The 57,671-nt window shown below is 42.9% G+C and carries 51 protein-coding genes and 2 pseudogenes (1 of these 53 running past the window's edge); 49 read left to right on the top strand and 4 right to left on the bottom strand.

The features are described 5' to 3' along the window. The 13 genes from HMPREF0581_RS00390 to HMPREF0581_RS00330 all read left to right on the top strand — a co-directional run. Positions 1–1,320, top strand: partial view of a zinc ribbon domain-containing protein gene (locus HMPREF0581_RS00390; RefSeq protein ID WP_009643772.1) — the 3' portion only. 1,167 nt of this gene lie to the left of the window's left edge; only the last 1,320 of its 2,487 coding nucleotides appear in the window; its start codon lies beyond the left edge, outside the window; its stop codon occupies positions 1,318–1,320. 72 nt (positions 1,321–1,392) lie between these two features. Next, on the top strand, positions 1,393–4,326 hold the full coding sequence (locus HMPREF0581_RS00385) for a UPF0182 family membrane protein (protein WP_009643756.1): 2,934 nt from the start codon (positions 1,393–1,395) through the stop codon (positions 4,324–4,326). 29 nt (positions 4,327–4,355) lie between these two features. After that, a complete protein-coding gene (locus HMPREF0581_RS00380; protein WP_009643769.1) occupies positions 4,356–6,275 on the top strand; it encodes a type I glutamate--ammonia ligase in 1,920 nt (639 codons plus the stop codon). 56 nt (positions 6,276–6,331) lie between these two features. Continuing rightward, the gene (gene serS / locus HMPREF0581_RS00375; RefSeq protein ID WP_009643759.1) at positions 6,332–7,603 is read left to right on the top strand and encodes a serine--tRNA ligase; all 1,272 of its coding nucleotides are present in this window, start codon (positions 6,332–6,334) and stop codon (positions 7,601–7,603) included. A 697-nt stretch (positions 7,604–8,300) separates the two neighbouring features. After that, on the top strand, positions 8,301–10,058 hold the full coding sequence (locus HMPREF0581_RS08150; protein WP_009643747.1) for an aminotransferase class I/II-fold pyridoxal phosphate-dependent enzyme: 1,758 nt from the start codon (positions 8,301–8,303) through the stop codon (positions 10,056–10,058). 87 nt (positions 10,059–10,145) lie between these two features. Continuing rightward, positions 10,146–11,465, top strand: a complete 1,320-nt coding sequence (gene rsxC / locus HMPREF0581_RS00365; RefSeq protein ID WP_009643745.1) for an electron transport complex subunit RsxC — start codon at positions 10,146–10,148, stop codon at positions 11,463–11,465. Next, the gene (locus tag HMPREF0581_RS00360) at positions 11,458–12,426 is read left to right on the top strand and encodes an RnfABCDGE type electron transport complex subunit D (RefSeq protein WP_009643736.1); all 969 of its coding nucleotides are present in this window, start codon (positions 11,458–11,460) and stop codon (positions 12,424–12,426) included. Before rsxC ends, HMPREF0581_RS00360 begins: the two co-directional genes overlap by 8 nt. After that, on the top strand, positions 12,426–13,007 hold the full coding sequence (locus HMPREF0581_RS00355) for an FMN-binding protein (protein ID WP_009643771.1): 582 nt from the start codon (positions 12,426–12,428) through the stop codon (positions 13,005–13,007). The genes HMPREF0581_RS00360 and HMPREF0581_RS00355 overlap by 1 nt, the downstream gene beginning before the upstream one ends. Then, positions 13,008–13,712 (top strand): electron transport complex subunit RsxE, encoded by a 705-nt coding sequence (gene rsxE, locus HMPREF0581_RS00350; RefSeq protein WP_009643760.1) that lies wholly within the window; start codon positions 13,008–13,010, stop codon positions 13,710–13,712. Next, a complete protein-coding gene (locus HMPREF0581_RS00345) occupies positions 13,712–14,293 on the top strand; it encodes an electron transport complex protein RnfA (protein WP_009643731.1) in 582 nt (193 codons plus the stop codon). Before rsxE ends, HMPREF0581_RS00345 begins: the two co-directional genes overlap by 1 nt. A gap of 12 nt (positions 14,294–14,305) precedes the next feature. After that, positions 14,306–15,196: an RnfABCDGE type electron transport complex subunit B gene (locus tag HMPREF0581_RS00340; protein WP_009643774.1), complete on the top strand. Its 891-nt coding sequence runs from the start codon at positions 14,306–14,308 to the stop codon at positions 15,194–15,196. Positions 15,197–15,595: 399 nt separating this feature from the next. Then, positions 15,596–17,368 (top strand): autotransporter outer membrane beta-barrel domain-containing protein, encoded by a 1,773-nt coding sequence (locus tag HMPREF0581_RS00335; protein WP_156791951.1) that lies wholly within the window; start codon positions 15,596–15,598, stop codon positions 17,366–17,368. A 467-nt stretch (positions 17,369–17,835) separates the two neighbouring features. Then, positions 17,836–19,218 carry an alanine/glycine:cation symporter family protein gene (locus HMPREF0581_RS00330; protein ID WP_009643779.1) on the top strand — a complete coding sequence of 461 codons (1,383 nt, stop codon included), beginning with the start codon at positions 17,836–17,838 and terminating at the stop codon, positions 19,216–19,218. A gap of 130 nt (positions 19,219–19,348) precedes the next feature. Here HMPREF0581_RS00330 and HMPREF0581_RS00325 read toward each other — a convergent pair whose 3' ends face one another. Continuing rightward, complete coding sequence (locus HMPREF0581_RS00325) at positions 19,349–20,047, bottom strand: helix-turn-helix domain-containing protein (protein WP_009643768.1); 699 nt, start codon at positions 20,045–20,047, stop codon at positions 19,349–19,351. A gap of 351 nt (positions 20,048–20,398) precedes the next feature. On the opposite strand from HMPREF0581_RS00325, the gene HMPREF0581_RS00320 reads away from it, so the two are divergent. The 3 genes from HMPREF0581_RS00320 to HMPREF0581_RS00310 all read left to right on the top strand — a co-directional run bounded on the left by HMPREF0581_RS00320 (position 20,399) and on the right by HMPREF0581_RS00310 (position 25,472). After that, the gene (locus HMPREF0581_RS00320) at positions 20,399–21,691 is read left to right on the top strand and encodes an MFS transporter (protein ID WP_009643752.1); all 1,293 of its coding nucleotides are present in this window, start codon (positions 20,399–20,401) and stop codon (positions 21,689–21,691) included. A 108-nt stretch (positions 21,692–21,799) separates the two neighbouring features. Beyond that, the gene (locus HMPREF0581_RS00315; protein ID WP_009643765.1) at positions 21,800–23,842 is read left to right on the top strand and encodes a CocE/NonD family hydrolase; all 2,043 of its coding nucleotides are present in this window, start codon (positions 21,800–21,802) and stop codon (positions 23,840–23,842) included. Positions 23,843–24,029: 187 nt separating this feature from the next. Next, positions 24,030–25,472 carry an APC family permease gene (locus tag HMPREF0581_RS00310; RefSeq protein WP_036379287.1) on the top strand — a complete coding sequence of 481 codons (1,443 nt, stop codon included), beginning with the start codon at positions 24,030–24,032 and terminating at the stop codon, positions 25,470–25,472. 118 nt (positions 25,473–25,590) lie between these two features. On the opposite strand, the gene HMPREF0581_RS00305 is transcribed toward HMPREF0581_RS00310, so the two are convergent. Both HMPREF0581_RS00305 and yedF read right to left on the bottom strand, forming a co-directional pair. Continuing rightward, entirely contained in the window at positions 25,591–25,872 is a 282-nt protein-coding gene (locus tag HMPREF0581_RS00305) for a DUF3343 domain-containing protein (protein WP_009643775.1), read from the bottom strand. 16 nt (positions 25,873–25,888) lie between these two features. Next, positions 25,889–26,470 carry a sulfurtransferase-like selenium metabolism protein YedF gene (yedF, locus tag HMPREF0581_RS00300; RefSeq protein ID WP_009643778.1) on the bottom strand — a complete coding sequence of 194 codons (582 nt, stop codon included), beginning with the start codon at positions 26,468–26,470 and terminating at the stop codon, positions 25,889–25,891. Positions 26,471–26,672: 202 nt separating this feature from the next. Here yedF and HMPREF0581_RS00295 point away from each other — a divergent pair, with 202 nt between their 5' ends. The 5 genes from HMPREF0581_RS00295 to whiA are packed head-to-tail and all read left to right on the top strand — an operon-like array spanning position 26,673 to position 31,579. Further along, positions 26,673–28,019 (top strand): AI-2E family transporter, encoded by a 1,347-nt coding sequence (locus HMPREF0581_RS00295; RefSeq protein ID WP_009643729.1) that lies wholly within the window; start codon positions 26,673–26,675, stop codon positions 28,017–28,019. Beyond that, entirely contained in the window at positions 27,988–28,938 is a 951-nt protein-coding gene (murB, locus tag HMPREF0581_RS00290) for a UDP-N-acetylmuramate dehydrogenase (protein ID WP_009643762.1), read from the top strand. Before HMPREF0581_RS00295 ends, murB begins: the two co-directional genes overlap by 32 nt. Continuing rightward, positions 28,910–29,740 carry a PHP domain-containing protein gene (locus tag HMPREF0581_RS00285; protein WP_083844310.1) on the top strand — a complete coding sequence of 277 codons (831 nt, stop codon included), beginning with the start codon at positions 28,910–28,912 and terminating at the stop codon, positions 29,738–29,740. The genes murB and HMPREF0581_RS00285 overlap by 29 nt, the downstream gene beginning before the upstream one ends. A 3-nt stretch (positions 29,741–29,743) precedes the next feature. After that, positions 29,744–30,616 carry an RNase adapter RapZ gene (rapZ, locus tag HMPREF0581_RS00280; RefSeq protein WP_009643740.1) on the top strand — a complete coding sequence of 291 codons (873 nt, stop codon included), beginning with the start codon at positions 29,744–29,746 and terminating at the stop codon, positions 30,614–30,616. Next, entirely contained in the window at positions 30,617–31,579 is a 963-nt protein-coding gene (gene whiA / locus HMPREF0581_RS00275) for a DNA-binding protein WhiA (protein WP_009643748.1), read from the top strand. A gap of 160 nt (positions 31,580–31,739) precedes the next feature. Here the strand turns inward: whiA and HMPREF0581_RS00270 are convergent, their stop codons facing one another. Further along, entirely contained in the window at positions 31,740–32,372 is a 633-nt protein-coding gene (locus HMPREF0581_RS00270; protein ID WP_169731136.1) for a substrate-binding domain-containing protein, read from the bottom strand. Positions 32,373–32,472: 100 nt separating this feature from the next. On the opposite strand from HMPREF0581_RS00270, the gene HMPREF0581_RS00265 reads away from it, so the two are divergent. From HMPREF0581_RS00265 to HMPREF0581_RS00130, 28 genes and pseudogenes are all read left to right on the top strand, one after another. Beyond that, a complete protein-coding gene (locus HMPREF0581_RS00265; RefSeq protein WP_036379278.1) occupies positions 32,473–32,955 on the top strand; it encodes a flavodoxin in 483 nt (160 codons plus the stop codon). A 20-nt stretch (positions 32,956–32,975) separates the two neighbouring features. Beyond that, positions 32,976–33,833: an aldo/keto reductase gene (locus HMPREF0581_RS00260; protein WP_036379276.1), complete on the top strand. Its 858-nt coding sequence runs from the start codon at positions 32,976–32,978 to the stop codon at positions 33,831–33,833. Positions 33,834–34,023: 190 nt separating this feature from the next. Beyond that, on the top strand, positions 34,024–34,611 hold the full coding sequence (locus HMPREF0581_RS00250; protein WP_036379273.1) for a flavin reductase family protein: 588 nt from the start codon (positions 34,024–34,026) through the stop codon (positions 34,609–34,611). Positions 34,612–34,636: 25 nt separating this feature from the next. Then, positions 34,637–35,188, top strand: coding sequence for a carboxymuconolactone decarboxylase family protein (locus HMPREF0581_RS08430; RefSeq protein WP_330371630.1), 552 nt, complete (start codon positions 34,637–34,639; stop codon positions 35,186–35,188). A gap of 39 nt (positions 35,189–35,227) precedes the next feature. Then, entirely contained in the window at positions 35,228–35,377 is a 150-nt protein-coding gene (locus HMPREF0581_RS08995) for a cupin domain-containing protein (protein WP_330371629.1), read from the top strand. Between the two features lie 10 nt (positions 35,378–35,387). Next, positions 35,388–36,545: an iron-containing alcohol dehydrogenase gene (locus tag HMPREF0581_RS00240; protein WP_036379270.1), complete on the top strand. Its 1,158-nt coding sequence runs from the start codon at positions 35,388–35,390 to the stop codon at positions 36,543–36,545. A gap of 25 nt (positions 36,546–36,570) precedes the next feature. Continuing rightward, on the top strand, positions 36,571–38,424 hold the full coding sequence (gene rlmD, locus HMPREF0581_RS08145) for a 23S rRNA (uracil(1939)-C(5))-methyltransferase RlmD (protein WP_051426852.1): 1,854 nt from the start codon (positions 36,571–36,573) through the stop codon (positions 38,422–38,424). Positions 38,425–38,585: 161 nt separating this feature from the next. Further along, the gene (locus HMPREF0581_RS00230; protein ID WP_005541379.1) at positions 38,586–38,867 is read left to right on the top strand and encodes a CD1845 family protein; all 282 of its coding nucleotides are present in this window, start codon (positions 38,586–38,588) and stop codon (positions 38,865–38,867) included. Positions 38,868–38,954: 87 nt separating this feature from the next. Beyond that, positions 38,955–39,725 (top strand): replication initiator protein A, encoded by a 771-nt coding sequence (locus HMPREF0581_RS00225; protein WP_036379268.1) that lies wholly within the window; start codon positions 38,955–38,957, stop codon positions 39,723–39,725. Then, positions 39,722–40,573 carry an ATP-binding protein gene (locus HMPREF0581_RS00220; protein ID WP_036379265.1) on the top strand — a complete coding sequence of 284 codons (852 nt, stop codon included), beginning with the start codon at positions 39,722–39,724 and terminating at the stop codon, positions 40,571–40,573. Before HMPREF0581_RS00225 ends, HMPREF0581_RS00220 begins: the two co-directional genes overlap by 4 nt. Continuing rightward, positions 40,570–41,055 carry a PcfB family protein gene (locus HMPREF0581_RS00215; protein ID WP_036379262.1) on the top strand — a complete coding sequence of 162 codons (486 nt, stop codon included), beginning with the start codon at positions 40,570–40,572 and terminating at the stop codon, positions 41,053–41,055. The genes HMPREF0581_RS00220 and HMPREF0581_RS00215 overlap by 4 nt, the downstream gene beginning before the upstream one ends. After that, positions 41,052–41,609 (top strand): annotated as a pseudogene (locus HMPREF0581_RS00210) (type IV secretory system conjugative DNA transfer family protein); the annotation flags it as partial. The gene HMPREF0581_RS00215 and the pseudogene HMPREF0581_RS00210, both read left to right, overlap by 4 nt. A 53-nt stretch (positions 41,610–41,662) precedes the next feature. Beyond that, the gene (locus HMPREF0581_RS00205; protein ID WP_036379258.1) at positions 41,663–43,354 is read left to right on the top strand and encodes a recombinase family protein; all 1,692 of its coding nucleotides are present in this window, start codon (positions 41,663–41,665) and stop codon (positions 43,352–43,354) included. Positions 43,355–43,421: 67 nt separating this feature from the next. Then, positions 43,422–44,174 (top strand): alpha/beta fold hydrolase, encoded by a 753-nt coding sequence (locus HMPREF0581_RS00200; RefSeq protein WP_023353701.1) that lies wholly within the window; start codon positions 43,422–43,424, stop codon positions 44,172–44,174. A 131-nt stretch (positions 44,175–44,305) separates the two neighbouring features. After that, entirely contained in the window at positions 44,306–44,626 is a 321-nt protein-coding gene (locus tag HMPREF0581_RS00195; protein ID WP_036379254.1) for a DUF3847 domain-containing protein, read from the top strand. A gap of 237 nt (positions 44,627–44,863) precedes the next feature. Further along, positions 44,864–46,324, top strand: a complete 1,461-nt coding sequence (gene mobQ / locus HMPREF0581_RS00190; protein WP_036379251.1) for a MobQ family relaxase — start codon at positions 44,864–44,866, stop codon at positions 46,322–46,324. Positions 46,325–46,385: 61 nt separating this feature from the next. After that, complete coding sequence (locus tag HMPREF0581_RS00185) at positions 46,386–46,805, top strand: nuclear transport factor 2 family protein (RefSeq protein WP_006627246.1); 420 nt, start codon at positions 46,386–46,388, stop codon at positions 46,803–46,805. 12 nt (positions 46,806–46,817) lie between these two features. After that, positions 46,818–47,435 carry an SAP domain-containing protein gene (locus HMPREF0581_RS00180; protein ID WP_207637003.1) on the top strand — a complete coding sequence of 206 codons (618 nt, stop codon included), beginning with the start codon at positions 46,818–46,820 and terminating at the stop codon, positions 47,433–47,435. 107 nt (positions 47,436–47,542) lie between these two features. Beyond that, the gene (locus HMPREF0581_RS00175) at positions 47,543–47,707 is read left to right on the top strand and encodes a transposon-encoded TnpW family protein (protein WP_006627244.1); all 165 of its coding nucleotides are present in this window, start codon (positions 47,543–47,545) and stop codon (positions 47,705–47,707) included. 41 nt (positions 47,708–47,748) lie between these two features. Continuing rightward, positions 47,749–48,243, top strand: a pseudogene (locus tag HMPREF0581_RS00170) (type IV secretory system conjugative DNA transfer family protein); the annotation flags it as partial. A gap of 40 nt (positions 48,244–48,283) precedes the next feature. Beyond that, positions 48,284–50,110, top strand: coding sequence for a recombinase family protein (locus HMPREF0581_RS00165; protein ID WP_036379241.1), 1,827 nt, complete (start codon positions 48,284–48,286; stop codon positions 50,108–50,110). Positions 50,111–50,196: 86 nt separating this feature from the next. Then, the gene (locus HMPREF0581_RS00160; protein ID WP_015691091.1) at positions 50,197–50,403 is read left to right on the top strand and encodes a helix-turn-helix domain-containing protein; all 207 of its coding nucleotides are present in this window, start codon (positions 50,197–50,199) and stop codon (positions 50,401–50,403) included. Between the two features lie 3 nt (positions 50,404–50,406). Beyond that, entirely contained in the window at positions 50,407–51,258 is an 852-nt protein-coding gene (locus tag HMPREF0581_RS00155; RefSeq protein ID WP_084645284.1) for a DNA adenine methylase, read from the top strand. Positions 51,259–51,271: 13 nt separating this feature from the next. Then, positions 51,272–52,957 carry an AlwI family type II restriction endonuclease gene (locus tag HMPREF0581_RS00150; protein ID WP_036379237.1) on the top strand — a complete coding sequence of 562 codons (1,686 nt, stop codon included), beginning with the start codon at positions 51,272–51,274 and terminating at the stop codon, positions 52,955–52,957. A gap of 10 nt (positions 52,958–52,967) precedes the next feature. Further along, positions 52,968–53,900 carry a toll/interleukin-1 receptor domain-containing protein gene (locus HMPREF0581_RS00145; RefSeq protein WP_242835175.1) on the top strand — a complete coding sequence of 311 codons (933 nt, stop codon included), beginning with the start codon at positions 52,968–52,970 and terminating at the stop codon, positions 53,898–53,900. Positions 53,901–53,984: 84 nt separating this feature from the next. Next, complete coding sequence (locus HMPREF0581_RS00140) at positions 53,985–54,248, top strand: DUF3847 domain-containing protein (protein WP_036379234.1); 264 nt, start codon at positions 53,985–53,987, stop codon at positions 54,246–54,248. A gap of 502 nt (positions 54,249–54,750) precedes the next feature. After that, positions 54,751–56,385 (top strand): MobQ family relaxase, encoded by a 1,635-nt coding sequence (gene mobQ, locus HMPREF0581_RS00135; RefSeq protein WP_036379232.1) that lies wholly within the window; start codon positions 54,751–54,753, stop codon positions 56,383–56,385. A 275-nt stretch (positions 56,386–56,660) separates the two neighbouring features. Next, the gene (locus HMPREF0581_RS00130; RefSeq protein ID WP_036379230.1) at positions 56,661–57,413 is read left to right on the top strand and encodes a phage replisome organizer N-terminal domain-containing protein; all 753 of its coding nucleotides are present in this window, start codon (positions 56,661–56,663) and stop codon (positions 57,411–57,413) included. The last annotated feature ends 258 nt before the right edge of the window (positions 57,414–57,671 follow it).

Genomic DNA, 57,671 nt, shown 5'->3' with positions numbered 1-57,671 from the left:
GAGTATGATCTCGCACCTAAGACAGAGCTTAAGGATGTCGAGGTTGATGATTTCACGTTTGGTGACGAGGATATAGATGTTCCTTATGATGAGCCGGTGAACTATTCCGAGCTCTATATGGGGGACGCTTCCGGTGATGAAGTGAAGTCGGCAGAGACTAAGGTTGAAGCACCTGTGGTTTCAGCAGTAGAAGCTGAGACGGATGTCAAGGCGCCGATTACACAGGCTTCTGAAGCGGCAGTTGAGGTTAAGGCCGGGGCAGCAAATGGTGCAGTAGTTGCAACGGCAGATGCTGAGTCTGCAGTAGCTAAGGAAATCGAGAGCGAGATTGCAAATCTTCAGAGGAGATTAGCTGAGCTACTCGGCAAAGATCCATCTGAAACTGTTGAGCTGCCGTCTAGAGACATCGTATCAGTTGAAGAGCTGACAAACGAGCCGGTTGCAGCACCGACTGCTGCGCCTGCAGCCGAGACAAAATCTGCAGCAGCGCTTGGCAAGGACGCTTCGACCGCAAAGGGCGGACTTACAAGTGCAGAAACAGAGCTTGCCGGACTTGGCTTTGACACTATAGATGGTGAACCGGATGAAGAGGCAAATATACTGTTCTCGGCAGATGATGTTGCAGATGCTAATAATTATGCAGTTGCTGATGATACAGATACTCCGACGCAGGAAGAGGTTATGTCGATTGATGACCTTCAGAAAGACCTCTTTGGAGAAGACGTAGATGACAAGAGTATGGAGGCAACTCGTAAGATCGACAAATTCTATACTCTATATCGCAAGAACGAAGAATTCCAGCAGCTGCTCGATGAAGAGTACAAGAAGCTGCAGGACGGAAGCGCAGATTACACTTTGATGGAAGACGTGCTTGCGGACTATCAGGATGAGAACGAGACTGAGGAGACTCCTGCAGTTGAGGGTCATCATGAGACTGTTGAGGCTGCAGTTAAGGCAGAGTCGGCTAAGCTTGAGGCTGCTAAGAATGAGGAAGGATCAGAGCTGAGCATGAGTGCAAACGTGACTGAGCCTGTTACGCCTGCCACCACCTTGGTTAGCTCACCCGTTCAGAAGGCTGTTATCGCAGCAAGTGCAGCAGATCCTACAGTTGTCGATGACGACGATGATGAAGAAGTAGGCAAAGGCGGTGTGCTCACTGTAATAGCGGTAATTGTAGCGATATTACTGGTTCTGCTGCTGGTGGTAATACTGATACTCAACTTTGCACCGGATAGCGGTATCGCCCAACAGATTAGCGGAATCATTGGAAAATTTACAAATTTCGCATCGCTGGGTGATAAATCTGAATTGCTATTGTAAGGGTAATTTAAACGTAAATGCAGCGGCAGGCTTAACAGCTACCGCTGCATTATGTGGTTTTTGGAGAAAATCATGCGTATACTGGATAATTTTGGAAAATTTAAAAGGTCGGAGGACCACTCAGGTAAAAAGAAGCGCGGCAAGAGATTACGTAGCGTTCTGCTGTTTGTGCTTCTGATTCTGATTGTGCTCGGCACCTGCGTAGGCTTCCTGACTGATTGGATGTGGTTCAGCGAGCTGGGCTTCACGAGGGTATTCTGGACACAGATTCTGACAGAGGTTAAGCTCGGTATTCCGATATTCATAATCGCCGGACTACTGGTTAGACTGTACCTCAACAGTCTTCGTAAGGGCTATTTCAGCAAGATAGAGTCACATGAGATTCCCAACATGCACAGACTCAACGTGCTGTCTTGGGTGGTTTCAGTGGTGTTTGGTCTCATTGCTGCAGTTGTTTCCGCCACAAACACATGGCAGTCATTCCTGATGTTCGCAAATTCTACGAAGTTTGGCCTCAAGGATCCGATATTCGGATTGGATATATCTTTTTATGTGTTCAAGCTCGAGTTCCTTACCAAGCTCAACTCGATTGCGATTTTCGTTATCGTCGGAGTCGTAATCGTAACTCTCATCTACTATGCAATCCTGCTGTCCGTCAGGACACCGGATATCTTCGACAGATTCGATAGAGATGATAATTTTGAGGAGTTTGGAAATACAGCTGACGAGGAGCGTGAGAACTACGACAGATCGGATAACAGCATACCGTTTGAGCGCAGAGATCCCTTCGAAGATATGGCTCGCAAGTTTGTCAAGGGCGTCACCAAGGAGAACAGGAAGGGAAGAGCGAAGAGGCGAGAGGTCAACCGCCTCAACATCGATCATCTGTTCAGCCTGGCGTCCGGAAAGGCGATGATTCTGGGTGTTATCTTCTATATCATGCTCGGAATACATTTTGTGCTCAAGCAGTTTACCCTGCTGCATGCACACACAGGCACGGTCTATGGCGCAGGATTTACAGATATCGCTATTACCCAGAAGGCTTATATCTTGATAACAGTTCTCTCCGTTATCGGAGCTGTCACGCTTGTCAGACACGTGCACAAGAAGGAGTATCGGAAGCTGATAAGGATCCCCGCTATCATGATTGGCGTACTGGTTATCGGCACTGCACTCAAGCTCGGTGTACAGAGCCTGATAGTAACTCCTGACGAGATCAACAAGGAAAGCAAGTATATCAAGAACAACATCGAGTATACGAACCACGCGTACGGACTTGACAAGATTAAGGTGGATTCCTTTGCAGCGGATAACAATCTGACTGCAGCGGATATTGCTAACAACAAGCCGACAATGAGCAATATCAGGATTAACGATTATGAGCCTGTAAAGGATTATTACAATCAGACGCAGAGTATACGTCAGTACTACGACTTCAATGACGTCGACGTAGATAGATACGAGATCAACGGCTCAGAGACACAGGCCTACCTTTCGACTAGAGAAATTAACGAGAACAAAATCAGCGACACATGGATCAACAAGCATCTCAAATACACTCACGGGTATGGAGTAGCGCTGTCCAAGGTCAACTCGGTTACGGCGAACGGACAGCCGGATGTAATGATCAAGAACATTCCGCCGGAGTCAAGCATACCGGAGATCAAGATCAGGAGACCGGAGATATACTTCGGTGAGCTCACCAACAATTACATCATAGTTAACGGCGACGAGCAGGAGTTCGATTATCCGGACGGAAATGCTAACAAGTATACCAGGTACAAGGGTAAGGCGGGCATTAAGCTCGGATTTATCAACAGGTTGCTCTTCTCCATAAGAGAGGGCAGCATGCAGATGCTTGTGTCGTCGAACATCAACAAGGATTCGAGGATCATCATCAACCGTAACATACTCGAGAGGGTTAACAAGATTTTGCCTTATCTCGACTACGAGAAGGATCCATATATGACAGTTGTCGATGGCAAATTATATTGGATTATTGACGCTTACACGACCAGCAGCAACTATCCTTACTCTGAACCATATTCCGGTCAGATTGGAACGACGAACTATATCAGGAACTCAATTAAGGTTGTTGTAGACGCTTACAACGGCGATGTGAACTACTACGTGGTGGATAACAACGATCCTATTGCCAAGACGTACGCCAAGATATACCCAACGCTGTTTAAGAGCAGTGATGAGGTTCCTGCGGGAATCAGGAAGCATTTCAAATATCCTTCGACGCTTCTCAATATTCAGTCCAATGCTTATACCAAGTATCACATGAACGAGGTCAAGGTATTCTACCAGAAGGAAGACATGTGGGACGTTGCCCATCAGATATACGGCACGAAGGAGAAGCAGATGAGCTCCAGCTTCTTCATCTTCAACCTGCCGGGCGAGAAGAAAGCGGAATTTATCAATATGATTCCGTTTACACCTAAGTCCAAGCAGAACATGACAGCCATCATGATGGCGCGAAATGACGGAGATGAATACGGCAAGCTCGTCGTGTACAAGCTGCCTAAGAACAAGACAGTGTACGGTCCTATGCAGGTCGAGGCGCAGATAGACCAGAACTCCGAGATCGCCAAGGAATTCTCGCTCTGGAATTCGTCGGGTACAACATATAGGCGCGGCGACATGTTTGTAATTCCTGTAAATAATTCCATCATGTACGTCGAACCGGTATACCTTGAGGCTTCTAACCAGGCAATTCCGGAGGTCAGAAGAGTTATCGTTGCGTATGGCGACAAGATTGCATACGCATCAACACTCGATGAGGCGCTGGAGAACCTGTTCGGTGATGGTGCCGGGAATACAGGCAGCACAAGCAGTCAAGCAGCGTCGAGCGGTAACTCCGGCGCAAGCAAGGACGAGCTGATTGTCAAGGCCAAGGAAGCTTACGATAACGCCATCAAGTCGCAGAAGGAAGGTGACTGGAAGGCTTATGGAGAATATTTAGATCAGCTGTCAGGATATCTGGATCAGCTTACCAAGTAATTTGAACTTTATTAGATAAGGAGAGAGACATGATAAACTTCGATCTGGAGAAGATGCTCTTTACAATTCCGGCTGATGAGCATGGGATTGCGTCGGTACAGGAGGTGCTGAAAGCGCACCCCGAGGTTAAGTTCGTATCATTTGCGGGAGTAGACCTTGGAGGTCATTTCACAGATGAGAAGATTCCAATCAAGACGTTCATAGACGATATGGGGAGAATGCTGGAAAACGGAGTTCAGACGGACGGATCCAGTGTTGCGCTTCCTGAGATTGCCAACCTTGCAAATGCCAGAGTAGACATTCTTCCGGATAAGGAAGTCAACTGGTACGTTGAGTATAATTTCAGCAACATGGATTATGCGACAGGTCTGCCAATCGGAACTTTGAGAATCCCATCATTCCTCAGACACAACAACGACAGAATGGTCGGTTCGCGTATATTCTGCAAGGAAGCGATAGATAAGTTCGCAAGCAGGCTTGTGGGACTGCTTCATAAATACCCGTACGTTGTAGATTATCTGGACGGCATCAGTTCAGTGGATGACATCGACGAGATAACGCTGACCAGTGCGACAGAGCTGGAGTTCTGGGTTAAGACACCGGACGACAAAGCGGACAGAGATCAGCTGTCCACCTCACAGGAGCTCAAGGAACAATATTGGAAGAGGACTATCGGACCGGTAAATACAGCCCTCGAGCAGACCCTTGAGATTCTCGACCGCTACGGCTTTGGCGTAGAGATGGGACACAAAGAGGTCGGCGGGGTCAGAGCCAAGATGGGCAACTCCGGAAATTACGACCACATCATGGAGCAGCTGGAGATAGACTGGAAATTCTCGAGCCCGGTTCAGGCTGGAGATAACGAAGGTCAGATCAAGCACATCGTCAGAGATGTGTTCCGCGCAAACAACCTCGAGGTAACCTTCCTCGCCAAGCCGATGCCGGGCGTGGCAGGCAGCGGAGAGCACACTCACCTAGGCGTATCGGCTAAGCTTAAGTCAGGCGAGATGGTCAACCTGTTCGAGTCAAAGGATAGACGGAACGAGTACATGAGCCCTGTAGGCTTTGGAGCTCTGATGGGAATCCTCAAGAATTACGAGCTGCTCAATCCGTTTGTGGCACAGACTCACGATGCGTTTAGAAGGCTCAAGCCGGGATATGAAGCTCCGGTCTGCATTGTAACTTCGCTCGGTAAGGATTGCGTGACACCGTCCAGAAACAGAACGGTTCTGATCGGCCTGGTGAGAGACCAGAAGAACCCGATGGCTACCAGATTCGAACTCCGATCGCCTAATCCGCATAGCAACACATATCTGGTTGTCGGAGCTGCATTCATGCTTATGCTCGACGGAATCGAGGCTGTCCTGGCGGCCGGCAAGACACCAAGAGGGCTCGCAGAGTCTATCTCCAAGAAGGCCGGACAGGCGGACTTCTATCTGGAGAGGGACAGAGAATACAGGACCGAGCTCAATGTGTTTGAATGCTTCACGAAGGAAGAGAGAACACGTTTGTTCGGAAAGGCTCCGGCTACAGTGTGGGAGAATTTGAGAGCATTTGACACGACCGAGGAGGAGATTGCCAAAATCACCGGCGGAGATGATACCGCCAGAGACGTGGTGATGTCGTACCGTGCTCAGATGTCGATGAAGTGGGTGATGGAGTACCGCGATAGGATTCTGCCAAATTCGATGGATTTTGTCAGAAACTGCAAGAAGAGACACAATGAGCTTGAGGCAACCGATTATGATATAATGAACTGGAGAAGAGTCAATGCGCTCCGAATCGAGCTCGGCAAGGACTCCATCGACAGCAAGTCGCTTCTGACACTGGCACGCGAGGCTCTCGACAACCGTGACTACGATGCGGCTGCTGATTATGAGCTAAAGATTCAGGAGATGGTCGAAGAGCTGAGGAGTGCATACAGCACTTATATAAAGAATCTGTTTTAAATATTTAAGTAATTCAGGAATGTACCGGGAAGATGCAGGAAGAGGGAGGTTACGAAATGCTTGACGTCAAGAGAGTCAGAGAGAATTTTGACAGCGTTAAGGCTGCAGTCGAAAGACGCGGCAAGGGTGATTTCGGCATAGACAATGTGCTAAAGCTTGATACGAGGAGAAGAGAACTTCTCGCAGAGGTGGAGCAGCTCAAAAATAAGCAGAATACGGCCTCTCGCGAGGTGCCTAAGCTCAAAAGGGCAGGCGAGGATACTTCGGCGCTGTTTGCGGAGATGAAGGAACTGAGTTCCAAGATCAAGACTCTGGACGCAGAGGTTAGCAAAGTGGAGGATGAACTGCACAATGCACTGCTCAATGTCCCTAACACCCCTAATCCTGATGTGCCGGAGGGGGTGGACGATACAGAGAACCTCGAGATGCGCAAGTTCGGCGAGCCGACCGAGTTCAGCTTTGAGCCAAAGGCACATTGGGATATCGGTACGAATCTCGATATCCTTGATTTCGAGCGCGCTTCCAAGATTTCCGGCGCGAGATTTACAGTATATAAGGGCATTGGCGCTAAGCTCGAGAGAGCGGTTATCAATTTTATGCTCGACCTCCATACCGAGGAGCAGGGCTACACCGAGATACTGCCGCCTTTTATGGCTAACCGCGATGCTATGACCGGAACAGGTCAGCTGCCCAAGTTTGAGGACGACATGTTCTACGTGCCGGCCAAGGATTTATTCTTGATCCCGACGGCCGAGGTACCTGTTACAAATCTTCATTCAAATGAAATCATCGAGCCGGAAGATATGCCTGTGTACTACACGGCTTACACGCCATGCTTCCGCAAGGAGGCAGGCTCCGCAGGCAGAGATACCAGAGGACTGATCAGACAGCACCAGTTCAACAAGGTCGAGATGGTCAAGTTTGTAAACCCCGACAACTCGTATGAAGAGCTGGACAAGCTGACGCATGATGCAGAGGAGATACTGCAGAGACTGGGTATCCCTTACAGAGTGGTTAGGCTATGCACAGGCGACCTCGGATTCTCTTCAGCTATGACGTATGATATCGAGGTATGGATGCCGAGCTACAGCCGCTACGTAGAGATTTCCAGCTGCTCAAACTTCGAGGATTATCAGGCGAGACGTGCCAATATCCGCTTCAGAAGAGAGAAAAAGGCTAAGCCTGAGTTTGTTCACACTCTCAACGGCTCCGGCCTCGCAGTCGGCAGAACAGTTGCAGCAATTCTCGAAAACTTCCAGCAGGAAGACGGCAGCGTAGTAGTGCCGAAGGTGCTTAGACCATACATGGGAAGATCTGTTATCGATTAACTTGCGAATCCTGTACTCCGAAGCATCCTTACATGTTTAGACCGTACATGGGAATAGCTGTTGTCAGGTGGCAGATTGTCTGTCGATCCTGAGCGGATTATCTGTAAGTTCGGTGCCGGATTGTGTGTGACGCCAATGCGTGACAGTTATGTCTGTACAGCAGAGGTTTATCTGCGGTTCAGCAACAGACTGTTTATCAGTTCAACGGCGAATTGTCAACAGCGAATTGCCCGGAAGTCCGGGGATGTGTGCCGAGCCGGTAATCGGCATTGACCGATACAGTTTAAATTGAATGCGAATGAGGTTCAAAGGACGATGGATAAGCTGGTCACTGACCGATACAGTTTAAATTGAATAATCACAGCTCGTACACGAGTTATATATGCACATATACGCACCTACCTTTGGAAATGCGACGTAAGCACAAGGATTGGATGACCCATAAGGTCGCATCTGTTCTTTGTGCTTTTTACTTACAAGAGCAAGAACAAATTGCGATGCATACTTTAGTATCAATGCGCACAATTTGTAAAAATACACATTGATTTCAGGAACTGCATTTACGGCATCGTGCTGAGGGGGATGTGCAGTCCATGTATCGGCTGCAGAAACACACCTCAACGTGATGTATACCAACCAAAGCTGCGTGGCAGCTGAATTGCTGAAACGGAGAGCGGGAGGCGGAGGAATAGAAAATATGAAAAATAAAATAAGTCTTACGGATTTTCTGATATATCACAAGGAGTCACGCCCGATTTCGTTCCATATGCCGGGGCACAAGGGCAGGAGTACGCTGTACGGGATATATGGCTTTGGCGACTTCGTCAAGACTGTTATGGGCAATGATATAACCGAGATCCCGGGTGCGGACGCGCTGCAGCAGCCGCGGGAGCGCATCAAGGATATTATGAACGGCTACGCCGGTCTGTACGGGGTCAAACACACCGAGCTTCTCGTAAATGGAAGCAGCACAGGTCTGATGGCGGCTATTCTGGCCACTGTTCCAAGGGGGGATACTCTGCTGATGGGCAGGAACTCGCACAAGTCAGTTTATGGGGCTCTCAGGCTCGGGGGTATAAATCCGTCCTATATAATGCCTGAGCTTGATGAGGAGACCGGCCTGCAGCTGGGATTGGATCCTGACAGGATAGAAGCAGCGCTGATGGCGGATCCTATGATTAAGGCCGTGCTGGTGACCAGTCCGAATTACTACGGTGTGCTGTCTGATATTGAACGGATTGCTGATATTGTTCACCTGCACGGCCGCATCCTTATTGTGGATCAGGCGCACGGTGCACACCTCAATTTTTTTGATTACCTGAGGCGGGACGGTGCGCCGCAGCCCGCTGGCAGCAGTCAGGGATTGAGGGGATTGGATAGTAGCAAATACGGCAGGGCTGCTGCCGGTGGCAATAGCGGCAATCCGAGTTCTGATCCCGAGAGATTGATACTATCTGCGGGCTGCAGAGCGGCAGAGAATTGCGGAGCCGACATCGTTGTCGACAGCACGCACAAGACTCTGCTGTCCTTTACCGGCTCCGCAATTCTCAACATCTGCACCGAGAGGCCGGATGTTCCGCGAATAGCTGAGCTCATCCGCATGCTGCAGACAACCAGCCCGAGTTATTTGCTGATGGGCAGCCTCGACATCAATCAGCAGATACTCAGAATGGACGGCTACAATCTGGTCAAGAGCTGGGCAGCAGACGTCGAATATTTCTACCGCGAGGCTGCCCGGATCCGAGGGCTCAATCTCATCCGGCGTCCGGAACTGGACAATACCAAGATAAATCTCACAATGTCAGCCCTCGGCCTATCCGGAGATCAGCTGGCGGAGGAGCTCCGGAAGCGGAACATCTGGGTTGAACTCACGCACGGCGGCTACGCAATGATGATGACCGGAATCGGCAACGAGAGAGGCGACTACGAGGATATGCTGGCCGCCCTGCGTGAGATCTCGGTGCAGTATAGCGGCGGAATCCGCCGCACCGAATTGCAGGATTCCGATTCGGCGGGGGCTTCAGGTGGCAAAATTGCAGATTCCACCTCTAAATACACGAAGGCGGATAGCAAAATTGCGGAAGTCGCTTTGCAGATCGAGAAGGCGGGTAGCAAAGCCGCGGACTCCGCCTCGCAAGCTGTGAATTCAAGCAGCAAAGCCGCGGACTCTCCATCTCCTGCCCGGAATCCCGCGCTTTCGGCAATGCTGGAGCAGCGCGGAATTCCGGACAGATATGAAACCGTGCCGCTTTACAGCGCAGAGGGGAGAGTCTTATATGAATCTCTGGTCCCATATCCGCCGGGCAGCCCTATCGCCTGCCCGGGTGAAGTGCTCAGCAGAGATGTTATCTTGTACGTCAGAGATCAGTTAGTAGCAGAACATGTGGTTCTCGGAGTAGATGAAGAGGGAAGAATAAAAGTTGCGCCTGAATGTGAAGATTTCAAGGAAGTTTAAGATGACTTATACGTATTTTTGATGTATAATTTCTCTTATGCAATGGATATTATTTGTACGAATCTAAGAAAGGAAGGGTTCTTAAGGATGAGCCAAGGTAAACATCTACCAAGCATTTTGGTTAAGCATCACAAGAATACTGCAGGTCGTGAGACCGAAGTGATGCCGATTCCGGATGTGGTTGAAATCTGCATGTCGCAGAGCATTGGTGCTCCTTGTCAGCCTCTCGTTGCTAAGGGTGACTATGTCAAGGTCGGTCAGAAGATCGGTGACACAGAAGCTTTCGTTAGCGCACCGGTTCATTCCAGCGTTTCCGGAACGGTTACCGATATTACGTCAGTACGTTCTTCTATGGGCGGAATGGAGACACATATTGTAATTGAGACTGATAAGAAGCAGGATGTCAGCGAAGAGGTGCAGATTCCTCGCGTTGAAAATCATGCGGATTTTGTCAAGGCAGTACGAGCTAGTGGTATGGTTGGATTAGGAGGTGCTTCGTTCCCTACGAGCATCAAGATGGATCCAAAGAATCTAGACGAGTGTAAGTATTTAGTTATTAACGGTGCTGAATGCGAGCCATTCATCACAGGCGATAACAGAGTGATGGTAGAGGATGGACAGGATGTCCTCGACGGTATGCTTCTAACGATGAAGTATCTCAACCTCGAGAATGGAATTCTCGGCATCGAGGAGAATAAGCCTGATGCCATCGACAATATGAACAGACTGATTCAGCAGAACGGTATCAATAACATTGAGGTATGCAAGCTGCAGTCGAGATATCCTAAGGGTGCCGAGCGTGTGCTTGTATATGAGACAACCGGTCAGGTTATGAATGCCGGTGTGCTCCCGGCACAGCTGGGAGTAATCCTTTGTAATGTATCTACAATCGCTATCCTAGGACAGTACTTCAGAACGGGCATGCCGCTTGTGCAGAGGAGAATTACTGTAGATGGAGATGCTGTTGCGGAGCCTAAGAACGTATTCGTTCCAATCGGAACTCGCATCGCTGATGTTGTCGAGTTCTGCGGCGGATATAAGCAGGAGCCTAAGAAAATCGTAATGGGCGGACCTATGATGGGGCGTGCAACTCATTCGGATGAGACTCCAACTGTTAAGAATACAGGTTCTCTTCTATGCTTCGGCAAGGAATCGGCTACAGTTAAGACCGAGACAGGATGTATCAACTGTGGACGTTGCCACCACGCATGTCCATTCAAGCTCGTTCCTATGCTATACGCAGATTTCTACGAGAGAGATGACGCAGAGTCACTTGATAAGTTCAGGGTTATGCAGTGCATGGAGTGCGGAAGCTGCTCATATGTATGTCCTGCGAGAAGACCCTTGAGCTTTACCAATAAGCTCGCGAAAGGCTTGGTAAAGGAGGCAGCGAAGAAGAATGGATAATAAGAAATTTCATAACAATCTGATAGTATCGACATCTCCGCATATCGTTACGGACGAAGATACTACCAAATTAATGGGAACTGTTCTGCTTGCACTGCTTCCGGCGCTAGTTGCCAGCGTATACATCTTCGGGGCCAGAGTTCTGCTACTCTCCGTATCATGTGTGGTTGCCAGCGTGGCATTCGAGTGGATTTACAATTTGCTAGCCAAGAAGCCACAGACAATTAGCGACCTCAGTGCCGCAGTAACAGGTCTGTTAATCGCGTTTAACGTTCCATCCAGCTTCCCTGTATGGATGGCAATCATCGGATGCTTTGTAGCTATCGTTGTTATTAAGCAGCTGTACGGAGGTATCGGCAGGAATTTTGTAAACCCGGCTATCACAGCCAGAATCTTCCTGTTTATCTCGTTCGCAGCGCAGATGACATCTTGGCCGTTACCGAGGATGGCAGCACAGACTGATGCCGTAACAGGGCCTACACCTCTAGCTCTCGTTGCCGGTGGGACCGGCAAGGCTGATCTTCCGTCCAACATGGACATGTTCCTCGGCTTCACGGGCGGATCCCTCGGAGAAGTAAGTGCTCTGGCACTTCTGGTCGGAGGACTGTTCCTTATCTGGAGAAAGGTTATTTCACCGGCTATTCCATGTGCATTCATCGGAACTGTATTTGTAATCGCTCTTGCATACTACAAGGGGGATTTCAACATGGCTATATTCCATGTGTGTGCAGGTGGTGTGATGCTGGGTGCATTCTTCATGGCTACAGACTATGTGACATCGCCTAAGCTAACTAAAGGTCAGATCCTATTCGGTATCGGATGCGGAGTTATCACCATGGCTATTCGTCTATGGGGCAACTACCCGGAAGGTGTTTCCTTCTCCATCCTGCTGATGAACATCTGCACGCCACTTATCAACAGATGGACGTATAAGGGCTATGTAAAAGGAGGTGCGAAATAATGAAGAAGAACAATAGTGCATTTTCAAATTTCGTTTCGCCTATCCTCGTGCTCGTACTGATTTGTTTCGTAGTTACATTTGCACTTGCTATGGCGTACGGTGTTACGAAGCCAATCATCGATAAGAACAACCTCAAGGAGTCGAACAAGGCGAAGTCCGAGCTTATTCCTGAGGCTCACGGCGAATTCGAGAATTACGACGGAAAGCTCGTTGTAGTCCAGAAGAACAAAATATATGCAACAGAGGCTTCAAAGGCTGTAAACGGCTCAGGCGTAGTTGTTACAGTAAGCTCGAACAGCTATGGAGGAGCTCTCACAGCTATGGTCGGCATCGACAATAAGGGTAAGATTACCAAGGTGCTTGTTATGAGTGCTCAGGATACACCGGGAATCGGTACAAAGGCTCAGGACCCTAAGCACCTCGAACAGTATAAAGGGCTTAACGATCTCGGAAGTGAGACGATCAAGGATGCGAAGTCAAAGGTTAAGCACATCACGGGTGCTTCGATTTCCTCGCAGGCTATTCATGAGGCCGTATTCTGCGGACTCAAGCAGTACAAAGCTATGGGAGGGGCTAAATAAATGAGCAAAAAGAGTAAGCTATCCATTATCACAAATGGTATCATCAAGGAAAATCCGGTATTGGTTCTGCTGATTGGTACCTGCCCTACACTAGCTACATCTTCGTCCGCTTCAAACGGTCTCGGAATGGGACTCTCAACTACAGCGGTACTTATTGCAGCTAACATAGTAATTTCATTACTACGTAAGGTTATTCCGGATAAGGTTAGGATCCCATGCTACATCGTAGTAATCGCCGGATTCGTAACAGTAGTACAGTTCCTGCTGGAGGCGTATGTCCCTGCGCTATACAAGTCGCTCGGACTCTTTATCCCTCTAATCGTAGTAAACTGCATCATCCTGGGAAGAGCGGAGGCATTTGCAAACAAGAATACGGTTGTTGATTCTGCTCTCGACGGCATCGGTATGGGTCTCGGATTTACACTCACACTTACAGTAATGGGTACAATCAGAGAGCTTCTCGGAGCCGGAACATGGTTCGGAATGACAGTATTCGGTTCATGGTTCACCCCAATCGGATTCTTCAACCTCGCACCTGGCGGATTCTTCGTATTTGGACTGCTCATCGCGGTGCTCAACGTAATCACCAAGGGTAAGGCACTTAAGAAAAAGACATTCAGCTGCGGCACATGCCCAATGTACAACTCCTGCAACCTGGCAGAGGCTAAGGAGATTGCAGCAGAGGAGAAAGGAGCTGAGGCATAATGGTAAATCTAGTCATCATATTTATGTCGATCGTTCTTGTAAATAACTTCCTTCTCTCGCAGTTCCTCGGAGTCTGCTCATTTCTCGGAGTTTCAAACAAGATGGAATCGGCAGTTGGTATGAGCGGTGCGGTAGTATTCGTAATGGTAATTGCGGAAATTGCTACATGGCCAATCCAGCAGCTACTCAACAAACTCGATATTGCGTATCTGCAGACCGTGGTATTCATTCTTGTAATCGCGGCTCTAGTACAGTTCGTAGAGATGTTCATGAAGAAGTTTATGCCGGCACTTCAGAAGTCTCTCGGTATATATCTCCCTCTGATCACAACGAACTGCGCTATTCTCGGTGCGACAATCAACGCTATCAATTATAACTACACATACATTCAGGCTATCGTATACACCTTCGGAGCAGGAGTCGGCTTCGGACTTGCGATGGTGCTGTTTGCAGGTGTTCGTGAAGAGAAGCTCTGGAACGACGAAGGAGTTCCCGTTGCATTTAAGGGAGTGCCTATGGTGCTCGTAAGTGCAACAATACTCTCGTTATCCTTCATGGGATTCTCAGGATTATTCCAGTAAGGAGGGGTACAGATGAATGCAGTTATGACAGCAGTAGTACTTGTAGTTTGCGCAGGCTTCATTGCTTCTCTCTTGCTCGTAATCGCTTCTCACGTTTTCTACGTTCCCGTAGACGAGAGAGTCGCCGAGGTGAGAGAAATCCTTCCCGGAGCTAACTGCGGCGGCTGCGGATTCGCCGGATGCGATGACTATGCAAATGCAGTAGTCAACGACGAGTCGACAAGCTGCAGTGCTTGTACGGTTGGCGGAGCAGCTTGTGCGGAGCAGATTGCTGCAATCCTGGGACGCTCGGCAGGCGGTGCTGACAAGCAGATTGCTCAGGTAATGTGTAACGGGACATGCGATGCTTCCAAGAAAATCCTCGAGTGGCAGGGAATGCGGTCTTGCGCCGGTGCCAAGACCTTCTTTAACGGCAACTCGGCCTGCTCGCATGGATGTATAGGCCTTGGCGACTGCGTTAACGTATGCGATTTCGATTCTATCGGAATTATCGACGGCGTAGCTAAGGTTAACAGGGACACCTGTGTGGCTTGCGGAAAATGTGCTCACACTTGCCCTCAGTCCATTATCAAGATGGTTCCTTTCAAAAAGGAAGTTCACGTTCTATGTCAGAATACCGAGAAGGGTGGGGTTACTCGCAAGCAGTGTTCAAACGGTTGTATCGGATGTATGAAGTGTGTTAAGACCTGTAAATTCGATGCTATCCACGTGGAGAATAATCTGGCATCTATCGATTATGATAAGTGCAAGAACTGTGGCATGTGCATGTCTGTTTGTCCAACAGGCGCAATCAACAGCTACAATGAGAGACATGCCAAAATGGCAATCAACGCTAAGAAAAAAGCCGCAGCTGAGAAGGCTGCTAAGGCAGCAGAGGCAAAGGCTGCAGCTACCAATGCTTAGCCGCATAGATTAACGAAGCGCAGTTTATGATGATGCTGACGGGTTAATTACAACCGACTTGAGATTTATAGGTAAAACATGTCGATGAAAACCGCTGTGGTCATTGGAATTCCGATGGCTACAGCGGTTATATCTTTTTGAAGGATTTGAAAACAGTTCCCAACCGGATGATAGGGGACTGAGAGTTATAAGCCGAAATGTGTTGATAAAAGCTTCTGTAACCATTGAAAACTCAATACAGGTCTTATTGTATCTGTGCAAAGCACCTCTGTCTGCAAGTCATTAATTATCCACGTTGTGACCTTTTTAGATTTATATTCCCGTCAATATAATCACAATTCATCTCCAATTTAGTATTGCATAATACAGGCAAGCGATACAGGAAAGGATGTGGGCGAGATGAGTAAATTAACGGTAAAAAGCAAGCTGGCGGCAGTGCTCATAGCAGTGATGGTAGTTGTATCCGCCGTGAGTGGATGGACATCGCTGTGTGGACGGGCTTCAGCAGCTGATAACTCAGTTAAACTCACGTATGTGAGTCCGTCAAAGATATACAGTGATTCAAATAAGTCTAAGGACAAGGCGAAGAAATCATCTAAATCTGACAAAACTGCTAAATCAAAGAGCAAGCAATCTTCAAAGCCTGGGAATGAGTCGTCGGGAGATGCACAGGGCGAGCCTCCATCAGATGGACATGGGGGTTCCGACGGACAGCCTCCGTCAGGCAAAAAACAACCGCCGGATGGTCAGAACGGAGCTTTTGGACAGGGCGGTGGAGCGAACACACAGAGCTACGACTACAGCGGTACAAATAAGGGTGAGCTGACTGCGAACAAGAAGAGTGTTACAGCGAACAATAAGACTGTAAATTCAGCCACGGCAGATGTGAACGCGCTCCTGGCAAAGAGTGGCGGTACATTAACTGTAAAGAATTCTAAAGTTACAAAGTCCGGTGATGATACAAATGGGGATAACGTAAATTTCTATGGAATCAACTCATCTGCACTGGCTGTTGGGAAGGGTTCAAAGTTATTCATATCCAAGACCTCAATCACATCAACCAGCGAAGGCAGCAACGGAATATTCTCAACCGATAATGGGAAGGTATATGCAAATGACGTCAAAATTACGACAAAAAATGGCGGTAATTCACGAGGCCTCGATGCAACCTATGGCGGTGAAATCTATGCCAATAAGATGAATATCAGTACGGAAGGAAACCATAGTGCAGCTACAGCTACAGATCGCGGCGGCGGGTATATTTCCATCACAAACAGTAAGCTTAAGACAGCAGGCTCAGGATCACCTATTGTTTATTCAACAGGCGATATCGAGCTCGATGCGGTAAAAGGGACAGCTACAGGAAGTCAGATTGCCGGTATAGAAGGGAAGAATCGAATTTTAGTATATAATTCTTCGCTTACAAGCACGAATGATGCAATTTCCGGAAGTGATCCTATAAAAAACGGAGTCATCATCTACCAGTCGACATCGGGAGATGCGGAAACGGTGAGTTCGCAGCTGGGGGATTTTGAGGCGGTGAATTCAACACTTAAATCTACTATCTCCGGCGGGGCGATGTTCTATGTGACAAATACAAACGCAAAGGTAGTACTTAAGAAAACAAAGCTTGACTTCGACAGTGCAAATGTTGACCTGATCAATGCCGGCGGAAACAATTCCAATAACTGGGGAAGCCGGGGTAATAACGGAGGAAAGCTCACCTTTACGGGAGTTAGCCAGGTGTTAAAGGGTAATATTACGGTAGATACTATCAGCAGTGTGAATCTGTATCTTACAAAGAACACAACATGGACCGGATCTGCAAAGATCGAGACTAACTCGTCAGGAAGCTCGTCCGGAGCACCACTGACTGTCAATGTCGATAAAACGTCGAAATGGGTTGTAACGAAGAATACTTCAGTAACAAACCTGAATGCTGAAAAGGGAGCAAAGATTGTAGATTCAAACGGTAAAACTGTTACAATCAAGGTGAATGGAAAGACAAAGGTCAAGGGAAATAGTGACGTGGCGGTTACGGTAACAGGGAAATATTCCAATACTGTAAAGACAAGCTCGCAATCCTCGTTGAGTACGAGAGTTCTCTCGAGGGAAACCTTTGATAAGAAGTATAATGTAAAAACTACATTCGGAACTAACAAGTTGTCTTAAAGCTGCTCGATTATAATTATAGATGATATTTAGATATGTGTTAAACAAGGTTAAATAAAACCGAAGGCGAAGAATGGGATCCGAACTACGGCCGCACATATGTGTTAAACAAGGTTAAATAAAACTGTAAATGTAAGGTTAAATAAAACTGTGAAAGTAAGAGGGCACCATTATGGATGCTCTCTTTGCTTGAGTACGGGGATGATCGTTTATTCAGGCTCATTAAAAAAGTGTTGGATTTTCCACACATACTTACTTGTATTGCATCACAAAATTAGACATATAAATTATCGAAAATTACAATAAAATAAAAAATAATTTATGATGTTGACACAAATATTTCTCTTTGCTAATATTAACCCGTGATGTGAAACACCTTGAGGCTGCAATGTTACTGCAGTTGAGAGCTCAGCGGCACATCATGAGGGCTTGACAGGATCAAGCAAGAATTAGCAAGGAGAGAACAGATGCTTCCGATTGTACAGACCATTAATGCTTATCTATCCGACTACGTGTTGGTGTTCATGCTGCTCGGCGTCGGACTGTGGTATACCTTTAGGATGAGGTTTATCCAGATCAGATATTTTAAGGAGGGCTTCAAGAGAACCTTTGGCGGCTTGTCGCTCAAGGGTCGTAAGCACGAAAGCGGCATGAGTTCATTTCAGGCTCTGGCTACAGCGATTGCAGCACAGGTGGGAACGGGCAATATCGTAGGTGCGTCCGGCGCGATTTTGACGGGCGGACCCGGGGCTATATTCTGGATGTGGGTTATCGCCTTCTTCGGTATGGCTACCATCTATGCCGAGGCGACACTTGCTGTCGAGACCAGACAGATATCTAAGTCGGGGCATGTGCTCGGAGGACCTGTATATTATATAAGAACGGCTTTCAAGGGCGGATGCGGCAGGTTTCTGGCCGGATTTTTCGCAGTAGCTATTACTCTTGCCCTCGGATTCTTCGGATGTATGGTGCAGTCCAACTCCATCGGAGCTACATTTAGCACAGCCTTCGGAGTGCCCGGATGGGCGGTTGGAATCGTGCTGGTTACTCTGTGCGGATTTATATTTATCGGCGGAACCAAGAGACTGGCTTCCGTAACTGAGAAGGTCGTGCCTATCATGGCTGCCATCTTTATTCTCGGCGGACTGATCCTGCTGATTATGCGTATCAAGTACATCCCGGCGACATTCGGCATGATATTCAAGTATGCGTTCCGTCCACAGGCTATTATCGGCGGTGGATTCGGTATAGCGCTCAAGACGGCTATCTCGCAGGGTGCTAAGAGGGGACTTTTCTCCAACGAGGCCGGTATGGGTTCTACTCCACACGCGCACGCACAGGCAAATGTGAAGGATCCTCATGAGCAGGGGACCGTCGCGATGATCGGAGTATTTATCGATACATTCGTAATTCTTACGCTCAACGCGCTGGTGGTAATTTCGACGCTCTATACGCCGGACGGGCCGCTCAGCGCAGGTGTTATTCCGTATGGAATTGACAAGACCAATCTCGCGCAGACCGCATTCGCGGCGGCATTTGGCGGCAAGTCCGGACCTGTGTTTGTAGCGGTGTGTCTGTTCTTCTTTGCCTTCTCTACCATTCTCGGTTGGAACATGTTCGGCAAGATCAATATGATCTATATGTTTGGAGAAAAGTCGGTCAAGGTGTATACGGTTATCGCGCTGGTGTTCATATTCCTCGGAACCTGTGCTTCCAATGATCTTGTGTGGGAGCTCTCGGACATGTTCAATCAGCTGATGGTAATTCCTAACGTAATCGCGCTCTTTGCACTAACCGGCATGGTAATGCATATCGAGAAGAGACATAAAGGGAATAGGGACAAGAAATAGAAATAGAAATGAGCGAGGGGTGCAGTTCGGCAATAAACTGTATTTAAGCCTTAATGTAGTTTTACTCTATTTGCCTGTTCTTTTGCAACAAATACGTCTTAAAATGCATAAAATACAAATGTCGAGACTTTTAAACAATAAAAAAGTTGGTACGCTTGATTTCCTTTATCTCTTCTGCTGAAATCTTTAATTGCGGGAGCAGTGCTTTTTTGTCAGCTTCACTTAACGGTTTTGAAGCTGCGATGATTTTAGTGGCAACGTTCTGATAAAAGTATGACAGCGTTGTCATCAAGCCGAAGCGATAATTCTGTGCCCTCGTAAATGAAGGAATCCGTATTGTCATTTTGTCAAACGGAGGGAGTGAGTTGGTGTATACGAATACACTTCCGGTATCACTATAGTTCATAGTTCCTAAATAGATGAATGTCGAATTATCGATATTCTTGGTGCTCTCGATGTCATAATACAGTATGGATTTTGTTCTGGATGCACTTCTATTATCAATCAGCGCAGACCTGATTCGATTGTGTTCGCCGTTGTACCAGTAAATGTAGAGGATATCTTCAAAAAATTTTTCATATCGGACAATATCTGCATTCTCCGGATGTGTCGACGTGCAGGGCAGGAATATATCTATATCCACATCGAATATACGGCAAATATCTATGAGGATATCTATTCCTATTGATACTTCTCCATGTTCGTATTTAGAAACTGTAGGAACGCTCTTGTTTATTAACTGCGCCAACTCGATTAAGGTCATCCCGCGACTTTTGCGGAATGAACGAATCTTTAAACCGATTTCTGTGTACAATTGTTTATTATCCATTACAGGCCTCCGCCGGTGATTCTTTCTGAAATCCCCTCTGTTTATATTTTAAGTTCTTTCTTTCTAAAAATCACCTATATTCGATTAAATGTGTCGCATTATGAAAAAAATTGATTATTTTTGCATATTTTAACAGGACTTATATCCGGGAAAAATCAATAGTAAGCATATATTTTATTGCTGTGAAAATATTAGCAATAGAAGTTTCTTTATGTGAAATTCTATCAGTTTGCCGTGTTTAACTCTGTTAATTAGAATGGTAATCAAAGGGGGAGTCTTTTCGAAGGATCAGAGTGTTTAGAATTTGATGCGCACTGGCCACCTGTCGCAGAATAAAAGTTAGCAGTTTTTATGAGAAATTTGAGAGGTGTTGTCATGACAGACATTCAAGGATCAAAATTAAAAAAGAATATTTGGCGTCTTATATTGATTACTTTATGCGGGTCGCTCATTTACGGACTCCCGTATTTCAGATCATACGTTTATGATGCATACCTTGAAGCATATGGTTTAACTAATACACAAATGGGCACATTCGGTTCGATATTTGGTGTTATGGGAGCTTGCTCTTACTTGTTCGGAGGAGTTGTAGCCGATATGATAAAGCCTCGAAAGCTTATGTCTGTATCACTTATCCTCACAGGTTTGGGAGGCTTGCTGCATCTATTTCACCCAAGCTATAATATGTTGATATTCATATACCTACTTTGGGGGTTCACTTCACTTTTTGCATTTTGGCCGGCTCTGCTCAAGAGCCTTCGTGCTATGGCGAACCCTAGCGAGCAGAGCAAGGCGTATGGGTTTATGGACGGGGGAAGAGGTATTGTTAATGCAATTCATTTCTCGCTTATAGTTGTAATTTTTGCAAAGGTTACAAAAGCAGCAGGCAAAATGGCCGGTATCAACGGAATAATTATATTTTATTCATCAATAATAATTATACTTGGAATACTTGTATTTATATTTATGAAAGACTCCGATTTTTCAAAGGAATCTCAGGTAGATGAAGCAGGAAAATTCAGTATAAAGGATATAGGCAAGGTTGTTAGGCTTCCGGCCGTATGGATGCTGGCTATAATTATGTGCTGCTCGTACACTATGAATATGTTATTTTACTATTTTACTCCATATGCTACTGCGACTATGGGCATGACTGCGGCAGCAGGAGGGATGGTTGTGGTCATGGCTCAGTATGTAAGACCGATTGCAAGCTTTTCAGGAGGAATTGCGGCAGATAAAATTGGAAGAGCCAACTTTATGTATATTACATTTGGACTTATGTTCCTGATGACAGTGATTCTGATCCTGGCAAAGAAGCTGCAACCTACAGCCTTTATCATAATTTGCGCAGTGATTTACTTTGGCATGTATGCTGCATACAGTATGGTTTATTCGATGCTTGAAGAAAGTGGGGTTGACGCAGCTGTAGGAGGGACAGCTATTGGTCTGATCTGTACAATAGGGTACCTTCCGGAGGTCTTCTGCCCTCTTATGGCAGGTTCTCTTCTCGACCGATATGGTAACGCAGGATATACAAAAATATTCATTTTCCTCTCCATAATGATGCTTATTGGTGCTGCAATGCTTACCATTTATAAGAGGTACATTAAGAAAAATAACAACATGAACAGCGTGCGGAAATAGTAGTTCAGAATCGCTGCACAGTGTGAAGTGATGGCAATAAATCGATTGTAACAGCTTACTTGTCGGATTTATGCAAAATAACTGATTTGTTAGTAAGGAGGAGATATCGTGTCAAAAGCAGTATTCAATTCAAAAACTCCACTTAGAATGGAAGACTTTCCATATCAGTGGGATGTAATCGAAAATGTTTGGATTCCTATGGCGGATGGTTGCAAATGCTCTGCCAGAATCTGGCGTCCCAGGACTGATGTTCCGTTACCGACAGTCTTTGAAACGCAACCTTATCGCAAGAGAGACGGTATGCGCGGACGAGATGAACCTATGTACGGATACTTTGCAGGGCATGGTTATAATGTCGTTCGTGTTGATATGCGAGGAGCGGGAGAATCCGATCAGTGCTTTTATGATGAGTATTTGAAACAGGAACAGGATGACGCAATTGACGCAATCAATTGGATTGCTGAGCAAGATTGGTCTGACGGCAATGTCGGTATGATGGGAAAGTCTTGGAGTGGATTTAATAGTCTGCAGGTAGCTGCAAGGCGGCCTAAACCTCTTAAGGCAATAATCTGTGTGGGCTATGTTGACGACAGGTATACTCAGGATATTCACTATAAAGGAGGTTGTCTCCTCAACGACAATTTTTGGTGGGGTAATATTATGCTTGCGTATATGTGCCGTGCGATCGACAAAGAGATTAAGCCGGATACATGGTATGAAGAATCAATAAAACGACTTGAAGAAATGCCGCTGTGGCCGGAGAATTGGCTTAATCACCAGACTCGTGACGAATATTGGAAGCACGGTTCTGTTAGCGTGAATTATGACGATATTAACATTCCTGTATTTGCAATAGATGGATGGGCAGATTCATATACCAACAGTGTACCTACTCTTATGCAGGGGCTAAACGTACCAAGAAAAGCCTGGATTGGTCCATGGGCACATGTTTTTGCGCATGATGGGGCTCCTAAGCCTGCTGTAGACTTCCTCGGGGAGGCAACGAAATGGTGGGACAAATGGCTTCGCGGAATAGATAATGATTGTCTTGAGGGACCTCAAAGTACGGTGTGGCTGGAAGATAGCATGCTGCCGGAAACTGTGCATGTTGTGAGCGATGGCCGGTGGGTTGGTGTAGATGACTGGTCGCAAATTAACGACAAGGTTATGTACATGACGTATGGTCATCTTGGAGAAACGGAAAATATCAATGCTGAGGTAGTGGAGCTTTGCACCTTACCAAACCATGGGTTGCTTGCAAACGAATGGATGGGTGCAGGTGTTCCGGGAGAGAGCCCGGCAGATATGCGAGTAGATGATGGCATGTCCATGACCTTTGATTCTGATGTGTTAAAGGAAGACTTGGAAATTGTGGGGTATCCGACATTTACGGTTGAGTTTACGTGCGATAAGCCTAATGCCTTCCTGTATGCTCAGCTGTCAGATATTCATCCAAACGGTGCTTCAACGCGTGTGTCCTATGGATTGATGAATCTTACACATCTCGAAGGGCATGAGAAGGTTGTGTATCTGAAAAAAGGAGAAAAATATAGAGCTACAGTAAAATTAGATGTGTGCGGACATCGATTCCCTCAAGGTCACAGAATAAGAGTTTCAATTGCAAATTCGTTCTGGCCTATGATTTGGCCATCACCGGAGTTAGCGACTCTGAAGCTGGATTTGTCCACTGCAAGGTTTACATTACCTGTTTTCAGTGGTGATGATACGGAAGGTCCGAGTGAGGAGGTATACAGTGCCCCACTTACCCCTATGACTACGCTTTCTGAAGGAATCGTGGAAAGAAAGATTGAGTACGATCTTGTAAATGATTCATGGATATCCATTACAAATGGAGTTGGCGGAGTGTTTGGTGAAGGGGTATATCGTTTTGATGATATAGGTACTGTTGTAGAACATAACCTCAAAAGAGAGCTTACATTGTCAAACAAAGATCCGCTGTCTGCTAAATATAGGATCATCCAGAAGATGAGGAACGGTCGTGATGGCTGGCTTACGGACTGCGATATTGATGTGACGCAAACATCGGATAAGGAATACTTCTATATTACCGGTTTCATGGATGCATCAATAAATGGTGAGCACGTCTTTCACAGAGAGTACAATTCTAAGATTCCAAGGAACGGAATATAATAAATTCGCATAGGCATAACGTATAACGCGATTAAATTAATATTATTTGTTTCAAAAGCCCGGATTAACGCAAATAAGCCCTGTTTTCCGGGCGGCTTCTTTATCTAACAGCTTTTATGACAACGGCTTGTGCTGACAATGCTTCTGTTTATGCTTTTAGAGAAAACTTTCGAAAGGAGTGGGAGCTATGGGTAAGAAAAAAATAACCTTTTGGGAGCTCGTTCTAATGAATTTATCTGCTCTGTATGGTATACGCTGGATCGCTCGCTCGACTTCAGAGGGGTACCTTGGACTTGGAGCAATTCCTATGTGGATAGTTTTGATGTTCGTGTTCTTTGTTCCACAAGCACTAATGTGTGCCGAGATGGCTTCATCTTACCCTACCGATGGGGGATTAAATGACTGGGTGAAAATTGCATTTGGAGCAAAGTATGGCTTTCTGGTATCGTGGATGAATTGGACTTCCCTTATTTTTTGGTTTGCATCGTTTCTTACGTTCTTTTCGATAAATGCAACCTATATGATAGGGCGTCCCGAACTGGCTGACAATAAGCCGATTGTACTCATTATGTCAATAGTAGTTATATGGATTCTCTCGTTTGCCAGTATGCGAGGGATGAAGTTTGGGAAGTATTTTACGAGTGTAGGTTCGCTAGGTTCTACAGCCCCTACCATAGTGCTCATTGCTTTTGCATTACTGGCGATTGTTGTGTTTCAAAAAGCCCCGAGTGCATCTGTCTACAATGCAGCATCTTTAACTCCTAAATTGAATATGAACTCGTTAGTTGCAATTTCAAGTATTATGTTTGCATATACAGGTGCTCAGCTTACGGCTAACTTTTGTTCAGAGATGGAAAACCCTCGAAGAGATTATCCACGGACGATAATAGTTGCTGCAACAATCATAGGTGTTCTTTACGCAGTTGGATCAATATGTATGACTATGTTGCTGCCGACCTCGAAGATAACATCATCAACCGGAATTTTGGATGCAATGCTTAAAGCATGCCGTTTGCTGGGAATTCCTTCCGGCTTTATACAGCTAATAGCTTTCGGAATTGCACTCTCTGTTCTCGGAGCGCTTGTGCTGTACATAGCGCAGCCTACCAAAATGCTCTTTGGCTTTGCCGAGCCGGGGATATTTCCGGAAAATATAACAAGGGTGAACAAGCACGGAATCCCTGAAAAGGCTGTCATGTTTCAGGCAATTTTGATTACAGCCTTGATTACGGCAGTGTCGATTTTCCCGGGAGTTGACGCAATTTATAATATCCTCGTTACAATGACGGCTCTGACGACACTTTTCCCATACGTTCTCCTGTTTTTAGCTTACGGCAAAATAAAGCGGGAGAAGAAAGACATAGATAGTCTATATGTTATGACGAAAAACAAAGGATTGGCGAAATTCTTGACTTGGTGGGAGACCGCATTGTGTTGCGCTGCGATTTGCTGTTCGGCACTCCCGATAATGAGTACTGCACGTGATAACATCATTTACGAAATTGAGTTGATAGGAGGAGGCCTTTTGATAATATGTTCAGGGCTTTGGCTCTGGAAACGTTCAGGCCTTGAGAATGAGGTTATTCCGGTAAATGAATGGGAACAGGGAAAGAGTGAATGTGCAGATTGAAAATACAGACCTATAACTCGGAAAATCTGCCTGCAATGTTAAGCGAAGAGGGGGTTGCAAACGATGCTTGCAGCCTCCTCTTCTTGTCTCGATTATTAATCCCCGGTCATGACGAGTGCTATAGCTCTACCAACTCAAACCTGAAGCCGTGGTCTCTATCTGACCTGTCATCATTAATATGATATACGTGATATTCTTCAGGTGTGAGGTCGGTCTTGCCGAGGAAGGTCCGCTTTGAACTGGCAAATTTGTCATTCTCTACTCTCACAGCGATGCCGCAGCTTGTCGAGATGTGACGAGGGACAGGCATTACTGTACAACCGATCGGCTTTAACAGCTTCTCGGTAGCGATAGCTCCGTGTGTTGACTCGAAAGTATACAGGAAATATTCTTCAGTCATAAACGTTGCTCCGGTGTTACAGAGTGATAACCTTGGACACAGCCTGCATCGCTCCGAGTATGTCGAACATGTTGCTTACAGTTCCAATCTTGCAATCATCCTTAATCCCGAAGAAGTTGAGGCAAGTTCCGCAAACGAGAACCTTAGCTCCCTTTTCAATAAGAGTGTTCAGATTGTCAATGATCTGTGGCTCAATTCCTGTTGTCAGTTTGACACCATCGTTCATAAACAGAACGTAGGTCGGAATATTTTCAGATTCGGACAGCGTGTAGATAGCCATCTTGGCCAGGTTTAGTCCGAGCTCTGCATCTCCGCTTCCAACGGCTGCCTTGTTGAAGAATACGGCATAGCTGTCGTCCTTAAAGCTGTTTGCAGCTTCAGGAATCTTGCCGTCTCCATCAGCAAAGCTTACGAGGAACTTGTCGCCATTCGGGCTGGTGCTGATTGGTCTGCCGTATGTATTACCGAGTCTCTCCAGGTTATCGATCTGTGTCTGTCCGTCAACGATAATCTCGAGGCTCTGAGTGCCGTTGTCCAGTTCCTTTTTTGCCATGATTACAGGGATTGGGCATGCCTTGCCTGCTGCATCTAGTCTCATCGTACGATACCTCCGAATTCATAATATAAATAAAATACATCACTATGATAACAGCGCAGCTAATTTACTTCAAATAGAAATATGTAATATTGAGCGGTGTTTGCGTGATTGACGTGTATTTTCACAAAGATAGAACACAAATGACGTCGTTTTTATAGTAATATAATTATGTGTAAGTGTAAACGAATAGAGAGGTAGAATCTTGTTAAGGAAATTTGTAAAAAGTCCCTATATCAAGGCTTCAATTGCACTTGTGGTCAGCGGTTCCGTGTTGATCATGCTGTTCAACGTGCTCAATAAGACGAAATTTACCAAAGGCATTGAAATCGTCAACAAGACCCTGATGCCGGTATATATAGGCGTATTTATCGCATTCCTGCTATGCCCGATATATAATAAGCTGGTCAAGGTCATATATACCAAGCTCAAGGGAACCGTCAGGGTAGCAGAAGGAACATGTGACGAGCCGGTCTGCATGAAGCTTGCCGGCGGACGCCGTATGCCGGCAGAGGATATAACTGTTCAGATGCGTCGCAATCTTGCTATAGCTAAGATAGGGGCGAGCACGATTTCAATCCTTCTGATAGTCGCATTCTTTGCTCTGATCGGATATTTTGTAATACCGCAGATAATCATGAGCATTGTCAATCTGATGAACACCATGCCGGAGAAGCTTGCGTACTTCACGTCGTGGTCGACAAAACATCTGCAGCGCTTCCCCCAGGTTGTGAAATGGATCAACGAAGCAGCTAATGCGGGGACTAACGAGATTATAGACTGGATTAGGGAGAACATCCTGAAGGATAACTTCCAGAATCTGGCCAGCCTCGTATCTACGCAGATTATCAATGTCGTGAGAGGTGGGGCAAACCTGTTTATCGGAATCCTGATTTCTATATACCTTCTCAACTACAAGGAGACAATATTCGCAGGCGCTCGCAAGATTGTCGCGGCAACCTGCTCCGAGCAAAAGGCGAGGAATCTCTATGAGTTTGCCAAGATTATCAACGAAACCTTTATCGGATTTATTGTCGGTAGAATTCTTGATGCAATTATAATCGGAATCATCACCTATGTGTGCATGCTCATATTCCACATGCCGTTAGCCTTGCTGATTGCAGTAATCGTTGGAGTTACCAATGTAATTCCGTTCTTTGGACCGTTTCTGGGAGCAATTCCTTCGATTTGCCTGCTGCTGCTCGAGGATCCGGTCAAGGCAGGGTATTTCATCATCATGATACTGGTTATCCAGCAGCTCGATGGCAATGTAATCGGGCCTAAGATCGTCGGAAGCGTAATCGGAATCGGCAGCTTTTGGGTACTGATCGCAGTTCTCATCGGCGGCGGATTGTTCGGATTTCTGGGGATGGCTCTTGGAGTACCGGTGTTCGCGGTAATATACAGGTATGCCGGAAAGCTTACAAATAACAAGCTCAAGAAGCGCAACAAGGAGATAGACGTCAGATCATATACGGATTATGCAAAGTTCGGTATTGAACAAGGAGAACTTTTTGAAGATGAATATGTCGAGCATAAACATAATAAATAGCATACGCAAGATTGTTCCGGATGTCCGGATTAGGACAGATGAGCCTATGGCACAGCATACTTCCTTCCGAATCGGTGGTACTGCCGATGTATTTGTCATCGTGTGCAATGAAGAGGAGCTGAGCGATTTACTCAGACTGCTGGACAGTCAGAATGTCAGACATCTGCTGATTGGTAACGGTTCGGATCTGCTCTTTGATGACGATGGATACCGCGGAGTGATCATCAAGCTCGGGGGCAAATTTGAGCACATCGAGGTGCTGCCGTGTGACGATGAGGAGCTTAGAGTCGGCGCGGCGCGGATGCTGTCGAGCACTGCTAATTTTGCAAGAGATAATGGGCTCAGCGGTCTTGAGTTCGCATCGGGGATTCCGGGAACCTTTGGGGGCGCGCTGTTCATGAACGCCGGTGCGTACGGCGGAGAGATGAGGGATGTGGTCAAGAGCGTGACTTTGATGAAAGCGGATGGAAGCACAGTGTATGAGCTGTCAGGCCGAGAGATGGATTTTGCATACAGAAATAGTGTGTTGCAGAAAATCGAAGATATTGCACTTTTTGCAAGGGTCAGTCTTAAAAAGGCGGACAAGAAAGTGATTGCAGACAGAATGGACGAGCTGGCTGATAAGCGCAGAACCAAGCAGCCTGTCAACTTTCCAAGCGCCGGCAGCACCTTCAAGAGACCTGTGGGAGGATATGCCGCAGCCCTGATTGAAGATGCCGGACTCAAGGGTAGGACAGTCGGTGGTGCACAGGTGTCGGAGAAGCATTCAGGTTTTATTATCAATGTCGGGGCGGCGACCTCCAAGGATGTCAGGGAGCTTATCGGCATTGTGACTAGAGAGGTTGAGGAAAGTTCGGGGATCAAGCTGGAGCCCGAGGTGAGGATTATAGATGCCGAGCCGAAGCCGGAAGGCGTTTAGGCATGGGGCAGCCTGGAAAGAGGAAATAGATAATCAGATGGAAAACAACATTAAGAAGCTATATGGATTAACTGCGGATTACCACACGCATACGAGGTATTCGCACGGCAAGATATATGCGCATGGCAAGGGTACAGTTCTTGAAAATGTCGCCTCCGCTTCCGCGAAAGGACTGCGCGAGCTTGCGATTACGGATCATGGTCCGGGTCACAAATTCTACGGTCTCAAGATGAGCAAGCTTCCGGCGATGCGTGCGGATATAGAGGTAGCGATGAGGAAGTTTCCTAACGTCAAGGTCATCCTCGGAGTGGAAGCTAACATAGTTAACACGGCTAACGGCCTGGATGTCAGCAAGGATGAGTTCGACCGGTTCGATATCGTCAATGCCGGGTATCACTACGGACTTCCACGCGGATACATGACTACAAACTACATCTATTGGCACGCCGGACTTCCGGCGGGAAGCACAGCGCAGCTGCGCAACAAGAATACCGATATGGCGCTCAGAGCGCTCTATGAAAATGACATATTTCTGCTCACTCATCCCGGCGATAAGGGACCGTTCGACATGAGGGCACTTTGCAAGGCGTGCGAGGAAACCGACACCCTGATGGAGATCAGTACCAGGCACACTCACCTCACAGCTGAGGAGATTAGGATTGCTGCAAATTACGACGTGAAGTTTGCAATCAGCAGCGACGCGCATGTGCCTGACAAAGTCGGAAACTACATAGCCGGGGTGGAACGAGCAATCGAGGCCGGGCTCGATCTTGAGCGGATTGTAAATATTGAGAAGAGGTAGAGTATGAAAATTATCATAGTTACAGGTATGTCGGGGGCAGGCAAGACCAAGGCCGCAGATTGGCTTGAGGATCAAGGCTTCTACTGCATAGATAATATGCCACCCAAGCTTGTGATGAATTTTGTAGATTTGTCCAAGGCAAATGGTATGGATAAAATCGCTTTCGTGGCGGATATACGCGGAGGTGAGTTTTTCTCCGATTTAGTCGAGGTGATCGACCAGCTCAAGAAGCAGGAGGATATCGAGAGCGCGGTGTTCTTTGTAGATGCTTCAACACCAACCTTGGTCAGAAGATTCAATGAGACGAGGAGACATCATCCGCTCGCGCCCGGCAAGGTCAACCAGTCGATAATTGAAGATGAGCGCGCAAGACTGGAGAGCGTGCGCAAGAAGGCCGATTATATCATCGATACCAGCACCATGAAGGTTGCCGATTTCAATATGGCTATGACTCGCATATTCCTCGGAAGCAAGGGCAATCAGTTCAATATCAACGTCACTTCGTTCGGCTTCAAGTACGGCATTCCCAGCGAGTCCGACATAATGGTCGACGTCAGGTTTATCCCCAATCCATATTACATCAAGAGCCTCAAGCCGTTGACCGGCAATAACAAGAAAATCGTCAACTACGTCTTCAAGTCCGAGCTGGCAAACGAGTTTGTCGACAGATATCATGCGCTGATTAAGGAGCTGATCCCCGGGTACATTCACGAGGGGAAATATCATTTGAATGTCGCATTTGGATGCACGGGTGGTCATCATAGGTCGGTTGCTATTGCAAATAAGATGGCGGAGCTGTTCAAGGCGGACGGTTTCCGAGTTACCGTGACGCATCGTGACCTCGATTTTATCGCGAAGGGAGACAGCAAAAAGTAGATGTCATTTTCATCACAGACTAAGGGCGAGCTGGCGCGCGTCGTTCCGACCAAGAAGTGCTGCATGCTCGCAGAGATAACCGGTTTCCTCAGAGTTGCCGGCAGCCTTAGACTTGTAGGCGGCGGCAAATTTACCATTGTCGCATCTACGGAGAACCCCGCAATTGCGAGGCACTACAAGACCTTGATAAGGGAGTATTTCGGAAGCAATGCCGGCATAGAAGTCGGCAATTCACAGGTGCCGGGCAAGGCGCGTGGCAGCTACAGATACAGATATTCATTGGTGATAAGACCGGATGAAAAGAGCTTACAGATATTGCGTGAGACTGGAATGATCCTCATAAAAGAGGGGAATGATTTTCTCAGCGACGGTATCTATCAGCCGATAATCAGGAATAAATGCTGCAAGAAGGCGTATCTCAGAGGATTGTTCCTCGGTGTAGGTACCATGTCAGATCCGCGGAAGAGCTATCATCTGGAGTTCGTGCTGAACAGCTCTCAGGTGGCACAGGATCTGAAGAGGCTCATAGGCAGCTTTGTAGATCTCTCCGCAGGTCTGATTGAACGCGGAGAAGAGCACGTCGTATACATGAAGCGAGCCGAGTATATCAGTGATATGCTCGGAATCATGGGTGCCAACGAGGCGATGCTGGAGTTTGAGAATATCAGGATTGGCAGAGGTCTCAGGCGCGAGGTCAATCGCATTTCAAATTGCGACAATGCCAATGTGGACAGGACCTTATCGGCGGCCGAGCAGCAGATCAAATATATTGAACTGATAGATGCGAAGCTGGGGTTGGATAACCTCGATCCGGTGCTACGCGAGACGGCACAGCTCAGACTGGAGCTGCCCGGAGCAAGTCTAACCGATATAGGGGAAGCGCTCAGACCTCCGATCAAGAAACCGGGCGTAAGCAAACGCTTCGCCAAGCTCAAGGAGATAGCGGAGAGTCTGGATAAATAGTAAAATCGTTATGTTTGCAGTGTATGAGCGGACTGCAGAGGCTGCAAGGTAGAAACGCAAGGACGTGTTTCCCCGCTGTAGAGATCGGTGATTATATTGAATATGAAACAGTAGGCAGCTCAACCGGCTAAGCGATGCGAAGCGGGAGCTGCCGTTTTTATCATTTGCCTCTGATTAGATTTCCTCTTAACGCATTAAACAAAGGTCGATAAGTTTTCTGTTCCGATGACGAGCAGGCAATCCAGTAGGTGGCATGAGCATCCGGATCCGTGATCGGGATGGAGATTCTTCCGGGTATCTCATATCCGGTTTTAAGCATCCGGTCGGAGTTGAAGAACGGAAGGTTGGACGCATCGATCAGCTCCATCAGTGCATCCATGCTGCTTTGTATTAGCAGGTCTGAAGCAGCAAGATGTCCGAGCGTGATATCCATCCAGAAGCCGATGCCGGCAGTCATCGGAATACGGAGTCCTTTCAGATCATCAAAAGAAATGCTCTTTTTCTTTGCCAGGGGATGGTCTTCCGATACTGTGATATACAGCTTTTCTTCCATAAAACGCTGACAGTACAGCGTTTTATCGTCCGGATCTTCATGGAGAATGATAATCTGGTACATTTGGTTCTTCAGCCCGCGGATCAGCTTTTCATCGCTGTCCTGCAATTCTGCAGACAGGGTTTTCCCGGGAAGCCGTTCCTGCAGCAAGGGCATGATCTCACTGATCGGAAAAGGTGCGCAGGAGCCCAGATTCACGGTTCTTAAGGACCTGTCGAACATGACTACTCGATTGATCATCTCCCGGTTGGCATCCAGCGCTCTTTCCGCATATAATGAGGGCATCAGAAGAAAGCAAACTAAAAATGTCACGCATAATGCGATTTGAAAGGAGACCAAAATGGCAAAAGAACTGGTGCTGTACTTCTCCGTGTACGGAACATCCAAGATCGTTGCGGAGGAAATTGCGAAGCAGACCGGAGCGGATATAAGAGAGATCGAGCCTGTCATTCCTTATGACAGCAATCGTGATCATTACAATGCACTGACCAGGCTCGCAAAAAAGGAACACGATGAGGATCAGCGCCCGGCGATCAAAAACAGGATCGATATCACGGCCTACGACCGCATCTATCTAGGATATCCTATGTGGTGGTATACCTTCCCGATGATCATTTATACGCTGCTTGAGCAGTATGACTTCAGCGGAAAGACAATCATACCTTTTAACACTCACATGGGTTCAAAGGATGGCGGGACTTACAAGACTATCCGTGAACTGGCACCAGGGGCAAGGGTGCTCGAAGGTCTGCCCGTCGAAATGCGAGACGCGGAGAATAATCCCGAGAAGGCAGTAGAAAACTGGCTAAAAAGCCTGAATTGATAGAAATGGAGGATAGTAAAATGGAATATATAACACTGAATACAGGAGCAAAAATGCCGTTGGAGGGATTCGGCGTATTTCAGATCCCGGATGCCGCACAGTGCGAAGAGGTCGTTTACAACGCCATCAAGAGCGGATATAGGCTGCTGGATACAGCGGCAGCCTATGCGAATGAGGAGGCTGTCGGTAAGGGGGTTGCACGTGCGATAGCGGATCGACTGACAACCCGTGAAGAGCTTTTCATTACCACCAAGGTGTGGGTGAGCGACATGACGAGCGAGGATGCGGCCTATGAGGCGGTAAAGACCTCCCTCGGCAGATTGGCGATGGATTATGTAGACCTGATCCTTCTGCACCAGCCGATGGGCGATTATTTCGCAGCTTACAGGGGTATAACCCGGGCTTACAGAGAAGGGCTGACCAAGGCAATCGGCGTGGCGAATTTCTATCCGGCGATTCTCGCGAATCTCTGCGAGACGGTAGAGGTGACTCCCGCCGTCAATCAGGTAGAGCTTCATCCGTTCTTTACACAGGAAGCAGCTCTGGAGAATATGAAGGCTTATGGTGTAGTTCCGCAGGCATGGGGACCTCTGGCAGAGGGTAAGCACGGTATCTTCACCGATTCGGAGTTTACGGAAATCGGAGATAAGTACGGCAAGAGCGCGGCGCAGGTCGCACTTCGTTGGAATGTACAGCGCGGCGTATCAATCATTCCGAAGTCCGTTCATGTGGAGCGCATGGAGCAGAATATTGATATCTGGGACTTTGCACTGACCGACGAAGAGATGGCAAAGGTCGCTGCGAAAGATCTGGGACACAGCGAGATCGTCAACCACGATGATCCGGAATTTGTGAAGTTCGTGCTGAATCTTCATTGATGGAGCAAGGGTATGAGGCTGTGAGACAGGTAAGATATTCGCATTCCCAGATTACAGTGAGCCGGATATACTCTCCGGATATACTCTGCTTTGCCGATTATCCGGCGATCATGGTGTTATTCGTTTGCGGTGTGTACTATACCGTAAAGCTGCTGAAAATGAAAAGGAAAAATACGGAGGTAAACTTAAAATGAGAAAAGATTTAGGAAAACAGCCTGCAGTGTTCCCGATGCCGGTTCTGATGGTAACGGCATATGATGAAAACGGCACCGTGCAGGTAATGAACGCCGCATGGGGTATGATCTGCGGCATGGACAAGATTGCTCTCTTTATCAATAAAGATCACGCTACAACCAAGGCGATCAGGAAGACAGAAGCGTTCACCGTCAGCCTTGCGGACAGAGAGCACATGGACGCGGCGGATTACTACGGCATTGCCACGGGCAACAAGATGGCGGACAAGTTTGCAAAATCCGGATATCATGCGGAAAAGAGCGCACACGTGAACGCACCGATCATCACGGAGTTCCCCGTTGCACTTGAATGTGAGCTTGCAGAAATTGTCAAGACCGAAAATCTTCATGCAGTAGTCGGAACAATCGTCAATGTCAGCGCTGACGAGAAAGTGCTCGGAGAAAAGGGCAAGATTGATCCTATGAAGTTGAACGCTCTGATCTTCGATCAGTTCCAGTCCGGCTACTATGTGGCGACCGAAAAAGTCGGACAGGCATGGAACGCAGGAAAGGAAATGATGAAAGCCGCTCAGTCAAAAGACTGAGCCTTGTCAGGAGGAAGATAAAGAAATGGCTAAGAAACAGACAGCAGGTAGAGAGAGACTCGGGACACTCGCTCCCAAGTTCGCGGAATTGAACGATGATGTTCTTTTCGGAGAAGTGTGGTCCAGAGAGGAAGAGCTTAACGCGAGAGACCGCAGTATGATCACCATTGCGGCACTGTTTTCCGCGGGGCTGTATCCGCAGCTTAAATCGCATCTTGTGCTCGGGAAGGAACATGGGATCACCAAGAGTGAAGTCGTCGAGATTGTGACGCAGCTTGCGTTCTACTGCGGATGGCCGAAGGCGTGGAGTACCTTCCCGATTATTGAGGAGGTCTATGGTAATGAAACAGAGGAAGGGATTCCCTCCCAGCTTTCCATTTTTCCGATTGGAAAACCAAACACGGCATTTGCGGAATATTTCAGCGGTCGGAGCTTTCTGGCTCCGGTCAGTTCTTCGCAGGTTCCGATTTTCAATGTAACATTTGAGCCCGGGTGCCGGAACAACTGGCATATTCATCATGCGGAAAAAGGCGGAGGGCAGATGCTGTTATGCGTTTATGGACAGGGCTGGTACTAGGAATGGGGGAAAGATCCTGTAGAACTGAATCCGGGTGATGTGGTTAATATTCCGGAAGGCGTAAAGCATTGGCACGGGGCAAGGAAGGATTCCTGGTTCCGGCATCTGGCTGTTGAAGTGCCTTCAGAAAACGGCTCAACGGAATGGTGCGAGGCAGTAGATGACGCACAGTATGAAAAGCTGGGATAAAGGAGGAAAGATGAATTCATTTACTTACAGCTATCCTACAAAGGTTTATTTTGGCGAAAAGGCGGCAACGAAGAATCTGCCCGCCGAGTTGGCAAAAACAGGAAAGACCGTCATGCTTGCTTACGGCGGCGGTTCCATTAAGAAAAACGGCATTTATGACGAGCTGGTCGGTATTTTGAAGGAAGCCGGAAAAGAGATCGTGGAATTCACAGGCATCATGTCCAATCCCACCTATGTCAAAGTCCAGGAAGGTGCGAGACTGGCAAAAGAAAAGAATGTTGGTTTTATCCTTGCTGTGGGAGGCGGCAGCGTTATTGATTGCTGCAAGATTGTTTCTGCACAGGCAAAGTCGGATACCGATATCTGGAAGATGGAATTTGACGAACATCGCTTTCCGATGGAGTTTATCCCTATGGGGGCTGTTGTGACAGCCTTTGGGACGGGTGCGGAGATGAACTGCGGCGCGGTCATTACACATGAAGAGAAGAACTTGAAGAACGGTGTCATGGGAACGTTCTATGATTTTGCGATTCTTGATCCGGAATATACGATGACCATGCCTATGAATCAGGTGATCTCCGGCGCATTTGATTCTCTCTCTCACAGCATGGAGACATATATGGGTTCTCCTCGTGAAGTGAATTATTCGGACGAGATCAACGAGGCGACTCAGAGAAATATCATCCGCAATATCCGAGCAATGCTTATCGATCCGGCTGACAGGCAGGCAAGGAGCGAATTGGTTTGGGCGGCGGCGATGGCGGAAAACGGAATTCTGAAGCTCGGCAAGGTTACGGATTTCCAGTGCCACATGCTGGAGCATCAGCTGGGAGCGTATACCGACTGCAACCACGGACGGGGGCTTGCCGTGCTGCATCCCGTGCTGTACCGCCACATGATGCCGGAGGCAAACAGACAATTCGCAAGGCTGGCAGCAGAGGTTTGGGGCGTGTCCCCTGACGGAAAGAGCGAAGCGGAGCTTGCAGAGAGCTTTATCACGGCCTTATCTGATTTCATCAAGGAGATCGGCTTGCCGACTACACTCACGGAGATGGGAATTGCGGATGTTGACCTTGAGGCGATTGCAAAATCCACTATCCGTACAGACGGCTGCGTGAAGAAGTTCACGGATGAAGAGCTGCTTGCGGTTTTGAAGGAATGTATCTGATATTAACGCAGGACATGAAAAGGGTATGACGCGCAGACGGATTGATATAACCAATATCGTAGAGGTACTGATGAGTGACAATATTCATAGGACTGCTGTGGCAGCAGTCTTCGAAGGGCAGATAGTAGAGCTCGAAATTACTGATATGACTGATGATGGCAAGGGTCTGGGCAGACTGTCGGGCCTTGCTGTCTTTGTGATGGGCGCTGTTCCGGGCGATAAGGTGAGCGCCCGCATCACCGGGCTCAAGAAGCGCTACGCTATAGCTGAAACAGTGGAGCTTCTTGAGCCTTCCGCTGCCAGAGTGCAGCCGCCGTGTCCATACTACAAGGAGTGCGGCGGCTGCTCTATGCTCGAGCTTACCTATGAAGAGCAGCTCAGAATTAAACGCAGAAATATAATCATGAAGCTCGAGCGTATAGGCGCCCTTGAGAATCCGACAGTCAGGGATGTAATAGGGGCATATGCGGATTCAGCATCAAATATTGCGGGCGCAAATGCGGTGCTTGAGCGCCGGAAGTCGGCATTAAGCAGTCGTAATTCGGAGATGACCCCAGAATCGGCGTATGCGGATTCTGAATTCCGGAATGTGGAATCAAATAGCGAAAATAGCGAAGTTGAAGTTGCGGATACAGAAATTACAGGCAGGAGCTCGGAATCAAATATTCGGGGTTCGGATATAGGAACGACAGATCAGGGCTCGGAGCTGGAAAATCAAGGCTTTAAATCAGAAAATCAGGACTCGGAATCAAATATCGCGGGCGCCGCCGATGCGATGGGAGCCGAGAGCGGGACCAGCTTCGAAAGCGCCGTCCACGAACCCATGTTCAGATACCGCAACAAAGCCGAATTTGCGGTAGCAATGATGAACTCCGGCCCGCTCGTCGGCTTCAACAAGCGCGGTAGCAACAAAATAGTCGATTGCACAGACTGTCTCCTCCAGAAGCGCGCAACAATGGCGGCAGCCAATGCAATCCGCAAACTCCTAAGAGGCAAACTGATTTCCGTGTACGATGCGAGACACGGCAACGGATTTCTAAGAGGCTTTACCATCAAGGTATGCGAGGGCACGGGCGAGATGATGTTAATATTTACAGGCACATCCAAGCAGCTACCAAATGCCGAAAAGGTCATCTACACTATCAGCGATGCAATCGATGCGGTCTCGACCGATGAGGAGCCGTACTTCCTGCAGAGTGTAGTTGTCGAGGTAAACAAGGCAAAAGACATCCGTGAAACCGCGACTGCTTATGAGGTTGTGGCTGGCTCAAACACTGTCACCGACATAACTGGAGGCGGCATGAAGTTCGAGATTTCCGCACCTGCATTTTATCAGGTCAACACTAAGCAGATGATCAAGCTCTATGCCAAGGTCAGGGAATATGCCTGTCTCAAGGGCGGTGAAACAGTCTTTGACCTCTACTGCGGCATCGGAACTATCGGCCTCAGCATGGCATCTGAGGCTGGTATGATTATCGGAATAGAATCTGTAAAAAACGCAGTTATCGACGCAAACCGCAATGCCGTAATCAACGGTATTGTAAATGCGCGCTACTACGCAGGCCGTGCAGAACAGATGATGCCGAGACTTCTCGACAAGGAAGATAAACTTTTCGTAGACTATATCGACGAAACTGCTCCAAAAATTGCCATCCTCGATCCACCGCGCGCGGGATGCGATGAGGCACTTCTCCGAGCAGCCGCAAGCTGTGATATGGACAAGATAGTGTACGTGTCCTGCGATCCGGGTACGCTGGCAAGAGATGTGAAAGTGCTGGGCGAGCTGGGATACGAGTTCATAGAGGCAACACCGGTGGATATGTTTGTGGCGACGATGCATGTGGAGTGCATAGCGTTGATACAAAGAGTGAAATCGTGAAAATCCTGCATTTTAAGCAGTTTTACAAGCATTATGTCTTTAATGAAGATGGCGAAGGTGGACGAAAAAAAGTCCTAAAAAATTATATAGATGTGAATGTTTGCATTGATATGGTGTGTGGAGATACAAAGTATGAATTGGGAAGTGAGGAATAAGAAATGATGAGATGGATAATAAAAATAATCTTGTTTCCAATCAGCTTGCTGCTGAGTATCCTTACTGCCTTTCTGACATTTATACTTGGCATAGGAACAACTATTCTGTATTTCTTAATGCTGATGTGTATAGTTGCTGCAATAGGATCATTTATGCAAAAAGATATATCACTTGGCATTGAGGCATTGGTATTAGGATTTTTGTTAAGTCCTTATGGAATACCGATGGTCGGAGCAGCTGTTATAGCATTCCTTCAGGGAATCAATGAAGCAATAAAATCAATCTAAAAAAATTCATACAAATGGTTACCAAAGGCGATAGAAGAAAAACTATCGTCTTTTTCTTTGCCAATTTTTTTGGGAGGAGGTGAAGCGATGGACTTTGACTATTTCTATAACAGAGAAGCAGAAAGATTTAACTTTCTAAAAGTACCTGAAATATTGGTAGACGGAGAAGAATTTAAGGGACTGTCTGCTGAAGCAATTATCCTTTATTCTATGCTTTTGAAACGAACAGGAATGTCCTTTAAGAATAATTGGGTGGACAAGGAAGGCAGAGTATTTATCTATTTTACTGTTGAAGAAATTATGAGAAGAAGAAATATCTCAAAGCCGACAGCTATAAAAACATTAGATGAACTCGATACGAAAAAAGGAATCGGACTGATTGAAAGAGTAAGGCTTGGGCTTGGTAAGCCGAATGTCATATATGTTAAAGACTTTATGAGCATATTAGCGGTAAAAGAAAATGACTTTCAGAAGTCAGAAAACTTAACTTCAGAAGTAAAAGATTTTAACCTCAGAAGTAAAGAAAATGAACTTCAGGAAGTTCAAAATCTTGACTCTAACTATATAAAGAATAATAAGAGTAAGTATAGTAAGAGAGAATATAGTTTTAGTGAAAACGGGCTTGGAACATTTCAAAATGTATTTTTAACGGCAGAAGATATATCCGATTTACAAATCATAATGAACTCACAGCTTGAAAATTACATTGAGAGATTATCTGCATATATCAAAAGCACCGGAAAGACATATAAAGACCATAAAGCAACAATCCTTTCTTGGTTTTATAAAGATCAGGGAAGTAAGAAAAAATCCAATATCCCTACATGGGAGGAATATAACAAAGGAGTACATCTATGAATAAGGAATTAGAAAAAGTGATGATAGAAGATGTGGAATATAGCTTTGATCCTGAAAAAGAATATATCAAGGACGGACATGCATACTGTAAAGTGTGCAATGAAAGAAAAGATGGGAAAGCATTAGAGTTTTTCGGAAAGCAGATGATATTTAAGACTGCTTGTAAATGCGATAGAAATAGAGAAGCAAAAGAAAAAGAAAGACAAAAGCAGCTGGATATAGAGCGATTAAAGAGTAGCTGCTTTAACTCTGTTATTCAGTGGTCATATACCTTTGAAAATTATCAGGGAGAAGAAAATCAAAGCCTTATTATTGCCAAGAATTTTGTAAAAGATTATGAGGAAATGAAAAAGGAAAATATAGGACTTTTGTTTTATGGTTCGGTAGGTAGTGGAAAGACATACCTTGCTTGTTCTATCGCCAATGCTCTAATTGAACAATATCAGGTAGGGGTTAAGATAAGAAATTTTGCACAGATTATCAACGAACTACAAAACGGCGGATTTGATCTTGATAAAAACGCATATATTGAATCTCTTGTAAATACTTCCGTTCTTATCTTGGATGATTTAGGAATTGAAAGGGATACAAGTTATGCAAAAGAACAGGTATATAATATTGTTAATAACAGGTACTTAAAACAAAAACCGACTATTTTTACCACAAACCTTTCCTATGACACAATTCTAAATTGCACAGAAAGTGTGGAGTATCAGAGGATTTATTCACGAATCGTAGAGATGTGTATTCCTGTTATGGTTGTAGGAGAAGATTTTAGAAAGGTTATTCAAAAGGATAAGCTGGCTCGTAATAAAGAGAGGCTACTGAATGGAGGTGAGAGAACTTGATCAATGAAGAGATAGCAAGAAAAACGCTGAATATGGAAGTAAGAGCTGCTAAGGTAACAGGGAAACTTCTATTGGATTTACTAAAGAAGCTGATGAAAGAGGCAGAAAAACTTGGTGGACTTGAAAAGCTGGTTAATGCCAATGGAAATGAAGTAAAACTCAAAGATATGGTTAAAAAAGGACAGCTTGAAGAAATTCCGGTAGAGGAAGCAGAGCTTAAGGAATTGAAAAAAGAGCTGAATAGATATGGTGTTAAGTTTTCTGTGATGAAAGACAAGGAAAGCGGGAAATATTCAGTATTCTTTCAAGCTAAAGATATGAAGGTTATGGACAAAGCATTTAAGCACGCTCTTTCCGAATCAGAAAAGAAAACGGAAAGAAAGGAGTCCATTCATAAGAATATTGAAAAGTTCAAGGAAATGGCAAAGAACTCTGTTTCTAAGGATAAAGTTAAGAATAAACAGAAGGAGCAGAGCCTATGATAGATAAGATATTAAAGGACATCAAAGGCTTATTTAAGGTTCAAGATAAGGCAAAGTTTGCAAAACAAAACATTCCCTATCTTGCATTTTTCTATTTAGGAAACATCTTTTCCCATCATGTAAGAAGCTATGTTGGAGGAGATGTGATAGATAAAATATTTCAGGGGATATTGGAGCTTAACACAATGAGCTTTCTTCCGAGTATTCATCCGGCGGATATTTTAATAGGTATAGGAATGGCTGCTTTAATCAAATTCGTTGTCTATACAAAAGGGAAAAACGCTAAAAAGTTTAGGCAGGGAAAAGAGTATGGATCAGCAAGATGGGGAAATAAAAAAGATATAGAGCCATATATGGATGAAAAGTTTCAAAATAATATTTTGCTTACACAAACCGAAAGACTGACAATGAATGGCAGACCGGCTAATCCTAAATATGCTCGTAACAAAAATGTGCTTGTAATCGGTGGATCAGGAAGTGGAAAAACGAGATTTTATGTAAAACCGAATCTTATGCAGATGCACTCGTCATATTGTGTAACCGATCCTAAAGGATTAACATTTTAGGGACAGAGAAAATAATAAAACTTGGAAAGGAGGTAATTCTCATGTCAAATACGAAAAGAACAGGACAAACAGCCCTTTATGAGCGTTTAAGTCGAGATGATGAGCTTCAAGGAGAAAGTAACTCTATCATCAATCAAAAGCAACTACTTGAAAGCTATGCCAAAAGAAACGGCTTTGTAAATATCTATCACTATACCGATGATGGAGTAAGCGGAACAACCTTTGATAGAGAGGGATTTCAAAAAATGATAAAAGCAGTAGAAGAAAACAAAGTATCTACTGTGATAGTAAAAGATATGAGTAGGTTTGGCAGAGACTACCTCAAAGTAGGTTTTTACACCGAAATACTTTTCAAAGAAAAGGGAGTAAGGTTTATCGCCATCAATAACGGAATAGACAGTGAAAAACAAGCAGAAAGCGACTTTACCCCATTTCTAAATATCATGAACGAATGGTATGCAAGAGATACATCAAGAAAAATACAATCTATCTTCAGGGCAAGAATGGAAGAGGGGAAAAGAGTATCTCCAAGCGTACCATACGGCTATTACAGAAACCCAAAGAACAAACAGGAGCTACTTGTCGATAAAGAGAGTGCAAAGGTCGTAAAACGCATTTACAGGCTTGTAATAGAGGGATATGGAGTAACACAGATAGCAGATATACTAACCAAAGACAAAGTCCTTATCCCATCAGCCTATGCAGAAACCCATTATCCCGAAAATAACCATAGCTCAAAGAAAAGAGGAATAGAAGACCCATATTTTTGGACACCGACCACAGTAGGTTATATCTTAGAAAAAAGAGAATATATGGGGCATACTGTATTAGGAAAGACAATTAGTTTAGACTATAAAACCAAAAAAAGAAGAAAGGCAAAAGAAAATGAACTCATTATCTTCAAAAATACCCACGAAGCCATCATTGACGAAGAAACATGGAATAACGCCCAAAGGTTAAGAAAAACAGTGAGAAGAAGTCCAAAGTATGGTACAACCTCACACCCATTCACAGGGCTTTTAATCTGTTCCGACTGTGGAGGAAAGCTAAGCTATAGAGAGCCGGCAGAACATAAAGAAAAGAAGTACGATTGCGATTATTGTTTTGTATGTCAACATTACAGACACAGAAAAGGCTCTTGCAGTATGCACTACATCAAAGTAAAAACAGTAAATGAAATTCTCCTAAAATCAATCAAAGAAATCACAGACTTTGCAAAAGAAGAAAAGCAAGAGTTTCTAAAAGTGATGAACAAGTTATCCGACGAAAAAAGAGAAGAAAAGTATCAAGAGGATAAAGAAAAGTTAGAAAAACTGTCATCAAGAAATGCAGAGCTAACAACACTCATTACAAAGCTGTATGAAGACCACGCACTTGGTAAAATTCCTGTAAAACATTTTGACAGATTATTTAATACCTATGATATGGAGCAACAAGACTTAGAAAAGCAAATACAGTATTTTGAACAAGAAATAGAAAGCTATCATCAGAGAAAAGTTGATACCGATAAATTCTTAAAGATGATAGAAAAATATACAGATATTGAAAAACTTACAGTACCAATGATAAATGAGTATATAGAAAAAGTTGTAGTCTACGAAGCGACAGGAGGAAGACAAGGCAAATATAGAAAACAACAAGTTGATGTGTACTTTAACTTTATAGGTAACTGTCAAGTGCCACAGAGTAACTGTCAAGTGCCACAGAAAGTAGATATAGAAAAAATGGCTTAAAAGTGGTATAATATTATGAGTATTGAGTGAAGTAAATTAGAATTTGTACACAGGATGGATTAGACTAATGAATATACATGAATTTGGAAAAGGTAATGAACAAGCAATTCTGCTGATACATCCTTCTGTTGTAAGATGGGATTATTTTGAACATTTAATTCCGCTTCTCAAAAACAAATATCATCTGATTATTCCGGCTCTTCCCGGATATGATTCTGAGGATGAAAGTGACTTTACAAGCATTGAGAAGATCGCTGCCGAATTGAATGAGTGGCTTCAGGCTGAAGAGATTGCCGAATTGTATGCAGTATATGGGTGCTCGATGGGCGGCTCCGTTGCTTTAATGGTAACGCTTGGACAACTTATTCCAATCAGACACTGCATTATGGACGGAGGCATTACACCATATCAGCTACCATGGCTTGTCACACGCTTTATCGCCTTGAGAGACTATCTCATGATGATGCTGGGCAGGACAGGTGGAGTGCGCTTGCTTGAGAAGGCTTTTGCTACCGATGAATATTCGAAGGAAGATCTTCAATATGTTGCAGATGTTTTGAAGTGCTCCAGTAGAAAAACGTTATGGAGAACTTTTGACTCATGCAACAACTATAAGATTCCACAGCCCATTCCGAAGGTCGATACGCAAATGCATTACTGGTATGCCGATGGCGAAGAAAAGGAGCGAAAACTTGATATCGCCTACATGAATCAGCATTTTCCGCAAACAGAATTCAAGGTTTTGCCTAAACTGGGGCATGCAGGTCTTGTTTTATTGAAACCGGATTTATTTGTGACAATGATAAACGAATTGTTTTGAGACAGACAAATTCCAGTTTGTCGAAATGAAATAATTAAATAGAAACAATAGTATAGCAGCTTACGAAACAGTAAATCAAATCGGTTTACTGTTTTTTCTTTGCTCAAAACATAAAGAAAGGAAAACAGAAGATGAAAAACATAGACGAAAAAATTTTAATGACAGAAGAAGAAATCAAGCAGTTACAAAACAAAAGGAAAAAACTTATCAGTCAGCAGAAACAGAAGGAACGAAAAAAGAGAGATAGACGGCTTTATGAAAAAGGAGCAGTCTTTGAAAGTATCTTTACTGAAAGCAAGGACTTCACCAAAGATGAATTTTATCAGCTAATCACATATCCAAATCTCAAAGAAATAGTCAATCAAAAAATCAAGAAAATCATAGACAGCAGAGAAGAAAGTAAAAATCAAAATACAGAAAATCGAGAGGAAAGAATGGAAACAGAGGAATAGTCCCTTGTTTACAAGGGCGCACTTATACACCCTAAAGGGTGTGTGCGTTCTCCGAAGGCTCTTGCAGAGAGCATATCAGCTAAAGCTGATACAGGGGAGCTACACTCCCCTACGGAAATAAATTTCCTACCCCTTGTGTACTTACCAAAAGAAATCGGATAAAAACAATCCGATTTTTTTAGTAAGTCTTTATCATCGCCACCTTGCCCACATCAAAAAGAGAGGAGGTTTTTTCTTATGGCGATATATCATCTTTGCATAAAGATTATCTCAAGAGGTAAAGGCAAAAGTGCAGTAGCAGCTTCCGCTTATCGAAGTGGCGAAAAGATAAAAAACGAATATGACGGCATAGTCCACGACTTTACAAGAAAAGGCGGAATAGCCCATACAGAAATCCTATTGCCTCAAAATGCACCACAGGAATTTTCAGGCAGAGGAACATTATGGAATAGCGTAGAGAAAATCGAAAAGAGTAAAAACTCACAGCTTGCAAGAGAAATTGAAGTTGCCTTACCCAAAGAATTAGACAGGGAAAAACAGATTGAGCTTGTAAGAGAGTATGTAAAAGAAAATTTTGTGAAAGTTGGTATGTGTGCCGACATTGCCCTACATGATAAAAATGACGGAAACCCACATGCACATATTCTATTAACTATGCGACCGCTAAACGAAGATACAACATGGGGAGCAAAATCAAAAAAGGAATATATACTTGATGAAAACGGAGAGAAAGTAAAACTTAAAAATGGCAACTTCAAAACAAGAAAAATCAATACAGTGGACTGGAACGAACAAGACAAAGCAGAGCAATGGCGAAAAGCATGGACAGATATTACAAATAAATATCTTGAAGAAAATAGCATACAGGAAAAAGTGGATCACCGTTCCTATGAAAGACAGGGCATAGAACAAATACCGACCATTCATTTAGGCGTATCAGCCACCCAAATGGAAAAGAAAGGAATAACTACCGACAGGGGAAATATCAACCGAGAAATCAAACATCAGAATAAGATATTAAAAGAGATTGCAAGAAGAATAAAAGCCTTACTAAATTGGATAAGAGGAATAGGAAAAGAAGAAAAGGCAGAAACTGATAATCTCAAATCTACCCTCCCATTCAAAGAAAATTTGCTATCCGTTTTTGAAAATCTTATCCGTAAAAATGCAGATAACCATAATACAGATTTAGAACAATACATCGGAAGCTATCAATTCTTAAAAGAGAAAAATATCATTTCCGTATCTGAACTGAAAGAAAACATAGTTACTTTAAGAGATAAGAACTACAAGACCACAAGAGCTATTAAAGATACCGAAAAGCGGATTGACAATAAAGTACAACTTATCGACCACGCCGAAAAATATTTGAAGCATAAAGATACCTATACAGCTTATACCAAGCTAAAGAAAAACAAACAAGATACTTTCTACAATGAGCATACCGCAGAGATTATTTTGTTTGAAAGTGCCAAGAAATATCTGAAAGAATATTTAGGAGAAAGCAAGACCTTAAATATATCCAAATGGAAATCGGAAGTTGCCAATATGAAGAAAGAGAAAAATAGCCTATACAATCAAATATTAGAGATACGAGAGGAAGTAGAACAGGCTGAAAAAGTTAAGACTTGTATTGAACAGTTACAGGAACATTCAAAGCAACTAACACAGGTAAAACGGAACGAGTTAGACCTATAAAATCAAGCGAAAAAATGGTATGATATTAGACAAGTATTTGATTTTGGAGGTGCTTAAATTCATGGATGAAAGAGAGAAAATCATTCGTTTATGGTTTGATATGTGGCTTACACAACAAGACTTAGGAATAGATGATATTTTTTTGGATGATGTGATTTATATTGAGAGTTGGTGTCCTAAGTATGAAAATCGGCAAACAGTAAAGCACTGGTTTAATGAGTGGAATACAAGAGGAAAAGTTCTTGCGTGGGATATAAAGCAATTTTTTCATAAGGATAATCAAACTATTGTAGAATGGCACTTCAAAAATAAAATGAATGAGGGGAAAGTTGAAGAATTTGACGGTATCTCTTTGATTGTTTGGACAGCCGATAATAAGATAAAAGCGTTGAAAGAGTTTGGTTGTAATTGTAACAACTACAATCCTTACAAAGAGAGTGAAACACCATTATTTAGAGATGAAAAAGTAAATTGGTTTTGAGGAGATAAAATATTGATGGAAAGTAGACCTGAGTTTGACAAAATTACATCGTTTGATGAATTTACTAAATACTATTGGTATCGTGAAGAACTTTCACAGATATGCAAGTCATTAGGATTAGAATATAGAGGCACAAAACAGGAACTCAATTATATTATTGAGCAATACTTTAAGGGCAATTTGATTAAAAAATCATCAATAAAAAATGAAAAGAAGCAAGTGGAAAATATTACTTTAGATACACCATTACTTGAATGTGGTTTTTCTTTTAATGCAAAGTTCAGAGAATATTTCGCTGTTTTAACAGGTATCTCACCATTTAAATTTACTGCTGATATGGCAACAGTTTGGAGAAAAGTAAAAAGAGAAAATGATTTGAGTTTTACAATTCAAGATATGCTAAAAGTTTATTATGGGAAATCAGATTATGCAAAGTATGATAATTCGGTTTGTCAATGGAATCAATTTTTAAAGGATTTCTGTGCAGACGAAAATAGTTGCAACTACTCAAGCAAATTAAAAGTAGCTTCTATTCTTTGGAAAGAAGTCAGAAATTCAAGAAATGAAAAAATTTATTCAAAGAATCTTTTGACTGAATATGCCGATAAAATAAAAGAGTATTGCAAGTAGGATATTTTTAGCTTGCTAAACTAACAATTCAATAAAAGCTAACACGAAAGCAGTAAATCAAAAAGGTTTGCTGTTTTTTCTTTGCTTAAAAACGGAAAGGAGGACACATGGAAGAAGAAAAAAGAGTAATAAAAGAACCACAACATAAACAGTTAATAATGGATATTGGAAAAACAAAATACACCGTAAACCTACATTTCAAGCAAGGTACAGGGGAAACATACAAGGATAAAATACTAAAGCTAATCAAGAGAGAAACAGAGAAGATATAAATTTATCAAAAAAATTTTGTTTATGTCCTTGACAAATCTTCCCAAAAGGAACTATAGTCCTTGAGTACGGTAAGATGCTTGAAGATAACGGATATGAGATAAAAATCCTAAATACCATCAACTTCAAAAAGAGCATGAAGTACAATCCCTTTGCTTATCTTAGAAGTGAAAAAGATATACTAAAATTAGTACAGACAATCATCGCAAATACTAAGGGAGAGGGAGAAAAATCAGGCGAAGATTTTTGGGTGAAAGCCGAAAAACTCTACTACACAGCACTTATTGGCTACATCTTCTATGAAGCCCCAAGGGAAGAAAAGAACTTTGCAACACTTCTCGATATGATAGATGCTTCGGAAGTAAGGGAAGATGATGAAACCTATATGAATCCGATAGACAGACTCTTTGAAGCACTGGAAAAGAAAGAGCCTACACACTTTGCAGTGAAGCAATATAAAAAGTACAAATTGGCTGCCGGAGTAATAGAATTAAGAAGAACACTTCATCACTACTTGAGTGAAAAATGTTTTGCTTAATTCTTTTTTTATTGAAGAATTTGAGCGAAAGGAGGTAATCATGAGAAGTTATGAGAAAATAACCGCTTTGTATGAAAGGTTAAGCCGAGATGATGAACTACAAGGCGAGAGCAATTCGATCGTCAATCAAAAGAAAATTCTTGAAGAATATGCAAGCAAAAATAATCTATTCAACATCATTCATTTTACCGATGACGGAATTAGCGGAACCCAGTTTGACAGACCGGGATTTATGGCAATGATGAACGGAGTAAACAGTGGAAATATCGGTTGTATCATCGTAAAAGATATGAGTAGACTCGGCAGAGATTATCTAAAAGTCGGTCAATGTATGGAGATATTAAGACAAAAGGGCGTAAGACTAATTGCTATCAACGACAATGTAGACAGTTTTTACAGAGAAGATGATTTTACCCCTTTTAGAAATATTATGAATGAATGGTATGCAAGAGATACATCAAGAAAAATACAATCGACGTTCAAATCAAAAGGAGAAAGTGGAAAGCATACGGCAAGTTCTCCACCTTATGGCTATATCAAAGATGAAAAAGACAAAGATAAGTGGATTGTAGATGAAAAAGCAGCAGAGATAGTAAGGCGAATATTTAACCTGACCATGCAAGGCAATGGTCCGTATCGAATAGCAAAGATATTGGAAGCAGAAAAAATAGATATACCATCTTATCATCAACAAAAATTAGGCTACGGACTACATCAAAGCAAAAATTTTGAACATCCTTATCGTTGGTGTAGCTCTACAATAGCAAGTATCTTAAAGAAAAAAGAATACTTAGGACATACAGTCAACTTCAAAACAAGGAAGCACTTCAAGGATAAGAAAAGTAAATATGTATCTGAAGATAACTGGCTGATATTTGAAAATACCCACGAAGCAATCATAGACCAAGAAACCTTTGATAATGTACAAAGAATACGAGGAAATGTAAAAAGATACCCAGATGGTTGGGGCGAATATCACCCACTAACAGGACTAATGTATTGTGCTGATTGTGGAAGTAAGATGTATGTTCATAGGACAAGTAATTACAAGAATATCCCTTATTACAATTGCAGTGCCTACACAAAAGTACCTTGTGGAACACTTTGTCCATCAGCTCACAGGATAAAAGCGGAAGCCGTACTAAATCTTATACAGGAAACGCTAAAAGACATTAAAAAATACCTTGATGAAGATAACGAAGCCTTTATCCGTTCCATTCAAAATGAAATGGAAGAAAAGGAAAAGGTGGAGATAGAAAGGCAAAGAGCAAGACTGATTGATAATAAGGCAAGAATACAAGAGTTAGAAAGGCTTATGTGTCGTATTTACGAGGATATGATACTTGAAAAAATACCAAGCAGTAGATATGAGATACTTAATAGCCAATACGAAACAGAGCAAAGAGCTTTAAGCACAGAAATTAAGGAGTTAGAGCAACAGGTATCAAGATATGAAAAAGAAACAGACAGAGCAAGAAAATTCATATCTCTTATCAATCGCTATGAAAACTTTGATGAACTTACAAATACTATGATAAATGAGTTTGTAGAGAAGATTATCATTCACGAAAGGGATAGGAAAGGCAGTCAAAACTCAAAACAGAAGATAGAGATATATTTTAACTTTATCGGAAATTATGAACCGCCAAAAGAAGAATTGACCGAAGAAGAACGATTAAAGCTTGAGGAAGAAGAACGCAAAATCAATGAGAGAAAGGACAGGCTTCATCAAAATTATCTAAAGCGTAAAGCAAACGGAAAACAACAGGAATATGAGGAAAGGTATAAGGCAAGGCGAGAGCAGAAAAAACAGGAAAAGCTAAAGGTTTTGAAAAGGGCAGGGATACCGAAAAACGGTAATAGTTAAGAAAACTTAACAAATGTATATTATTAAAAACTTGCACTTTTGCAAGTTTTTTGTTATACCAAAAAATATCAAAAGGAGAAATTACAATGCAAATATCGTATCAGCCATTATGGAATTTATTAGAATATAAGGGAATGAAGAAGAAAGATTTAATGGAAATAGCAGATATGTCAGCTAATTGTATTGCTAATATGGGTAAAGGAGAATTTATATCTTTAAGGAATATCGCTAAAATTTGTGTTTCCTTAGATTGCACTCCGAACGATATAATGAATATTGAAAAAGGTGAATAGAATATGAAACCGATGTTGAAATATCGTGGAGGGAAATCACGAGAGTTATCAGAAATAAAAAAATATATACCTTCTTTTGAGGGTCGATATATTGAGCCATTTTTTGGTGGTGGTGCTTTGTTTTTTGACTTAGAACCACAAAATGCAATTATCAATGACATAAATATATCGTTGATGGATTTCTATAGAGGAATTAGAAATGATTTTCTTGATGTAAAATCGGAATTAAAAAAAATCCAAGTAGAATATGAAAAAAATAGAGAAGAGTTTGATTTTTTAAAGAAAACGACATTGAAGAAACATGTTGATGATAAAAATGAAGCTATCTATTATAAAATGAGGGATATTTTTAATGGAAATACAAAAAGTGATTTGCAAGTAGCAACTGTGTATTACTATATAAATAAGACGGCATACTCAGGGATGATAAGGTATAACAAAGATGGTAAATTTAATGTTCCTTATGGACGCTATAAAAACTTTAATACAGAAATCATTACTAAGGAGCATAGTGAATTATTAAAAAAGAGCGAAATATACTCTGTTAACTATAAAGATATATTTGCTATGGCAAATGAAGATGATTTTTTGTTTTTAGATCCGCCGTATGATTGTGTCTTTAGTGACTATGGAAATATAGAAACTAAAGATGGATTTACAGAAGATATGCATAGACAATTAGCACAAGATTTTAGGCGTTTGAATGCTAAGGCACTTATGGTTATTAGCAAAACGCCGTTAATAGAGGAACTATATGGTGATATGATTGTGCATGAATATGCTAAGGCATATTCAGTAAATATTAGGAATAGATTCAAATCAGAAGCCAAGCATGTTCTGATTACGAATTTTTAGAAAGGTGATTAGCGTGGCAAATTTAACAGGAAGTAGATATTTGTTTTTCACAACGTCTCCAAGAACTCCTATGAAGATGTTACCAGAAATAGAGGTATTATTTAATGAGTTTGAAGGAAAGGAATGGAATACAGATAATCAAATTAAATTTATGGAGTCTTTAGTTAAAGGAGACTTTTTTGAGGGAACAGGTGCAAAAGATTTAGCTTTCGCTGCAAGAGATAGGGTAACCAGGAGTCCTAAGGCATTAGGATTTGTTAGTTTAAAACCTAATATTAGTATAACAGAAGCTGGTAAAGAGTTCCTGCATTCAAAAAACAAAGAAGAAGTTTTACTAAGACAATTATTAAAATTTCAATTACCATCTCCTTACCATACTAAGAGTGCGAATGAAGATAACATTTTTAATGTTAAACCATATTTAGAAATTTTTAGGCTTATACAAAAGTTTGGGTCGCTTAGTTTTGATGAAGTAATGCTGTTTGGGTTACAGATGACTGATTATAATAGATTTGACGAGGTTGTTAATAAAATTGAGAATTTTAGAATAGAAAGAAGAAAAACGACTGATAGTTATAAAGTTTTCAGAGGCAAATATCTACAAAAAATTGTACTTGAAATTTTTGCAGAAGATATAAAAAATGGTAGAACAAAATTAAGAGAATCTAATGATAGTAGTATAAAAAATTTTGTGAAAACAAAAGCTTCTACAATGAGAGATTATACGGATGCTTGCTTTAGATATATTAGAGCAACAGGTATGGTTAATATATCTCAGCGTGGCAAATCTTTATCAATTGTTCCTGAAAAAAAGGAAGAAATGGAATTTATTTTGAACAGCATTGATAAGCAACCAATTTTTGCAGAAGATGAAGAGAAATATAAAAAATACTTATTTAATCCTTTACTTCCTAAATTGTTTACTGATGATGTTGAAAATCTGATTAAAAAAATACAAGAATATGATAGGTTGCCATACGATGAATTAAAGAAATTATCTGTTTTAGAATTAAAAGATAAATTATATGTTCTTAGAGAAAATAGAAAAGTTGATATTCTTGATTCACAAGTGAAATCAATAAAGGACTATAAGAGATATGATGATATAGTGAATGTATTTACTGATATAAAAAATAAAGATTTATATGATATTCCTTTAATGCTTGAGTGGAATACTTGGAGAGCAATGACAATGATTGATGGTGGACATATAGTTGCAAATTTGAAATTTGATGATAATGGAGAGCCTATGTCTACGGCACAAGGCAATATTGCAGATATTGTTTGTGATTATGGTGATTTTGGACTGACTGTTGAAGTTACTATGGCTTCGGGAGCAAGGCAGTATGAAATGGAAGGGGAACCAGTAACAAGGCATTTGGCTAAATTAAAAAAAGATAGTGATAAAAATGCTTATTGCCTATTTGTTGCTCCTAAAATTAATGAAGCATGTATAAGCCATTTTTATATGTTACACAAAACAAATATAAAATTCTACGGTGGTAAATCGGTAATAGTTCCTGTCGAGCTAAGTACATTTGAAAAGATGTTAGAAGATTCTTATAAAGCAGATTATATACCTAATCCTAAACATGTTGAGAATTTATTTAAATATTCTCAAGATATTGCTAACAACTCAGTAGATGAACAAGAGTGGTATAGCAAAGTAACCGAGAAAGCTTTAAATTGGTTAGCTTAAAATACTGGAGGTGAGTTATATAGATACTATCAAACCACGAGTTTTTATTTCATATTCATGGGAAGATGAAGAACATATTGAATGGACAAAAAGACTTGCTAATTGTTTAATAGAAAATGGTGTAGATACTCATATAGACCAGTATGACTTAGAACTGGGAGATAGACTGCCACAATTCATGGAACAAGAAATAACAAATGCGGATTATATATTGATTATTTGTACACCGAGTTATAAAGAAAAAGCAAATAATAGAAAAAGCGGTGTAGGATATGAGGGGCATATTATAGCAGGAGAATTATTTCAAAACCAAAATGAAAAAAAGTTTATACCGATAATTAGAAAAGGACAAATAGACGAATGTTTACCAACTTACCTGCTTGGAAAGCTTGGTATAAACTTTAAGAGTGATGATAAATTTGATGAAAATTTAAAAGATCTCCTTGCTACAATTTATGGGCAAAAAAGCAAGCCCAAACTTGGCGTTATGCCTATATTTAATAAAAATGTTAATACAGACAAAGCGAGTAAAGAAGATGAGGAAATAAAAATTATTGGCATTATAACTAATGAAGTTACTGTGCCGAAAATGGATGGCACACGAGGTTCGGCGTTATATAAAATACCGTTCAAGCTTTCAAGGATACCGAGTAGATTGTGGGAAGAATTATTTATTCAATCGTGGAAGTGTCCTCCAAGATTTACAACAATGCACAGACCTAAAATTGCAAGCGTAATAGGTGATAAAATTATTTTAAATGGAACTACCATTGAGGAAGTTAAATCTTATCATAGAGATACATTGCTACTATGTGTAAATGAAGCTAATGCAAAAGAAAGAGAAATAGAAAAAAGAAATCGTGAACTTGAGCAAAGAGAAAGATTAAAAATACAGAGCCACTATCAAGAAATTGAAGATATTTCAAAAGATATAGAATGGTAAAAGTATTTAGTACTAAAAAGCGATTAAGAAATAGAAATCTTAGTCGCTTTTTCTATGCCTAAAATTTGAAAGGAGATGATTTTTATGGATACCAAAATAGAATTTAAAAAGATAAAAGCAGAGATTGAAAGTAAACAAGAGGAAAAAGAAAAATACGAAAAGAAATTAGTTCAGCTTCAAAACAGGGAAAAAGAATTAAAGAAAATGGCAAATCTTAAAGAGAGAAAAAAGCGAAACCATAGATTGATAGAACGAGGAGCAATTCTTGAAAGTTTTATCGAGGGAGCAAGCGAGAAAACCAATGAGGAAATAAAAAGTATCCTACAAGAAGTATTTCAAAAAAGATGACTGAACAAATCGTTCTGTTAGGTACTAAATATAAAAAAGCAAGGACAATAGTATAATCGCCAATCCCTTAGATTTTCTAAGGGCGCAATTATACACCCTTTAGGTGTCCTTGCGTTCTGCGAAGCTAATACCCTTGCAGGGAGCAAAGAAAAAAGCTGAAGCATTTTTCTATATCAAGACCAAAAGATAACTGAATATAATCCATTCGCTTTTTTATCATCAAGGGTAATACCCTCGCCTAATTATCTCAACAACTCAAATAAATTTTCGTTGGAGGTAATTGGCTGGGGCAGCCTCAGTGCATTAGCTATCGCTCACCCTTGACAATAAAAATTTGAAACGGATAGCTTACATTAAGCCGACATACTGAAACAACAAAAGTTAAAAGTATAGTCGGCTTTTTCTATTGTATCGTTTCAAAACGCTCATTCAGTTTACAGAAAATCAAAAGTATTTTTAATACCGACATCTAAAACAACAAAAAAATAAGGAGATGATACAAATGGCAAACAATTTTCACTTTAGTATATCAATGATAAGTAGAGGAAAAAGTAAAAGTGCAGTCGCAAGTGCAGCCTATATATCCTGTGAAAAAATAACAAATGAATGGGACGGAGTAACCCACGACTATCACAACAAAAAAGGACTACTTCATTCAGAAATATTCTTGCCGGAAAACATACCAATTAACCTAAAAGATAGAGCAACTCTATGGAATATTGTTGAACTAAACGAAAAAGCAAGCAATGCCCAGCTTGCAAGAAACTTTATCATATCCCTACCAAAAGAATTATCCTTTGAAGAAAATAAGAAACTCATTACAGACTTCATACAGGAGAACTTTGTATCAAAAGGAATGATAGTAGACCTTGCCATACACGATGAAAGTAATGAGGGTAACAACAATATTCACGCTCATATAATGACAACCCTTAGACCGATAAATGAAAAAGGACAGTGGCAAGCAAAGTCAAAAAAAGAATATATTCTTGATGATTATGGCAATAAAATTCTAAATAAAAATGGGAAACCGAAAACAAGAAAAGTTGAGCTGACAGACTGGAACGATAGAGGTAACGCAGAGAAATGGCGAGAAAGTTTTGCCACTCTTTGCAATCAGTATTTAGAGAAAAATAACTTTGAAAAAAGAGTAGACCATCGTTCCTTTGAAAGACAGGGCGTAGAAGAAATCCCAACCATTCATTTAGGAGCAAGTGCCAGTGCCTTAGAAAGAAAAGGTATTGAAACGGATAAAGGGAATATCAACAGAGAAATCAAAAAGCATAATTCCTTAGTCAAAGCTATTAGAGAAAGAATTACAGAACTCACATCTTGGATAAGTGATTTTTCAAAAGCCTTATTTGAAAAGTACGAACAGTATAAACAGACAAGGCAAGATGAAATAGATAACAAAGCAGAACTCTTTAATCTCTATGAATACATCTCAATCTACAATGATATACAGGGAGAAAAAACAAAAAATCTATCCTACTATGGACAGATAAAAAAGGGAAATGCGGACCTTAAAAGGTTTGTAAAAGCAATCTATTATTTGAAAGACAATAACCTTAGAACCATAGCTGACCTACAAGAAAAGATAAACACCTTACAATCCCAAAACAAGAAAATCAGTCAAGACATTAAGGCTAAAACTACAAGAATAGAAAGCCTAAATAAGTGTTTTGTATATGCAGACATCATTAAGGATAACAAACAAATCTTTGAGGAATGGAACAGCAAGAGCCTATTCAAAGATAGCTTTTACAATTCCCATAAAGAACAGATAGACAAGTACAAAAGAGCAAGGGCAATCCTTGAAAAGATAACAGGTTCATCGGCTATCAAGTCTAAAGATTGGCAAAAGGAAATTGAAAATCTTGAAGATGAAATTACCAAGCTAAACAATCAATCTCAATCCATCAAAGAAGAATACGAAAGTATTAACCATATCAAATATGCAGTTAAGACTGTTAATGATGATTATGGCATAGATTTATCCATTGAGATAGACAAGGCAATTAAGAGAGGAGAAAAGCCGAGCGTTATTGCACAGCTAAAAAAATACCAAGAGCAAGGTGCAAAATATGAGCAGAGAAAAGAAAAAACAAAAGATTATTACAGAAATGAAGAAAGATGAAATCCTAAAATAGGACAACATTTAAGTGGGTGAACAAATCATTCAGTCATATAAGCTGACACCTTGTTTCAATGCATAAGGCTTCGTACCCATTATGGGAACGCAGGTATAAGCTGATACATTGTTTTATAGAATAAGGCACATTTCCATTTTGGGAATATGGGTGTAAGACAAGTCCTTGTTTTAGGGACTCATATAACTGATGTCGTGTTTCACGATGGTAGGGGGGTAACGATTTGTTACTACCTTTTCATAAGAAAAGAGAGGAGATAAAAATGGCGGATAAAAGATATTATTGGCTAAAGTTAAAAGAAGACTTTTTTGCAGATATTCGTATGAGAAGACTTAGAAAAATATCAGCAGGCGGAACATACACAATTATCTACTTGAAATTACTTTTACTAAGCCTAAGAGATGAGGGGAAACTATATTTTGAAAAGGTTGATGAAAGTTTTATTAAAGAGTTGGCACTTGTGATTGACGAAGCAGAAGATGATATTGCATTAACTCTTCAATATTTAGAAAGAGTAGGATTGTTAGAAGCTATAACGGAAGATGAGTATTTTCTTACAGAACTACCAAATCTAATTGGAACGGAAACAGACTGGGCAGCTAAAAAAAGAAGATACAGAGAGCAAAGAAAAGTATTAACAGATAGGACAATGTCCTCACCTTGTCTACTTGGTGTCCGACAAGAGAAAGAGAAAGAGATAGATATAGAGTTAGAGAAAGAGGGAGAGAAAGAAAAGGACAAAATCCTACCCCCAATCCTTTATGGAGAATATCAAAATATCCGCTTAACCGATGAAGAATACCAAAAGTTGCAAGGTAAGCTGCAAGCTCATACAGATACGATGATTGAAAAGCTATCAAGATATATCAAAAGTTCAGGAAAAGACTATCAAGACCATTATGTAACAATCCTTAATTGGTATGAACAGGACAAAGAGAAACTAACACAGAAAAACATTCAAAATGTAAGTTCTAAAACCTACTCAACCGACTATGAGGATAGCGACAGTCTATAACTATCATATAACGAGGTGGAAAGGTGTTTTTAGAGCGTTAAAGCCAAAAGAGGTACAGAATATGGATAAGACAAAAAACAAGCCTTAAAACGCATTCCACCACTTAACAGGAAAAAGGAGAATGAAAGTTATGAATAACAGAGATAATCAAAATATGGTAACTACAAAAATAGAGGGTACAGATTTTACCTACAACAAAGAAACGCACTATGAAAAAGACGGACATATCTATTGCAAGGCTTGTAATGAAAGAATAGA

This window comes from Mogibacterium timidum ATCC 33093, from assembly GCF_000525775.1.
GTDB lineage: Bacteria > Bacillota > Clostridia > Peptostreptococcales > Anaerovoracaceae > Mogibacterium > Mogibacterium timidum.
This window is presented reverse-complemented; position numbering and strand designations above follow the sequence as displayed.

Bases quoted from the DNA above. Each gene is read 5' to 3' on its own strand.
- HMPREF0581_RS00385 (WP_009643756.1), top strand. From the start codon at position 1,393: ATGCGTATACTGGATAATTTTGGAAAATTTAAAAGGTCGGAGGACCAC.
- HMPREF0581_RS00380 (WP_009643769.1), top strand. From the start codon at position 4,356: ATGATAAACTTCGATCTGGAGAAGATGCTCTTTACAATTCCGGCTGAT.
- serS (WP_009643759.1), top strand. From the start codon at position 6,332: ATGCTTGACGTCAAGAGAGTCAGAGAGAATTTTGACAGCGTTAAGGCT.
- HMPREF0581_RS08150 (WP_009643747.1), top strand. From the start codon at position 8,301: ATGAAAAATAAAATAAGTCTTACGGATTTTCTGATATATCACAAGGAG.
- rsxC (WP_009643745.1), top strand. From the start codon at position 10,146: ATGAGCCAAGGTAAACATCTACCAAGCATTTTGGTTAAGCATCACAAG.
- HMPREF0581_RS00360 (WP_009643736.1), top strand. From the start codon at position 11,458: ATGGATAATAAGAAATTTCATAACAATCTGATAGTATCGACATCTCCG.
- HMPREF0581_RS00355 (WP_009643771.1), top strand. From the start codon at position 12,426: ATGAAGAAGAACAATAGTGCATTTTCAAATTTCGTTTCGCCTATCCTC.
- rsxE (WP_009643760.1), top strand. From the start codon at position 13,008: ATGAGCAAAAAGAGTAAGCTATCCATTATCACAAATGGTATCATCAAG.
- HMPREF0581_RS00345 (WP_009643731.1), top strand. From the start codon at position 13,712: ATGGTAAATCTAGTCATCATATTTATGTCGATCGTTCTTGTAAATAAC.
- HMPREF0581_RS00340 (WP_009643774.1), top strand. From the start codon at position 14,306: ATGAATGCAGTTATGACAGCAGTAGTACTTGTAGTTTGCGCAGGCTTC.
- HMPREF0581_RS00335 (WP_156791951.1), top strand. From the start codon at position 15,596: ATGAGTAAATTAACGGTAAAAAGCAAGCTGGCGGCAGTGCTCATAGCA.
- HMPREF0581_RS00330 (WP_009643779.1), top strand. From the start codon at position 17,836: ATGCTTCCGATTGTACAGACCATTAATGCTTATCTATCCGACTACGTG.
- HMPREF0581_RS00325 (WP_009643768.1), bottom strand. From the start codon at position 20,047: ATGGATAATAAACAATTGTACACAGAAATCGGTTTAAAGATTCGTTCA.
- HMPREF0581_RS00320 (WP_009643752.1), top strand. From the start codon at position 20,399: ATGAGAAATTTGAGAGGTGTTGTCATGACAGACATTCAAGGATCAAAA.
- HMPREF0581_RS00310 (WP_036379287.1), top strand. From the start codon at position 24,030: ATGGGTAAGAAAAAAATAACCTTTTGGGAGCTCGTTCTAATGAATTTA.
- HMPREF0581_RS00305 (WP_009643775.1), bottom strand. From the start codon at position 25,872: ATGACTGAAGAATATTTCCTGTATACTTTCGAGTCAACACACGGAGCT.
- yedF (WP_009643778.1), bottom strand. From the start codon at position 26,470: ATGAGACTAGATGCAGCAGGCAAGGCATGCCCAATCCCTGTAATCATG.
- murB (WP_009643762.1), top strand. From the start codon at position 27,988: ATGAATATGTCGAGCATAAACATAATAAATAGCATACGCAAGATTGTT.
- HMPREF0581_RS00285 (WP_083844310.1), top strand. From the start codon at position 28,910: ATGCCGAGCCGAAGCCGGAAGGCGTTTAGGCATGGGGCAGCCTGGAAA.
- rapZ (WP_009643740.1), top strand. From the start codon at position 29,744: ATGAAAATTATCATAGTTACAGGTATGTCGGGGGCAGGCAAGACCAAG.
- whiA (WP_009643748.1), top strand. From the start codon at position 30,617: ATGTCATTTTCATCACAGACTAAGGGCGAGCTGGCGCGCGTCGTTCCG.
- HMPREF0581_RS00270 (WP_169731136.1), bottom strand. From the start codon at position 32,372: ATGATCAATCGAGTAGTCATGTTCGACAGGTCCTTAAGAACCGTGAAT.
- HMPREF0581_RS00265 (WP_036379278.1), top strand. From the start codon at position 32,473: ATGGCAAAAGAACTGGTGCTGTACTTCTCCGTGTACGGAACATCCAAG.
- HMPREF0581_RS00260 (WP_036379276.1), top strand. From the start codon at position 32,976: ATGGAATATATAACACTGAATACAGGAGCAAAAATGCCGTTGGAGGGA.
- HMPREF0581_RS00250 (WP_036379273.1), top strand. From the start codon at position 34,024: ATGAGAAAAGATTTAGGAAAACAGCCTGCAGTGTTCCCGATGCCGGTT.
- HMPREF0581_RS08430 (WP_330371630.1), top strand. From the start codon at position 34,637: ATGGCTAAGAAACAGACAGCAGGTAGAGAGAGACTCGGGACACTCGCT.
- HMPREF0581_RS00240 (WP_036379270.1), top strand. From the start codon at position 35,388: ATGAATTCATTTACTTACAGCTATCCTACAAAGGTTTATTTTGGCGAA.
- rlmD (WP_051426852.1), top strand. From the start codon at position 36,571: ATGACGCGCAGACGGATTGATATAACCAATATCGTAGAGGTACTGATG.
- HMPREF0581_RS00230 (WP_005541379.1), top strand. From the start codon at position 38,586: ATGAGATGGATAATAAAAATAATCTTGTTTCCAATCAGCTTGCTGCTG.
- HMPREF0581_RS00225 (WP_036379268.1), top strand. From the start codon at position 38,955: ATGGACTTTGACTATTTCTATAACAGAGAAGCAGAAAGATTTAACTTT.
- HMPREF0581_RS00220 (WP_036379265.1), top strand. From the start codon at position 39,722: ATGAATAAGGAATTAGAAAAAGTGATGATAGAAGATGTGGAATATAGC.
- HMPREF0581_RS00205 (WP_036379258.1), top strand. From the start codon at position 41,663: ATGTCAAATACGAAAAGAACAGGACAAACAGCCCTTTATGAGCGTTTA.
- HMPREF0581_RS00200 (WP_023353701.1), top strand. From the start codon at position 43,422: ATGAATATACATGAATTTGGAAAAGGTAATGAACAAGCAATTCTGCTG.
- HMPREF0581_RS00195 (WP_036379254.1), top strand. From the start codon at position 44,306: ATGAAAAACATAGACGAAAAAATTTTAATGACAGAAGAAGAAATCAAG.
- mobQ (WP_036379251.1), top strand. From the start codon at position 44,864: ATGGCGATATATCATCTTTGCATAAAGATTATCTCAAGAGGTAAAGGC.
- HMPREF0581_RS00185 (WP_006627246.1), top strand. From the start codon at position 46,386: ATGGATGAAAGAGAGAAAATCATTCGTTTATGGTTTGATATGTGGCTT.
- HMPREF0581_RS00175 (WP_006627244.1), top strand. From the start codon at position 47,543: ATGGAAGAAGAAAAAAGAGTAATAAAAGAACCACAACATAAACAGTTA.
- HMPREF0581_RS00165 (WP_036379241.1), top strand. From the start codon at position 48,284: ATGAGAAGTTATGAGAAAATAACCGCTTTGTATGAAAGGTTAAGCCGA.
- HMPREF0581_RS00160 (WP_015691091.1), top strand. From the start codon at position 50,197: ATGCAAATATCGTATCAGCCATTATGGAATTTATTAGAATATAAGGGA.
- HMPREF0581_RS00155 (WP_084645284.1), top strand. From the start codon at position 50,407: ATGAAACCGATGTTGAAATATCGTGGAGGGAAATCACGAGAGTTATCA.
- HMPREF0581_RS00140 (WP_036379234.1), top strand. From the start codon at position 53,985: ATGGATACCAAAATAGAATTTAAAAAGATAAAAGCAGAGATTGAAAGT.
- mobQ (WP_036379232.1), top strand. From the start codon at position 54,751: ATGGCAAACAATTTTCACTTTAGTATATCAATGATAAGTAGAGGAAAA.
- HMPREF0581_RS00130 (WP_036379230.1), top strand. From the start codon at position 56,661: ATGGCGGATAAAAGATATTATTGGCTAAAGTTAAAAGAAGACTTTTTT.